The sequence below is a fragment of the Hungatella sp. SL.1.14 genome (genome assembly GCF_024460495.1).
GTDB lineage: Bacteria > Bacillota > Clostridia > Lachnospirales > Lachnospiraceae > Hungatella > Hungatella hathewayi.
This window is the reverse complement of the sequence record NZ_JANFYJ010000012.1, coordinates 1-57,671: the sequence shown is the minus strand read 5'-3', so window position 1 is coordinate 57,671 and position 57,671 is coordinate 1. Positions and strand designations below refer to the sequence as shown.

Annotated in this window: 47 protein-coding genes and 2 tRNA genes; 24 read left to right on the top strand and 25 right to left on the bottom strand. The window is 46.5% G+C overall.

Annotation, left to right across the window (positions count from 1 at the left end):
- Nucleotides 1-112 precede the first annotated feature (112 nt).
- The 4 genes from NE473_RS14245 to NE473_RS14230 all read left to right on the top strand — a co-directional run bounded on the left by NE473_RS14245 (nt 113) and on the right by NE473_RS14230 (nt 2,892).
- Nucleotides 113-298: a hypothetical protein gene (locus NE473_RS14245; protein WP_256265295.1), complete on the top strand. Its 186-nt coding sequence runs from the start codon at nt 113-115 to the stop codon at nt 296-298.
- A gap of 16 nt (nt 299-314) precedes the next feature.
- Complete coding sequence (locus NE473_RS14240; RefSeq protein ID WP_256265294.1) at nt 315-548, top strand: hypothetical protein; 234 nt, start codon at nt 315-317, stop codon at nt 546-548.
- A gap of 399 nt (nt 549-947) precedes the next feature.
- On the top strand, nt 948-2,006 hold the full coding sequence (locus NE473_RS14235) for a replication initiation factor domain-containing protein (RefSeq protein ID WP_256265293.1): 1,059 nt from the start codon (nt 948-950) through the stop codon (nt 2,004-2,006).
- A complete protein-coding gene (locus NE473_RS14230; RefSeq protein ID WP_256265292.1) occupies nt 1,996-2,892 on the top strand; it encodes a tyrosine-type recombinase/integrase in 897 nt (298 codons plus the stop codon). Before NE473_RS14235 ends, NE473_RS14230 begins: the two co-directional genes overlap by 11 nt.
- 79 nt (nt 2,893-2,971) lie before the next feature.
- Here NE473_RS14230 and NE473_RS14225 read toward each other — a convergent pair.
- The 3 genes from NE473_RS14225 to trmB all read right to left on the bottom strand — a co-directional run bounded on the left by NE473_RS14225 (nt 2,972) and on the right by trmB (nt 4,038).
- Nucleotides 2,972-3,044: transfer RNA gene (locus NE473_RS14225), tRNA-Lys, on the bottom strand.
- 107 nt (nt 3,045-3,151) lie between these two features.
- Entirely contained in the window at nt 3,152-3,304 is a 153-nt protein-coding gene (locus NE473_RS14220) for a hypothetical protein (RefSeq protein WP_022030252.1), read from the bottom strand.
- Nucleotides 3,305-3,390: 86 nt separating this feature from the next.
- A complete protein-coding gene (gene trmB / locus NE473_RS14215) occupies nt 3,391-4,038 on the bottom strand; it encodes a tRNA (guanosine(46)-N7)-methyltransferase TrmB (protein ID WP_055651073.1) in 648 nt (215 codons plus the stop codon).
- 227 nt (nt 4,039-4,265) lie between these two features.
- Between trmB and NE473_RS14210 the strand changes: the two genes are divergently transcribed.
- From NE473_RS14210 to NE473_RS14165, 10 genes are all read left to right on the top strand, one after another.
- Nucleotides 4,266-5,246, top strand: coding sequence for an SH3 domain-containing protein (locus NE473_RS14210; RefSeq protein WP_055651074.1), 981 nt, complete (start codon nt 4,266-4,268; stop codon nt 5,244-5,246).
- A gap of 465 nt (nt 5,247-5,711) precedes the next feature.
- Nucleotides 5,712-6,023 (top strand): hypothetical protein, encoded by a 312-nt coding sequence (locus NE473_RS14205; RefSeq protein ID WP_006773305.1) that lies wholly within the window; start codon nt 5,712-5,714, stop codon nt 6,021-6,023.
- Between the two features lie 4 nt (nt 6,024-6,027).
- A complete protein-coding gene (locus NE473_RS14200; protein WP_022030249.1) occupies nt 6,028-7,077 on the top strand; it encodes a V0D/AC39 family V-type ATPase subunit in 1,050 nt (349 codons plus the stop codon).
- A 15-nt stretch (nt 7,078-7,092) separates the two neighbouring features.
- Complete coding sequence (locus NE473_RS14195) at nt 7,093-9,021, top strand: V-type ATP synthase subunit I (protein ID WP_055650168.1); 1,929 nt, start codon at nt 7,093-7,095, stop codon at nt 9,019-9,021.
- Between the two features lie 27 nt (nt 9,022-9,048).
- The gene (locus NE473_RS14190; RefSeq protein ID WP_055650169.1) at nt 9,049-9,477 is read left to right on the top strand and encodes an ATP synthase subunit C; all 429 of its coding nucleotides are present in this window, start codon (nt 9,049-9,051) and stop codon (nt 9,475-9,477) included.
- 3 nt (nt 9,478-9,480) lie between these two features.
- On the top strand, nt 9,481-9,789 hold the full coding sequence (locus NE473_RS14185; RefSeq protein WP_002605354.1) for a V-type ATP synthase subunit F: 309 nt from the start codon (nt 9,481-9,483) through the stop codon (nt 9,787-9,789).
- 16 nt (nt 9,790-9,805) lie between these two features.
- Nucleotides 9,806-10,408 (top strand): V-type ATP synthase subunit E, encoded by a 603-nt coding sequence (locus NE473_RS14180; protein WP_055650170.1) that lies wholly within the window; start codon nt 9,806-9,808, stop codon nt 10,406-10,408.
- Entirely contained in the window at nt 10,401-12,167 is a 1,767-nt protein-coding gene (locus NE473_RS14175) for a V-type ATP synthase subunit A (protein WP_006773299.1), read from the top strand. Before NE473_RS14180 ends, NE473_RS14175 begins: the two co-directional genes overlap by 8 nt.
- A 14-nt stretch (nt 12,168-12,181) precedes the next feature.
- A complete protein-coding gene (locus NE473_RS14170; protein WP_006773298.1) occupies nt 12,182-13,585 on the top strand; it encodes a V-type ATP synthase subunit B in 1,404 nt (467 codons plus the stop codon).
- An 11-nt stretch (nt 13,586-13,596) separates the two neighbouring features.
- Nucleotides 13,597-14,217 (top strand): V-type ATP synthase subunit D, encoded by a 621-nt coding sequence (locus tag NE473_RS14165; RefSeq protein ID WP_006773297.1) that lies wholly within the window; start codon nt 13,597-13,599, stop codon nt 14,215-14,217.
- 56 nt (nt 14,218-14,273) lie between these two features.
- On the opposite strand, the gene NE473_RS14160 is transcribed toward NE473_RS14165, so the two are convergent.
- The 3 genes from NE473_RS14160 to NE473_RS14150 are packed head-to-tail and all read right to left on the bottom strand — an operon-like array spanning nt 14,274 to nt 19,977.
- Nucleotides 14,274-18,059: a diguanylate cyclase domain-containing protein gene (locus tag NE473_RS14160; RefSeq protein ID WP_055650171.1), complete on the bottom strand. Its 3,786-nt coding sequence runs from the start codon at nt 18,057-18,059 to the stop codon at nt 14,274-14,276.
- Nucleotides 18,056-18,580 carry an Hpt domain-containing protein gene (locus tag NE473_RS14155; protein WP_055650172.1) on the bottom strand — a complete coding sequence of 175 codons (525 nt, stop codon included), beginning with the start codon at nt 18,578-18,580 and terminating at the stop codon, nt 18,056-18,058. The genes NE473_RS14160 and NE473_RS14155 overlap by 4 nt, the downstream gene beginning before the upstream one ends.
- Nucleotides 18,581-18,618: 38 nt before the next feature.
- Nucleotides 18,619-19,977, bottom strand: a complete 1,359-nt coding sequence (locus tag NE473_RS14150) for a citrate/2-methylcitrate synthase (RefSeq protein WP_022030242.1) — start codon at nt 19,975-19,977, stop codon at nt 18,619-18,621.
- Between the two features lie 364 nt (nt 19,978-20,341).
- On the opposite strand from NE473_RS14150, the gene NE473_RS14145 reads away from it, so the two are divergent.
- The 5 genes from NE473_RS14145 (at nt 20,342) to NE473_RS14125 (ending at nt 25,195) form a co-directional block, all read left to right on the top strand.
- Nucleotides 20,342-20,992: a trimeric intracellular cation channel family protein gene (locus NE473_RS14145; protein WP_006773292.1), complete on the top strand. Its 651-nt coding sequence runs from the start codon at nt 20,342-20,344 to the stop codon at nt 20,990-20,992.
- Nucleotides 20,993-21,020: 28 nt separating this feature from the next.
- The gene (locus NE473_RS14140; protein ID WP_055650173.1) at nt 21,021-21,716 is read left to right on the top strand and encodes a TIGR01906 family membrane protein; all 696 of its coding nucleotides are present in this window, start codon (nt 21,021-21,023) and stop codon (nt 21,714-21,716) included.
- 85 nt (nt 21,717-21,801) lie between these two features.
- Nucleotides 21,802-23,391 carry a D-alanyl-D-alanine carboxypeptidase family protein gene (locus tag NE473_RS14135; RefSeq protein WP_256265291.1) on the top strand — a complete coding sequence of 530 codons (1,590 nt, stop codon included), beginning with the start codon at nt 21,802-21,804 and terminating at the stop codon, nt 23,389-23,391.
- Nucleotides 23,392-23,415: 24 nt separating this feature from the next.
- On the top strand, nt 23,416-24,492 hold the full coding sequence (locus NE473_RS14130; RefSeq protein WP_055650175.1) for a sensor histidine kinase: 1,077 nt from the start codon (nt 23,416-23,418) through the stop codon (nt 24,490-24,492).
- Nucleotides 24,485-25,195 carry a response regulator gene (locus tag NE473_RS14125; RefSeq protein ID WP_006776658.1) on the top strand — a complete coding sequence of 237 codons (711 nt, stop codon included), beginning with the start codon at nt 24,485-24,487 and terminating at the stop codon, nt 25,193-25,195. Before NE473_RS14130 ends, NE473_RS14125 begins: the two co-directional genes overlap by 8 nt.
- Here NE473_RS14125 and NE473_RS14120 read toward each other — a convergent pair.
- Nucleotides 25,192-26,184 carry a 3'-5' exonuclease gene (locus NE473_RS14120; protein WP_055650176.1) on the bottom strand — a complete coding sequence of 331 codons (993 nt, stop codon included), beginning with the start codon at nt 26,182-26,184 and terminating at the stop codon, nt 25,192-25,194. The genes NE473_RS14125 and NE473_RS14120 overlap by 4 nt on opposite strands.
- Nucleotides 26,185-26,499: 315 nt before the next feature.
- Here NE473_RS14120 and NE473_RS14115 point away from each other — a divergent pair, with 315 nt between their 5' ends.
- Together NE473_RS14115 and NE473_RS14110 are read left to right on the top strand one after the other, a co-directional pair.
- On the top strand, nt 26,500-26,928 hold the full coding sequence (locus NE473_RS14115) for an Hsp20/alpha crystallin family protein (protein ID WP_006776660.1): 429 nt from the start codon (nt 26,500-26,502) through the stop codon (nt 26,926-26,928).
- Nucleotides 26,929-27,048: 120 nt separating this feature from the next.
- On the top strand, nt 27,049-27,645 hold the full coding sequence (locus NE473_RS14110; RefSeq protein WP_055650177.1) for an HdeD family acid-resistance protein: 597 nt from the start codon (nt 27,049-27,051) through the stop codon (nt 27,643-27,645).
- Between the two features lie 2 nt (nt 27,646-27,647).
- On the opposite strand, the gene NE473_RS14105 is transcribed toward NE473_RS14110, so the two are convergent.
- The 8 genes from NE473_RS14105 to NE473_RS14070 form a co-directional block, all read right to left on the bottom strand.
- Nucleotides 27,648-31,400: an EAL domain-containing protein gene (locus NE473_RS14105; protein ID WP_256265290.1), complete on the bottom strand. Its 3,753-nt coding sequence runs from the start codon at nt 31,398-31,400 to the stop codon at nt 27,648-27,650.
- 51 nt (nt 31,401-31,451) lie between these two features.
- Nucleotides 31,452-32,405 carry a cell wall-binding protein gene (locus tag NE473_RS14100; RefSeq protein WP_055650178.1) on the bottom strand — a complete coding sequence of 318 codons (954 nt, stop codon included), beginning with the start codon at nt 32,403-32,405 and terminating at the stop codon, nt 31,452-31,454.
- Nucleotides 32,406-32,641: 236 nt separating this feature from the next.
- Nucleotides 32,642-34,885, bottom strand: a complete 2,244-nt coding sequence (locus NE473_RS14095; RefSeq protein ID WP_022030234.1) for an ATP-binding cassette domain-containing protein — start codon at nt 34,883-34,885, stop codon at nt 32,642-32,644.
- Nucleotides 34,886-35,183: 298 nt separating this feature from the next.
- Nucleotides 35,184-35,257 (bottom strand) — tRNA-Arg (locus tag NE473_RS14090).
- 117 nt (nt 35,258-35,374) lie between these two features.
- Complete coding sequence (locus tag NE473_RS14085; protein WP_006773738.1) at nt 35,375-36,262, bottom strand: DUF3881 family protein; 888 nt, start codon at nt 36,260-36,262, stop codon at nt 35,375-35,377.
- Nucleotides 36,263-36,486: 224 nt separating this feature from the next.
- Nucleotides 36,487-38,253: a glycoside hydrolase family 3 protein gene (locus NE473_RS14080; protein ID WP_155560979.1), complete on the bottom strand. Its 1,767-nt coding sequence runs from the start codon at nt 38,251-38,253 to the stop codon at nt 36,487-36,489.
- Nucleotides 38,254-38,306: 53 nt separating this feature from the next.
- Nucleotides 38,307-39,152, bottom strand: coding sequence for an HAD family hydrolase (locus NE473_RS14075; protein ID WP_155560978.1), 846 nt, complete (start codon nt 39,150-39,152; stop codon nt 38,307-38,309).
- A gap of 12 nt (nt 39,153-39,164) precedes the next feature.
- Nucleotides 39,165-40,556, bottom strand: coding sequence for an MFS transporter (locus tag NE473_RS14070; protein ID WP_022032215.1), 1,392 nt, complete (start codon nt 40,554-40,556; stop codon nt 39,165-39,167).
- 182 nt (nt 40,557-40,738) lie between these two features.
- Here NE473_RS14070 and NE473_RS14065 point away from each other — a divergent pair, with 182 nt between their 5' ends.
- Entirely contained in the window at nt 40,739-41,974 is a 1,236-nt protein-coding gene (locus tag NE473_RS14065; RefSeq protein WP_155560977.1) for a helix-turn-helix transcriptional regulator, read from the top strand.
- Nucleotides 41,975-42,106: 132 nt separating this feature from the next.
- Here NE473_RS14065 and gdhA read toward each other — a convergent pair whose 3' ends face one another.
- Nucleotides 42,107-43,441, bottom strand: coding sequence for an NADP-specific glutamate dehydrogenase (gene gdhA, locus NE473_RS14060; RefSeq protein ID WP_155560976.1), 1,335 nt, complete (start codon nt 43,439-43,441; stop codon nt 42,107-42,109).
- A gap of 351 nt (nt 43,442-43,792) precedes the next feature.
- Here gdhA and NE473_RS14055 point away from each other — a divergent pair, with 351 nt between their 5' ends.
- Nucleotides 43,793-44,383, top strand: coding sequence for a biotin transporter BioY (locus tag NE473_RS14055; RefSeq protein WP_039891681.1), 591 nt, complete (start codon nt 43,793-43,795; stop codon nt 44,381-44,383).
- Between the two features lie 148 nt (nt 44,384-44,531).
- Nucleotides 44,532-45,377 (top strand): NAD(+) diphosphatase, encoded by an 846-nt coding sequence (gene nudC / locus NE473_RS14050; protein ID WP_155560975.1) that lies wholly within the window; start codon nt 44,532-44,534, stop codon nt 45,375-45,377.
- Between the two features lie 22 nt (nt 45,378-45,399).
- Here the strand turns inward: nudC and NE473_RS14045 are convergent, their stop codons facing one another.
- The 9 genes from NE473_RS14045 to NE473_RS14005 all read right to left on the bottom strand — a co-directional run bounded on the left by NE473_RS14045 (nt 45,400) and on the right by NE473_RS14005 (nt 57,409).
- Nucleotides 45,400-46,164: an SGNH/GDSL hydrolase family protein gene (locus NE473_RS14045; RefSeq protein ID WP_243145817.1), complete on the bottom strand. Its 765-nt coding sequence runs from the start codon at nt 46,162-46,164 to the stop codon at nt 45,400-45,402.
- Between the two features lie 100 nt (nt 46,165-46,264).
- A complete protein-coding gene (locus NE473_RS14040; protein ID WP_155560973.1) occupies nt 46,265-48,190 on the bottom strand; it encodes a hypothetical protein in 1,926 nt (641 codons plus the stop codon).
- 16 nt (nt 48,191-48,206) lie between these two features.
- Nucleotides 48,207-49,865 carry an extracellular solute-binding protein gene (locus tag NE473_RS14035; protein WP_243110938.1) on the bottom strand — a complete coding sequence of 553 codons (1,659 nt, stop codon included), beginning with the start codon at nt 49,863-49,865 and terminating at the stop codon, nt 48,207-48,209.
- A 42-nt stretch (nt 49,866-49,907) separates the two neighbouring features.
- Nucleotides 49,908-50,786 (bottom strand): carbohydrate ABC transporter permease, encoded by an 879-nt coding sequence (locus NE473_RS14030; RefSeq protein ID WP_118077499.1) that lies wholly within the window; start codon nt 50,784-50,786, stop codon nt 49,908-49,910.
- Nucleotide 50,787: 1 nt separating this feature from the next.
- Nucleotides 50,788-51,726, bottom strand: coding sequence for an ABC transporter permease (locus tag NE473_RS14025; RefSeq protein WP_243110939.1), 939 nt, complete (start codon nt 51,724-51,726; stop codon nt 50,788-50,790).
- Nucleotides 51,727-51,757: 31 nt separating this feature from the next.
- On the bottom strand, nt 51,758-52,846 hold the full coding sequence (locus tag NE473_RS14020) for a glycoside hydrolase family 88/105 protein (protein ID WP_155560972.1): 1,089 nt from the start codon (nt 52,844-52,846) through the stop codon (nt 51,758-51,760).
- A gap of 35 nt (nt 52,847-52,881) precedes the next feature.
- Complete coding sequence (locus tag NE473_RS14015; protein WP_155560971.1) at nt 52,882-54,045, bottom strand: ABC transporter substrate-binding protein; 1,164 nt, start codon at nt 54,043-54,045, stop codon at nt 52,882-52,884.
- A 195-nt stretch (nt 54,046-54,240) separates the two neighbouring features.
- Entirely contained in the window at nt 54,241-55,683 is a 1,443-nt protein-coding gene (locus tag NE473_RS14010; RefSeq protein WP_039892804.1) for a response regulator transcription factor, read from the bottom strand.
- Complete coding sequence (locus NE473_RS14005; RefSeq protein ID WP_155560970.1) at nt 55,676-57,409, bottom strand: sensor histidine kinase; 1,734 nt, start codon at nt 57,407-57,409, stop codon at nt 55,676-55,678. Before NE473_RS14005 ends, NE473_RS14010 begins: the two co-directional genes overlap by 8 nt.
- Between the last annotated feature and the right edge of the window lie 262 nt (nt 57,410-57,671).

The following is a 57,671-nucleotide window of genomic DNA, read 5'->3' as shown; positions in this document are numbered from 1 at the left end:
ACGTTTGTAAATTTTTTATTGACATTTATTTGTGTTCGTGATATTATATTTATAATCTTAAATTAATATTTACGAAAGCGAATTTATTTATTGAGAGAAAGAGGTTGATACTATGAAATACTTAGATAATAGATATGTAAAAGTGCTTAGTTATAAAGATTTCGATATCTGCATTCTTAAGATAAGCTGTCCGAAAAAAGGAGACCGCATAGATTATGCAATTGATGATGAGCGGTTTTCAGGACATTATTTTAGTCTGCTTAATGATGCTGTTAAAGCAATAGATTTGCAATACTAATAATTTAGTGAGGTGTATGATGATTGATTTTAATGAAAAGGAATTTTACAGCTATGTTGACAGATTAAGTAATAGTGAATTGTTGAAAGAAACTATTTCGCTTCGTGATATGTTAGGTGTCCGTTATCTGACTAATTCACCGCTTGTTGATATTCTCGGGGATATGGAAGGAATTTATCTTAATGAATCTTTTGTAAGGTTTGCGTGTGCGGTAGATCGTGGATTGATTCCTGACTGTCTGTTTGGTTGATTTGTGGTTATTGTCTGATTGGTTATGTGGTGATAGAGTGCGGCCCTCTGACCGCTTGGCGGCAGGGGGCGCCCTCCACTACGTATCTGTTATTTATTAATCTAAGGGGGTGCTTCTATGACAAAGTTAGATTTTGAGTTACTTAATTACATTCAGACAATTCAGAAGGAACTGGATTACAGAACAATTGTAGAAAACTTGGCAATCGACCTAATTACTCAATGCAGATTTAGCGATGCTATGAAAGTATTAACTCTTATATAAACACTCTTATTTATATAACGTTTAAAAGTTTATTTTGTGATGCAGTAAAAAAAATTATCCACTTCCGTTTCTTCGGTTGTGGGTTTACCCCCGTAATACGGGGGTAGTAAAACCAGAAAGGAAACAAGGAAACTTATGTTTATTGGCGATTGTGAGACATTGGCAAACGGCCTGTATTTATCGGTCGACTGGCTTTCTTTTACCGTTAAAGACGGAATGTCGTATCTTGATGTTGTATCGTATTTTGGTTTGCGTATGGAGGACTTCCAGACTGGCTTAAACGGACGCTATGGTTATAAATCCCGTATTCAGCATACTATATGTCCTATTCATGTTTTATACGACGGTAACGATGATATGGGGGTTCATGTTGATGTCTCTGGCTCTGCTGTCGGTTATTTCCTGAATTCTTATAAAGAAAAGAAAACCTGTGATATGACTCCTTTCGGTGAACTGTCTTATTCTGTTGAATCCTTTGATTCTACGGTTCTTTCTGATCTTTTAAAGGATATCATGGATAAAGGCCAGTTGACACGGCTAGATCTGGCTGTTGATGATTTTGGCTGTTGTTACTATTCCTTAGATGAACTGACTGATATTTTTAATTCCGGTTTGTATGTTTCAAAGTTTAAAAAATGGAAGCTGAATATAGAAAAAGGCAAAGGGAATACGACGGGACATACAATTTATTTAGGCAGTCGTGCCAGTGAAATTATGTTTCGTATATATGATAAAAAGTTAGAACAGAACTCGAAAAAGGATTGTGATTTCGTTAAAAATCCTTGGGTAAGATGGGAAATAGAATTGCATAAGGAGAGGGCTTGTGCGGTTGCTTTGTATCTTATATCCGGAAATAACCTTTCAAATACAGTAATTGGTATTCTGGCTAATTATTTACGGCTGATCGAGCGTGATAATGAGAGGGATTCCCGTTGTTCGACGTCTGATAAATGGAATGATTTTATCTGTGGTATTAGTAAACTTAGCCTGTATCAGACTGTTTCTGAAAAAACACTGGAAGATAAAAAAGAATGGCTTATAAAGCAGGTTGCACCTACAATTTCAGCTATTTATCGTATTGATGGAGATTTAAGTTTTATCTATGATCTGATTGAAAATGGTTCGTCTCGTATATCTGCTGAATTAAGGCATTTAATACAGCGTGCTTTGGAAGGTGCTTTATATGACGCTTAACGATTGTTTAAATGAATTTCTATTACAAAAAAAATTAGATGGTGTTGCCAAAAATACAGTTCACAATTATAAGGCTACGTTATCGCTTTTTATACGCTTTGTAGGCTCTGATTTGCCCTTGGAATCGCTTTCATATAGTTTAGTGTCGGATTATATACTTAAGCTGTTAGACGGCACTACGTCGAAAGGTACGAATTCATCTTATATTCGCAATATTAAAATATTTCTCCGTTGGGCATATACAGAATATGGACTTTCTTTTAATCCGTTAAAAATTAAAGTCCCAAAGTCTCCAAAGAAGAACGTACATATTTATTCTGATACTGAGATACAGTATATATTTTCACTTGTTGAAACATCGGTTTCATGGATTACAGCCCGTAACCGTGCTATCATTGCCTTGATGCTTGATTCTGGTTTAAGACAAGCTGAGGTTTGTTCATTGCTTAAATGTGATGTTGACAGGGAACGTAATGTTATGAAAGTAACTGGTAAAGGCTCTAAGGATAGAATGGTTCCGCTCGGAAATGTTTCAATACAGTTATTAGATGCTTATCTTAATCAGTGTCCTTTCACTGATTCACCTTATGTATTTTTAGATCGTAGGGGAAATGAGTTATCCGGTAATGCTGTTCGTCTGTTTGTTTATCGTTTGGAACGGAAATTGCCATTTAAATTTTCATCACATAAATTAAGACATAACTTTGCTACTAATTTCTGTATTGATAATATGAAAGAAAAGGGAAATACATGTGTCTACGATTTAAGCATTTTAATGGGTCATGAGAGTATAGAAACTACTAAAAAATACGAACATTTTGCACATGAGTTAATCGCTGTAGAGAATAGTATCTCACACCTCGATAATGCTCTTAAAGCCTTATAAAACAAGGTTTATCTGGTCATAACACGAAATAAAAGCCCCAACCCCGCAACTCTCTGTCTGCAAAATCGGAACTTTTTCGTGCGCCTTCAGGGACTCGAACCCTGGACAAATAGATTAAGAGTCTACTGCTCTACCAACTGAGCTAAAGGCGCTTCTCTTCAGTTTTGTGTGCCTGTCTCGGTGACACGTGTGTTATTATATAACTGCGTTTGACAAAAGTCAACCCCTTTTTTACAAAAAATTTACAGCTCTTTCATAATTATTTATTTTTCTTCTTTTTCGGGGAGGAAGTACCGAGAATTTTGTTCACTTCCACGAAGGATTTCTTCCATTGCAGTGCCTTCTTGTTGAGCTCTGTCTTATCGCTTGTCGCCTGGAGAAGTTTTACGGTTACCTTGTCTTTCATTCCCATATGGACCGCTCCTGTCATATCCTGTTAACGTTATTCTATGACAGGAGGGTCCCGGCGTGCCAGTCCTTTTCTTTAATTCTTTTTCTTTATTCGTTTCTTTTTCGCTCTGCCACCAGCTTGAATATGGCATTTCCTATGGAGGAAAACTTCTCCTCATATTCCGTCATAATATTTCCCCCGGCCATATCGGAATGGTGCAGATCATACGTATACTCTCGTATCTCCCAGCCCGCTGCCGGTATGGACTCCAGGGAATAATCAAACAGTCCCCGGTTGTCCGTCTTAAATTCTACGACGCCATCCGATGCCAGAATCTTATCATACACTTCCATAAACGGTTCCGACGTCAGGCGCCTTTTCGCATGGCGGTCCTTGGGCCACGGATCTGAGAAGTTCAGATAAATTTTCTTTACCTCACCCGGGGCGAAAATCTCGGAAAGCTCTCTCGCATCCACACACATAAAGTAGATATTGGAAAGCTCCATCTCCCGGCGTTTCTGGATGCCTCTCAGGAGGACGCTGCAGTACCGCTCAATGCCAACATAATTGATTTCCGGATTTTTGGCGGCCAGCTCCATAATAAACCGGCCCTTTCCCATGCCTACTTCTATCTCTATTGGATTATCATTCCCAAAGACGCCGTTCCAGCGCCCCTTCTTCTCTTCCGGATTGGAAACCACGTAAGGGCTGTTTGCGATCTCTTCCTCCGAGCCTGGAATATGGCGTAATCTCATATCTATCTCCTCCAGTACCTGTTAATTTTTCGTTCTGATTGTACCATACAATACGATCCGAGCGCAAGTACAGGCCCATTTGACAGAAGGATCATTCTTGTTTTGGGTTATTTTTTACTTTTCTCTTACAAATAAAAAACTTCAAAATAATAGGTGCACAATTAGAGATAATCTAGTATAATATCTGTATATTGGTATACGATCGTTTTTTGCAAAGGAGGAAGCATATGGGAACTACAGACAACAACACCTGGACCAGGATCCAGCAAAGTGTCCGGGAGACGGAACGTCTCATCGGCCAGAAGCAGTATAATCTGGCCATGATCAAATCCCGCCAGACACTGGAATTTATGGTAAACTGCCTTGGAGAAAAGGCTTTGATTGTAGATGGGGATCTGGCAGACAGTATTGACCAGCTGTTCGAAGGGCACTGGATATCACAGGCCACGAAAGACCACTATCACAGAATTCGGGTACTCGGCAACAAAGCTGTTCACGACGGAAATGACAGCCCTTACGATGCGAACGAAGCGTTCCAGCTTCTTTCCCAGGAAGCTACAGCCTTTGCAGATATCTATAGCGGCAGACGCCGCAGTACCACGCCCACCAGGCCGCAGCAGCGCCCGGCCTCAAGATCTTCACAGCCGGCTCAGAGAAGCACCGGCCAGAGGAGCTCGTCTCCCCAGAGAAGCGGCCAGCGAACAGCGCAGAGACCATCTTCGGCGAACCGGAGCAGACGACGCTCAAAGAAAAAAGGATTTGATCCCTACGATCTGTTAAGACCGGCAGTGATCTTCCTGATTATCCTCGTTGTCGTTCTGGCTGCCATGGGGCTCTTTAAGCTGTTTGGCGGTAAGGATGATAAGAAGGAGACAAGCGCTCCGTCCACTTCACCGGAAGTTACCACAGAAGCGACTGCAGCTCCGGAACCGGCTACAGAACCAGAGCCCGCCACGGAAGCGCCTATGATTTATAAGACCACGGCAACACCTAATCTGAATGTCAGAGCCGAACCGTCAACTACCGGCGCTGTGTTAGGAAGGCTTGCCCCTGGTACAGTGGTTGATTTCGTCCAGACTTATGATCAGCAGTGGTCGGTTATTATGTTCGAGGGCAAGCAGGCCTATGTATCCAGCCAGTATCTGGCCGCAGAGGAAGCACCTCAGCCATCAGACGCCGGTACAGAAGCGACAACTGCAGCCCAGTAAGCTCTAAAATACAGAATCACGGTACGATCCATGACTCCGCGGAAAACGAATTATTTACGCGGTGCAGACAGACGTCATATGGCGGCTATGTCTGCACCGCGTTTTTTAATAGTGAAACGTATACTCTCTTCCTTTCTTTTTCTTTCACTGATTGAACCTTCCATGATTACCCAGAAAAGCTGATTTTTGATAATTTTTCATCAAAAAAATGAAATAATATTGAATTTCCATAATTTTTAATGACCTATTTCTAAAATTACTATGGAAAATTTTTAAATTTGTAGTATGATTATAAGTTGAAACTTGTGTATTTGCAGGTTTTATCATAATCAGTCATTCCACTAAGCTCATGAGAGACCTCATTATGCCCGATCATAAGGGATACGCTGAATGGATGTGACAGGAATTGCACGTAAGCGGCCGCAAACGCCCGCCAGGTGCTTATAGGAAAGAGGAGGGCAATATATGGATACTGTGATTGAAAAGATATCCGAGATCGAATCTGCTGCCACCGGGATTATGGAAGATGCCAACGAACGAAAAAAGGCATTTGCCAAAGAAATGGAAGAACGGACGGCAGCTTTTGATGCTCAGCTGGAAGCTGAGACGAATAAACGGATTGAAGAACTACGGGCCAGAATGGAGATCGAGATGAACGAACGTCTCGAGAAACAGCGGAACGATTCCCAGAACGTCCTTCGCGCAATGGAACAACGTTACCAGGAACATCACACAGAATATGTGGAGGAACTATTTAAAAAAATGATAAAGGAGTGATCATATGGGAGGCCTGCTATCCTACAGCGGCATCACCACCAAGGTCCGGGCCATGGAGAGCCATCTGATCACCGACCGCCAGTTTGGCGAGATGTCCACGCTTGAATCTGTATCTGACGCAGTGGAATACTTACGGAGGCTGCCCGCTTACGGCATGATTTTTTCCAATCTGGAGGGAGTCGACTTACACCGGGGTGCCATCGAACAGCGCCTGATACTGTCTCAATACCAGGATTTTGCAAAGCTCTATCGTTTTGCGAATCTCTCGCAGCGCAAATTCCTGGATTTATATTTCATGCACTATGAGATCGATATCCTGAAAAAATGCTTCCGCAATGCTCTGGGCCACCAGAAGCCTGAAATAGACTTATCCGTATTTCAGGAATTTTTTGAGAAGCACTCAAAGCTTGATCTAATAAAGCTGTCTTCATCGGGAAGCGTACAGGAATTTATCTCTAATTTGGACGGGTCGATCTATTACGATTTACTGACCCATTTAGATGATGTGGAACATCCCTCCCTGTTTGATTACGAGATCCATCTGGATCTTCTGTATTTCAAAACCATCTGGAAGGTCAAGGGAAAGTATCTTTCCCGAACAGAACAGAAGCTCCTCACCGACTGCTTCGGCAGCAAACTGGACCTTTTAAATATTCAGTGGATATACCGTTCAAAAAAATACTATAACCTGCAGCCGGCAGACATCTATGCACTGCTCATTCCCATCGAGTTCCATATCAGGAAGGAGCAGATTACAAAACTTGTGGAAGCCGGAACGCTGGATGAGTTCTTCCATGCGCTGCAGACAACCTACTACGGCAGACTGGAAGATATGGATGCCTCGGATCAGACTGAACTGGAAATGCTGGCCGAGGAAGCGCTTAACAAAATTTACAGTGCCACCAGCCGCAAGAATCCGTATTCCATTGCCACACTGAATTCATACCTCTATTTCAAGGAGGAGGAGATTCAGAAGATTATTACCGTCATAGAGAGTATCCGTTACGGCGTCAGCCCGGATGAAATTCTCTCCTATGTGGTAAAGAACCAGTAAAGGGGGTTACTATCCGTGATAGAAAAGATGAAGTTCTTAAGTATCACCGGGCCCAAAGAAGACATCGACCGGGTCATTGACACGTATTTGTCCAAATACGAGATCCATTTGGAAAATGCACTGTCAGAATTAAAGACGGTAAAAGACTTAAGACCATATATTGAGATTAACCCGTACAGGGACACATACCAGCGTGCCGCTGAGCTGGTGGAACTGCTTCCGGCCACAGCGCCGAAGACCACAACCACCGCAGTTTCCATTGAAGAGGCCATCGGCACTATTGAAAAACTGGACGCGACGGTGAAGGAGCTTACGGAAAAAGAAGCCGTGCTCACCGGTGAACGCGATTCCTTACAGGAATCCTTAGACAAGGTAGTTCCCTTTACGGGGCTTAACTACGATTTGAGTTCGATCCTGCATTTTAAATACATTAAATTCAGATTCGGACGCATTTCCCACGAATATTATAAGAAGTTTGAGAGCTACGTCTATGATTCCATCGATACTGTGCTCTACAAATGCCGTGAGGACGAGGAATACGTCTGGGTCGTCTATTTCGTGCCCGAGACCATTTCCAACCAGATTGACGCAATCTACTCCTCCATGCACTTCGAACGTTTCTTCCTTCCGGATGAGTACGAGGGCACGCCGTTAGATGCCATTCACACCCTGGAGGACAAAATCTCCGCGCTGCAGGCGGATATCGACAGCATCCACAGACAGATGGCCGAGGTCCTGGGCAGTCAGCACGATAAGCTTCTGGCCTCCCATGACAAGCTTTCCACTTTCTCCACCAACTTTAACGTCAGGAAGCTGGCGGCGTGCACAAAGCAGAACGTCAACACCTTCTATATCTTGTGCGGCTGGATGAGTGAAAAGGAAGCCAAGGCGTTCCAGAAGGAGATCTCAAACGATGAAAAGACCTTCTGCATCGTGGAGGATGACCACAACAATATCATAAGCAGACCGCCGACAAAGCTTCATAATCCGAAGCTGTTTAAGCCGTTTGAAATGTTTATCCAGATGTACGGCCTTCCGGCCTATAACGAGATCGACCCGACCATACTGATCGGCATCACCTATTCCTTCCTCTTTGGCTTCATGTTCGGAGACGTGGGACAGGGACTCTGTCTCCTTCTCGGAGGCTTTCTGCTTTACCGGTTCAAGAAGATGAATCTGGCGGCTATCATCTCCTGCTGCGGCTTCTTCTCCACCATATTCGGCTTCATGTTCGGCAGCGTGTTCGGCTTCGAGGATATCATCGGCGCTGTATGGCTGCGCCCTATGGAACACATGACGAATCTGCCGTTTATCGGTAAACTGAACACGGTATTTATCGTGGCCGTCTCCATCGGCATGGGGATCATCCTGCTGACCATGGTGCTTAATATCATCAACAGTCTCCGGGATCATGATCCGGAAAAAACATGGTTTGACACCAACGGTGTGGCGGGTCTCGTGTTCTATGCGAGCCTGGTTCTCACAATTGTATTATATATGACGGGCAATCCGGTACCGGCGACCATTCTGTTAGTCATCATGTTTGGGATTCCGCTGCTCATCATGTTTTTCAAGGAACCGCTTACCCATATTCTGGAAAAGAAAGCACAGATCATGCCGACAGGCAAAGGCATGTTTGTGGTTCAGGGATTTTTCGAACTGTTTGAGGTACTGCTCAGCTACTTCTCCAACACGCTTTCCTTCGTCAGAGTAGGCGCTTTCGCAGTGAGCCATGCAGCCATGATGGAGGTTGTTCTCATGCTGTCCGGCGCGGAAGCCGGCAGCCCCAACTGGGCGATCGTCGTACTCGGCAACTTGTTCGTGTGCGGCATGGAGGGCTTAATCGTGGGCATCCAGGTGCTCCGTCTTGAATATTACGAGCTGTTCAGCCGTTTCTACCGAGGAACCGGCCGTGCATTTAAACCATACGGAAAGACAAATTAAATAAAATCGATCAGGAGGTATCTTATTATGTCAACTTTAGTCAAAATAACCTTAGCAGCAGCTTTATTCTTAAGTATCGCAGTTCCTTTCGGCGCATTTGCCATGGGTGAGAAATCCAAAGGCCGTTACAAAAAGGCGCTGGGTGCTAACGCCCTCTTATTCTTCGGCACTCTGATGGTATCCGCAGTCTTTATGTTCTCCGGCAGCGCAGCGGCTGCTGAACCGGCTGCCGCAGCTTCCGGCGTGGCAGGCATGGGATATTTAGCTGCCGCACTTTCCACCGGTCTGGCCTGTATCGGCGGTGGTATCGCCGTATCAGCCGCTGCATCCGCAGCTCTTGGCGCCATCAGCGAAGATGGTTCCATCCTTGGTAAATCACTGATCTTCGTAGGTCTTGCCGAAGGTGTTTGTCTGTACGGTCTGATCATTTCTTTCATGATCTTAGGTAAGTTATAATCGATGAAAATGTATTTAATCAGCGACAACATCGACACCTGGACCGGCATGAGGCTGGCCGGGGTGGAAGGTGCCGTCGTCCATGAAAAGGCTGAGTTAAAACAGGAACTGGATAAAGTCCTGGCCGACAAGGAGATCGGAATTGTTCTACTGACAGAAAAATTCGGACGGGAGTTTCCGGACATCATCGACGATGTAAAGCTGAACCGGAAGCTGCCCCTCATCATAGAAATCCCCGACCGCCATGGTACCGGCCGCAAGCCGAACTTTATCACAGATTATGTAAACGAAGCCATCGGATTAAAACTATAGGAAAGAGGTGGTCATCTTGACAACTGAGGAAAAATTACAGCATTTCCTGGATTTCTGTATGGAAGATGCGAGAAACCGCAGTGCGAAGATGCTCGATGAATATACCGCCGCCCTGGAACAGACCTTTGAAGAGCATCAGGCAGATGCGAGACGGAGAGCCGAACAGCAGGTGGAACTGGAAAGCGAACGAATCGAACATGAGACGAACAAAAAGCTTTCCCTGGAGCAGATTGGCATCAAACGGGAGCTCGGACATAAACAGGAAGAGCTGAAAGACAAAATTTTTGTGGAGCTTAAGGATGTGCTGGAACAGTACATGGAAACTCCCGAATATTCACAGCTTTTGGAGAAGCAGATCCGCCACGCCAGAGAATTTGCCGGAAACGAATTCTTTACGATCTACATTGACCCGGCGGACGAGACGAGACTGAACCGTCTGGCGCTCCACAACAGCGCCGACATCCGCGTGAGTGAGTACTCCTTCGGCGGCGGCACACGGGCCGTCATTCCATCCCGCCATATCCTGATTGACAACTCCTTCCAGACAAAACTGGAGGAGGCAAGACGGGATTTCCGCTTTAACTTAAAGGATCTGGAGGGAGGTATCACCAATGAATAATACTGGCACAATTTCCGGTATCAACGGCCCTGTTATCTATTTAAAGGGCGACCCCGGATTCAAAATGAATGAAATGGTTTACGTCGGCAGGGATAACTTAGTCGGCGAGGTCATCGGTCTCACCTCCGGGCGCACCATCGTCCAGGTATACGAGGAAACCAGCGGATTAAAACCGGGAGAAACGGTTACGGCCTCGGGTTCACCGGTTTCCGTCACACTGGCTCCCGGCATTTTAAACAACATATTCGACGGTATCGAGCGTCCTTTAACCGAGATCGCAAAGACCGGCGGCGCCTATATCGACCGCGGCGTCCATGTGGACTCCCTGGACGGCGAAAAGAAATGGAACACCCACATCACCGTTAAAAAGGGCGACCGTTTATTCCCGGGCTCCATCATCGCAGAGGTTCCCGAGACCCCGGCCATTGTCCACAAGGTCATGATTCCTCCGGACATGGAAGGCTACGTCCTCGATGTTGTTTCCGATGGTTCCTACACGATTCACGATGAAATTCTGACGCTTCAGCTTCCGGATGGTTCGGAGAAGAAGCTTACCATGACACAGAAATGGCCGATTCGAGTACCGAGACCTACCCTTAAGAGATATCCGGCTTCCCGGCCCCTGATCACCGGCCAGCGTATCATCGATACCTTATTCCCGCTGGCAAAGGGCGGCACCGCCTGTATCCCCGGCGGTTTCGGTACCGGCAAGACCATGACCCAGCACCAGATTGCCAAGTGGTCCGACGCCGATATCATCATCTATATCGGATGCGGCGAGCGGGGCAATGAGATGACCCAGGTTCTGGAGGAATTCTCCGAGCTGATCGACCCGCGCTCCGGCAATCCGTTAATGGACCGCACCACGCTGATCGCCAACACCTCCAATATGCCGGTGGCCGCCCGTGAGGCCAGTCTTTACTCCGGCTTAACCCTGGCGGAATACTACCGCGACATGGGCTACAACGTGGCCATCATGGCCGACTCCACCTCGAGATGGGCGGAGGCCTTAAGAGAGCTGTCCGGACGTCTGGAGGAGATGCCTGCCGAGGAAGGATTCCCGGCTTATCTTGCATCCCGCTTATCCGCGTTTTACGAGCGCGCCGGCATGATGCAGAACATGAACGGAACGGAAGGCTCCGTCACCATTATCGGAGCGGTATCCCCGCAGGGCGGCGACTTTTCCGAGCCGGTTACCCAGAACACCAAGCGTTTCGTCCGCTGCTTCTGGGGCCTTGACAGAAACCTGGCAAATGAGCGTCATTTCCCGGCGATCCACTGGCTGAGCAGCTATTCCGAGTATCTGACCGACTTAGCCCCATGGTATGTGGAACATGTGGACAAGAAATTTGTTGATTACAGAAACCGTCTCGTCTTCCTGCTGACACAGGAGAGCAGCCTGATGGAGATCGTCAAGCTGATCGGCGGCGATATGCTTCCCGACGACCAGAAGCTGATCCTGGAGATCGCAAAGGTAATCCGAATCGGTTTCCTGCAGCAGAACGCGTTCCATAAGGACGATACGTGTGTTCCAATGGAAAAGCAGTTTAAAATGATGGATTTAATCCTCTATCTCTATAAAAAGTCACGTTCCCTCGTCTCCATGGGCATGCCGATGTCCGTGCTCAAGGAGGACCCGATTTTCGATAAGATCATCTCCATCAAGTACGATGTACCTAATGACAGACTCGACATGTTTGATGACTACAGGAAGCAGATTGATGCCTTCTATGAATCCGTCATCGAGCGCAACGCATAAGGAGGCGGCATAAAATGGCAATTGAATATTTAGGCTTAAGTGCTATTAACGGCCCCATGGTCGTTTTAGAGGGCGTCCAGGATGCGGCTTTCGATGAGATTGTGGAAATGACTGTAGAGGGACGGGAAAAGAAAATCGGCCGTATCATCGAGGTTTACGAAGACAAGGCGATTATTCAGGTTTTCGAAGGGACGGAAGGCCTGGCTTTAAGAAACGTTCATACCAGACTGACCGGCCGCCCCATGGAGCTGGCGGTGTCTGAGGATATGCTGGGCCGTACCTTCAACGGTGTCGGCGAGCCCATCGACGGACTTGGCGACATCAGCTCCGATATCCGTCTGGACGTCAACGGCAAACCGTTAAATCCGGTTACGAGGGAGTATCCCCGTGACTATATCCGTACCGGTATCTCGGCCATCGACGGCCTTATGACGCTGATCCGCGGCCAGAAGCTGCCGATCTTCTCCGGCAACGGACTTCCCCACGACGATCTGGCGGCCCAGATCGTAAAGCAGGCATCGCTGGGCGACGACGCGCAGTCCAGTGAGAAGTTCGCTGTCGTGTTCGCCGCCATGGGTGTCAAATACGATGTGGCTGACTTCTTCCGCCGTACCTTCGAGGAAAGCGGTGTTTCCGACCACGTGGCCATGTTCATCAACCTGGCCAATGACCCGGTCGTTGAGCGTCTGATCACTCCAAAGGTGGCGCTTACGCTGGCTGAGTATCTGGCATTTGAAAAAGGCATGCATATTCTGGTTATCTTAACGGATATGACCGCTTATGCGGAGGCGCTCCGTGAGGTATCCTCATCCAAGGGTGAAATTCCCTCCCGAAAAGGTTATCCCGGCTACCTCTACAGCGAGCTGGCCGCCATCTATGAGCGCGCCGGCATCGTAAAGGGACGCCACGGCTCCGTGACCCAGATACCGATTCTCACCATGCCCAACGACGATATCACCCACCCGATCCCCGACCTTACGGGATATATTACGGAAGGGCAGATCGTTCTGGACCGGAACTTATACGGCCAGTCCATCTATCCGCCGATCAACGTACTGCCGTCCTTAAGCCGTCTGATGAAGGATGGAATTGGCGAGGGCTTTACGAGAGCAGATCATCAGGGTGTGGCAAACCAGCTGTTCTCCTGTTATGCCAAGGTAGGCGACGCAAGAGCGCTTGCCTCCGTAATTGGTGAAGACGAGCTGTCTCCGATAGACAAAAAATATCTGGTATTCGGCAAGGAATTCGAGCGCCGCTTCGTCGGCCAGGGAAACCATGCCAACCGTAATATCATAGAGACTCTGACCATCGGCTGGGAGCTCTTAGGGCTTCTCCCGAGAGCAGAACTCGACCGTATCGACACCAAGGTACTGGATCAGTACTATAAGCCGACAACCGCAGAAGCTTCCGAAGAATAGGAGGGACGCGTATGGACCCGAATACATTTCCCACAAAGGGTAATTTAATTCTCGCCAAGAGTTCCCTCACGCTGGCCCGCCAGGGATATGAGCTGATGGATAAAAAGCGAAATATCTTAATCAAGGAGCTGATGGGGCTGATCGAGGAGGCCAAGGGGATCCAGTCTGAGATCGACACCACCTTTACAGCGGCCTACAAGGCCCTTCAGAAGGCCAATATTGAGTTAGGCATCAATTACGTGCAGGACATCGCCGCGGCCGTCCCTGTGGACGATACGGTGCGTATCAAGACCCGCAGCATCATGGGCACGGAGATTCCCCTCGTCCAGCACGAGGAACGGCCCTTGAATCTGACGTATGCCTACTACAGCACCAAGGAATCCTTAGACGAGGCCAGATACCACTTTGAAAAGGTGAAGGAGCTTACGGTAAAGCTGTCCATGGTGGAAAATTCCGCATACCGCCTGGCAAACAGCATCAAGCGGACACAGAAGCGCGCCAACGCGCTTAAGAATATCACGATCCCGCGCTACGAGGCGCTGACCAGAAACATCACAAATGCGCTGGAAGAAAAGGACCGCGAGGAATTCACCAGGCTGAAGGTGATTAAGCGAAACAAAACCAGCGCCTGATACACGAAAAAGCATCAGATCCCGTCACAGGGCTCTGATGCTTTTTCAGTTAAAAATCAGCGGTTCGCCGCTTCCTCCTTCTCCATCCGCTTATACGGTGAGATATCGTGGCAGGCCAGAAGGAACGCTTCTCTGTCCCCCCATCGGATCCGCGAAGAATCAGCCAGTGTCCAGACATTCAGCACCGGGTTATAGACTTCCAGTATGCTGCTTTCCTTTCCGGCGCATTCTCTCACAGGACAGTGCTCACACGGCTCATTCCGTTTAAAGAACGCCTCGTAGCAGCACATGCCCAGCCTGGTTTCAGGCGCAATCTGGTACGTTTTCTCATTGATATACCTAAGCTGATACGTCTCCCCGTCGATGACATAGATCCAGGAATTCTGATTATTCAATATGCCCTCCAGATTCTGCATGGATTCCCGTAACTTGTCCTCGGCCCTCTTTTTCAGCAGAAATGTAGACAGCATTTTAGACAGAAACACGAGACAGTCAATCTGCTCCTGTGTCCAGATTCTCCCAGCCTCACACTCATCAAATCCCACAAATCCCTTAAAAGCGCCTTCCGCTGTTATCGAACACTGAAGCATTGAACTGATTCCCTGTTCTGCGAGCATGTACTGCAGTTCCGGTCTCAGCTCTGTAATATCAAGACAGTAGAACACTCCCTCTTCATTAAAATTATCCCGGTAATCTCCCCCCTGGTCTGTATAGGCAACGTTCCGCAGTTTTGCACGCTGCGGCGTTATCCCCTCCCTGCACCATTCAAACGTATTTGTGCAGAAATCATCGCTGTCGGTGCAGTTTTCAAATATATAAACACGGCTGACATGAAACATTCTTCCCGTTATCTCGAGAATAGAATTCATCGCCCGGTCGAAATCTGCCGCATCATACAGTTCCTGAAAGGTCATACTGATTACCCTGGCTACAGTTCCCTGCCCTCTGTGCTCCGTATTCTCCCGCATCTCCTCCGGTCTGTCCGCCTCTTCTTTTAATTCCAAGGCAGCATTCACCGCTGGCCTGCAGTACTGCATCCAGCGGTTCTTCCCCTCAAGCTTTGCCTGGTACAGCGCCGCATCACTGTTCTGAAAGAGGCTCTGGAAATCGCTGCCGTCCTCAGGGCTGTACGCGATACCAATACTGCAGGAAAAAGGAACGTCCTTCATATTATTTTTGAACATGGTCTGAAGGGATGCCATCAGCCGCCCGGCCCGTTCTGTAACCATCTCATGGTTTACTGTTCCGGGCATGAAAACCATAAATTCATCGCCTCCGATCCGCGAGATAATATCACTGTCACGGAAATGGGAGGTTATTCTGGCGGCCAGTTCCGTCAGCACCGCATCGCCAAACATATGCCCGTACCGGTCGTTTACCATCTTGAAATTATCTACGTCGATAATGAGCATGGCCGAGCCTTCCCTGCCCTGGCTAAGCTCCAGAAACCGGTTGATCTTATGTCTGGCCGCCCGTTTATTGTACAGCTTTGTCAGTACATCCCGTTCCGCCCTGTCGATTAATTTTTCCGTTTCCCGCTTCTCATCATCAATATCCTCGATGATGCCGATGACCTTATCCGTATTTCCCGCCGGATCAAACTGTGCTGTCGCCCGTACTCTGCACCAGCAGTATCGTCCCTCTGCGTTTGCAAGCCGGAACTCCACCTCACCAAGCTGTCTGCCCGTCATCATATCGTTTGTAAATTTCATCACATCTGGAATATCGTCCGGATTGATGTGGGAGGCATAGGGCAGCCGGCGCCTGATCCCTTCGATAATCGGCTGATACCCGTATTTACATTCCCAGTTGCTGGAATACGAGATCTCATCCGTCGTAACATTCCACTCGAAGATCACGTCTTTCGTCTGATTCAGAATAATCTTATGGCGTTCCACCGACTCCTGCAGCCCTTCCATGGCTTTCCGGGACTGCGTAATATCCACCAGGAGTGTGTAGATGTACTCCATTCCGTCCTCTTCCGTCACCAGAATACTCCGGTCCATGACCCAGATCAGCCTTCCATCCTCCGTAACCAGCCGGTATTCCAGCTCTGCAATACGCCCCTCTCCCATCTGTGATACCAGCCCCTGGCTTACCAGATCCCGGTCTGCCGGATAAATGACCTCTTTATAGCGGTTATGGTATTTATCGCGGATCACCTGCTCCGTACAGCCGGTTAAGCCGTGCAGCCCTTTTCCGTTGTCCGCAAACGTGTACCATTTGTCATTTCTGCACTTTATGACTCCGCCGGCCAGCCGGCCGATCACCGTCTCACGAAACAGGTCCTCCTCTGCGCACCCCGAATGCGGGACCTCAAGCGGTTCATCCGATGCCCGGTGCCAGATCAGCATCACCTTTTTCTGGTTCGGATTACCGGGGTCCACCCGCAGCAGGGTGGCATAACACCAGTAATATACGCCTGCCGCCTGGTCCAGCACCCGGTATTTTCTCGTCCTCCTCATCAGGCCATCCGAAAAAAATTCCTCCATATAATCGCCCAGAAGGCCCAGCACGATATCCCGGTCTTCGGGATAGACAGCGCCCTGAACGAAGGCTTTTACCGAATCTTCAAATCTGCTCCCCGAGCGAAGGAGTTCGAAATCGCGGTCAGGCATATAAACGACATGGTAGACCCCTGTGTTTAGATCCACCTCCATAACTGTGGAATCCACATACCGAAGCAGTGTCAAATACTTCATCTGTCCCTGTTCCAGCGTACCGGCGGTGTCAATGGTACTGGATGGCCGCACTTCTTTTCTTTCTGGTTTCCGCGTTGGAGCAAGTCCGTCCGCATATGCCCTGGACAGCGCTGCAAAATCCTCACGGACATTCTTAAAGCACTCCAGAAGCCGTGGGGAAAACTCGCCGCATTCGCCGTTCAGTATCATGTTAAACGCCTGCTCCGGCGGAAGCGCCTTTTTGTAGACACGATCCGTGGTCAATGCGTCGTAACAGTCTGCAATAGCCACGACCTGCGCACAGATCGGTATATTATCCCCCTTTAAGCCATCCGGATAACCCTTTCCATTCCACCGCTCGTGATGGTAACGGCAGATATTATAAGCGTAGCCGATATACTCTTTATCGTTCATGCGTTCCAGACCGGAAAGCATCTCACACCCTTTTGTGGTGTGAGTCTTCATCACCTCAAACTCCTCCCTGGTCAGGGGACCCGGCTTGTTTAAAATGGAGTCCGGTATCGCGATCTTGCCTATATCGTGCATGGACGAGGCATCTGCAATGATTTCTATGGTTCTGCCGTCTAAATTGTACTCCTGGTAGGTCTTCGCCACATCCTCCAGAAGGATCCTGGTAAACATGCGGATCCTGCGTATATGCTGGCCCGACTCCACACTCCGGTATTCAATAATGGAGGAGAGGGCATCAATCATGATGGCGTTGGACTCTCTCAGGCTGGCCGACTGCTCTTCCACCAGTTCCTCCAGATGAAGTTTGTGGCGGCACAGCTCCACTGCATTCTGTACCCTTCTTTTTACCACATGGGGTTCAAATGGCTTCATGATAATATCCGCTGCCCCCAGATCAAAGGCGCGGACTTCGCTTTCCGCTGTATCATCTGAGGTTATAACAATAACCGGAATGCGCGACACAAGTCCGCTTTTTCCCATCTCCTCCATGACCTCATAGCCGTCTTTCACCGGCATGACCAGATCCAGCAGCATGGCTGCCACATGTTCCTCATACTCCCGAAGCAGGAGAAGCGCCTGCTCACCGTTTTCTGCTTCCAGAAGATTATACTGATGCTCAAAAAGGCTTCTTAAGATTGCGCGGTTTACCTCCATGTCGTCCACAATCAGAAGGGTATCACGCGTTTTCATCCACCCATATCCTCCATGCTGTTAATTGCGGCGCACACTGTTTCGTAGGTCTCCTTCACACCCGGATAGGCCTCCAGCGCCCCCTCCATATTATTGCTTCTCAGCTGCCTCACCATCTCTGCACAGGCATCCATCAAAGCGACAAATCCCAGATTCCCGGCTACTCCCTTTAATGTGTGGGAAGCAGTCAGCATCTCCTGACTGTCCCTCGCTTTCACTGCGCCCTCAATCCTTTTAAAGCAGTCATCCTGAAGGAATTTTATAAGAAATTTTTCATACAGCCTGCTGTTTCCGCTGAAACGGGCCAGTGCCTCCTCCACATCCACCGATGCCTGCTTTAAGATATCCAATGTACGATCCGTCATCTCATGTACCTCTCTTTCCCTGTGCGGTCCGCCGCCCGGAACCTGGTTCCTCGGGGCAATATTAGTTTTATTATAGCGCTTCCAGGTACAAAACTCAATGGAATCCTGTCGGACAGGGATATAAAAACGGCTGTAAACCAGCCGGATTTCATCCACTGTTTACAACCGCTTTCTCCCGCATCTTTATTCAGTTCCTATCTGTCATCCAGACGTGTATACTCTTCTTCCATCATAACGCTCGTATAGGCCGGACGGATGATCTTATCCATGTTGATCAGCTCCTCAATCCGGTGAGCGCTCCATCCGACGATTCTGGCAATCGCAAAAATTGGAGTGAACAGTTCCTTCGGAATATCCAGCATGCTGTATACAAAACCGCTGTAGAAGTCCACATTGGCGCTGACGCCCTTGTAAATCTTTCTCTCATCCGCAATCACCTGCGGTGCCAGACGCTCGATCATGGAATATAAGTTAAAGTCATCCATACGCCCCTTTTCTTCGGACAGCTGGTGAACAAACCCCTTGAAGATCTCCGCACGCGGATCGGACTTGGAGTAAACGGCGTGACCCATGCCGTAGATTAAGCCCTTCTTATCAAATGCCTCTTTATGTAACAGTCTTCTTAAATAGAATTCTACTTCTTCCTCGTCCTTTAAGTCGTGGACTTCCTTCCGTAAGTCTTCCATCATCTCGACGACCTTGATGTTGGCGCCGCCGTGTTTTGGTCCCTTTAGGGAAGCGAGTGCCGCCGCTACCACCGAATACGTGTCCGTGCCGGAGGAGGTGACGACGTGCGTCGTGAATGTGGAGTTGTTGCCGCCGCCGTGCTCCATATGAAGAATCAGAGCCAGATCCAGCACGTGTGCCTCCACCTTGGAGTAATTCTTATCCGGCCGGAGCAGACGCAGCAGATTCTCAGCCGTGGACAGATTCTCGTCCGGACGATGGATATACATACTCTCGTCACGCTCATAATGGTTGAAAGCGTGGTAACTGTATACGGCTAACATCGGCATGACGCTGATTAACATCAGGCTCTGACGCAGCACGTTTGGAACGGAAATATCGCTGGCCATATCATCGTAGGAGGAAAGCGTTAAGATGCTTCTCGCCAGGCAGGACATCATATCCTTGCTGGGAGCCTTCATGACCACGTCCCTGACAAAGTTTGTAGGCAGGGTGCGGCTATAGGCGAGTGTCTGGGAGAAGCGCTCCAGCTGTTCCGTATTCGGCAGTTCGCCAAACAGAAGCAGATAGGCGATCTCTTCATAACCAAAACGGCTGTCCTTCACTACACCGCCCACCAGGTCATAAATATTATAACCACGGTAGAATAACTGGCCCTCACACGGCATCTTCACTCCATCCACCGTCTTGCTGGACAAAATCTTCGACACCTTTGTAAGACCTGCCACAACACCATTGCCGTTCTTATCTCTGAGCCCTCGTTTTACGTCATATTTTTCATATAACCCCAAGTCGATCCTCTCATCGTTTAAACAGATACTGGACCACTCATCAACATTTTTTACAAACTCTTTCTGATCAATCATGCAAACACCTCTTTCTTAAAATTAATGATTAAGTTCCGCTGCTTTCCCGGAAGTCCTCCGGCATGGTCACATGCCTTCGGCCCCCTTGGGCCTTCGATAGATATGGTCACCTCCCGATTGTTCACTTTTGAACTGTTTCACTTTCAATAATAAATAATTTTCCGAAAAATTGCAAGTAAAATATTTTAAATTTATCAATTTTTTACATTCAGTCCAATAGTACTATACCACTTCAGCGTGTTAAAAACAAGAAAATACTTCTTTCTGTTTCTGCATATTTATTGACAAACTTCGCACAGAAACGTATACTTTTGTTGATTCAACGTGAAAATGCTTAATATGGAACATTCGGGGGTTTTTGAATATGGAACTGCAGTTGTCATTACTATTTTTCGTGGAAGCGGTTGGGACGATCGCCTTTGCCTCATCCGGGGCCATGGTGGCCATCAAAAAGCAGCTGGATCTTCTGGGAGTCATCGTCCTTGGCGTCACCACAGCCGTAGGCGGCGGTATGCTGCGGGACATCATCATCGGAAATGTGCCGCCAAATCTCTTTAAGGATCCGGTCTATGTATTACTTGCCTTCATAACGGTTATGATCCTGTTTGTAATCGTACGGTGCAACCAGAAGATACTTGCCAGCCGGTCCATCGAAATGTATGAGAAAGTCATGAATATCTTCGATGCGGTAGGACTTGGCGCCTTTACCGTGGTAGGCATCGACACCGCAGTGCTGGCCGGCTACGGACGCTACCATTTTCTGATTATCTTTCTCGGTGTGATTACCGGAGTGGGCGGCGGTCTCTTAAGAGACATTATGGCCGGAGAAACGCCTTATATACTGAAGAAACACGTCTACGCCTGCGCCTCCATCACGGGAGCAGTCCTTTACGCCTATCTTCAGGACTATATGAACAACGATGCCGCCATGCTGATCGGAGCCGGTTCCGTCATCCTGATCCGGATTCTGGCGACCCGCTACTGCTGGGATCTGCCGACGGCCACGAAAAAATAACCGTTACACCATTACAGGAGGACTTACTATGAAAACACTGATTCATTACACCGCAGGCATCGTCTTTTCCCTCTGCCTGATGGCTGCGCTCTTAATCACCTCAGTGGAGGCCGTTGTCTACTGGACCCCAGGCTATTTTGAAAAAGAATATGCAAAATACAACGTCACCGAAGCAGTGGACATGACAATGGAAGATTTACTCGATGTGACGGACCAGATGATGGCCTATCTGCGGGGAAAACGGGCCGATCTTCATGTCGCCACCACCATGGGAGGCGTATCCCGGGAGTTTTTCAATGAGCGTGAAATTGCCCACATGGAGGATGTCCGCGGACTCTTCCTGGACGCACTCTCCATCCGCCGGGGCTGTCTGCTTGTCATGGCTCTCTGCGTAATAATTCTGTTCCTGTTAAAAGCCGACTTTAAACGGGTATTCCCGAGATCGGTCTGCCTGGGAACCGGCCTGTTCTTCGGAATCACCGCGGTACTCGCCGCCATCATATCCACGGATTTTACGAAATACTTCATCATGTTCCATCATATTTTCTTTCACAACGACTTATGGATTCTGGATCCTGCCACAGACATGCTGATCAATATCGTCCCGGAAGGATTTTTCAGTGATACGGTGCTTCATATAGGAATCACCTTCTTTCTCTGTGTCGCTGTTGTCTTCGGTCTGGCCCTCTTTTTCCTTAGAAAATCAAAGAAAAATAGCGTTTGAACCTTTACTTGTTACAGGAAATAACCTATACTGTAAAGTGGACCTTTTTATGAAACCGAATGAAAATACGGAGAGATTACACGATATGACGCAATTGATAAAACGAATGTCGGCGTTCCTCTTATGCCTGATGCTCCTTATGGGGGCATTTCCAGCAACAGCACTGGCGGCCCCTGACTGGCCCTCCGGTGTTTCTGTTCAGGCGGAAAGCGGTATCGTCATAGACGCGGACACCGGAACCGTACTTTGGGGACAGAATATTCACAATCAGTATTTTCCGGCCAGTATTACGAAGATTATGACGGCACTGATCGTCATTGAAACATGCAGCCTCGATGAAACCGTCACCTTTTCCCACAACGCGGTCTTTAACGTGGAGGCGGGAAGCAGCAACGCGGGTATTAATGAAGGCGACAAACTGTCCGTGAAGGACTGCCTCTATGCCCTGCTTTTAAAATCGGCCAACGAAGCGGCCAACGCCCTCGCAGAACATGTGGCCGGAAGTACGGAAGCGTTTGCTGATATGATGAATGCAAAGGCAAAGGAGCTGGGCTGCACCGACACCCATTTCGCCAACCCCAGCGGTTTAAACGACCCGGAACACTATACTTCCACTTACGACATGGCCTTAATCGCCAGAGCTGCCTTTTTAAATCCCACCTTCGAGGAAATCGATTCCACCACCTATTACAAGCTTCCGCCGAATTCCATTAACCCGGAAGGTCTGACCATCTACCCGGGCCATAAGATGCTTAAAAAGAGTACGCCGTACTATTATCCCGGCATCGTGGGCGGTAAAACCGGCTATACCACACTGGCCGGCAACACGCTGGTCACCTGCGCCAGAAAGAACGGCTTAAAGCTTATTGCCGTCATCCTGAAAGGCTCGACGCCCCAGTACTGGACGGACACAAAAAATCTGCTGGACTTTGGATTCGAGAATTTTGTATCCGTCCGGGCTGCGGATCACGAGACGAAATTCAGCCCTGTCAGCAGTGATCTAACCTTTGGAGGCCTTGCTCTTGACAAACCGGCCGCGCTGATTTTAGATCCCGACGGACGGATTATACTTCCGAAGACGGCAGAATTTTCAGATGCCGAGGCAGCGCTCAGTTACGATATATCAGACAGCGATCCAGATCATGCAGTTGCAAAAATCTGCTACCGTTACAATGAACGCCAGATCGGCTGTACGTATTTAGAGACGAATCCGGCGCTGTTTGAAAGCGCAGCCTCCTCCCAGCCGCTGGCAGCAGACGCAGGCACGGAAGAATCCGCTGCAGAGACCGATCCGGCCGGCAGCGGTGAGGAAACCGCCGGCACGGAGACCAGCGCCGCAGAAACGGCGGGCAGCCAGGACGAAACAGAGCTTCCAAAAGAGACGGAGGATTACAGAGAAAAGGCATTAAGACCCTTCGAGATCCCTTCCATTGCCTGGATTATTCTCGGAAGTGTCGCCGGTATCATACTCCTCGGCGCGCTGATCACATTTCTGGTCCTCAGAAAAAACAGAGAAGAACAGGAATACCATTTCCGCCATGAACAGAGGTTAAAACGTCTGCAGGATTCCGGCGTATCCGCCGATGAGTTCAACAGCCTGATGGAACAGCGCCGAAGCGCCTACACCTCCAAGCGAAAGAAAGGCCGCGGAAACCGGCATTTAAAATTTAAATAATTCGCGGAAAGGCATGGAAAGACAATGAAGATAAAAAGACAAGGCAAGATGCCCAAAGAAGATCTGATGCGCAATATTGTCGTCACATCGGTTTTTCTGCTTTTAGCCACCATCTGCTCCACCCTGTTTCTCTTTATCGGCGGGAACAGAACCAACGTGGGGATCGTATTCATGCTGGCGGTCATGCTGACGGCGCGTTACACAGATGGGTATGTACCGGGAATCATCGCTTCTGTCATCGGCGTCATCTGTGTAAACTATGTGTTTACGTATCCGTTTATGGAGCTGGATTTTACGCTGGATGGCTATCCGGTAACCTTCATTGCCATGCTTTTGATCTCCGGTATTACAAGTACGACCACCACTCATTTAAAAGAGCAGAACCACATCCTGATGGAGGCTGAAAAAGAGACGATGCGGGCCAATTTGCTGAGAGCCGTCTCCCACGATTTGCGGACTCCGCTGACAGGCATCATCGGCGCCAGCAGCGCCTATCTGGAAAACAGGGATCATATGTCAGAGACCGAAAAGACTGCCATGGTATCCAACATCAACGAGGATGCCAACTGGCTCCTCAACATGGTGGAGAATCTGCTCAGCGTCACCAGGATCCGCGATTCTGAGACTCAGGTGATGAAATCCTCAGAGCCGCTGGAAGAAGTGGCCTCTGAGGCGGTACAGCGCTTCCACAAGCGGCTTCCCGATACCGTTGTTCACGTTACGGTACCGGATGAATTTATCATGGTGCCCATGGATGCCACCCTGATCGAACAGGTCATTATAAACCTGCTGGAAAATGCAGTCTACCACTCGCATACGGATGAGCCCATCGATTTGACCGTCACCGTCCACGACGGTCTGGCCTGGTTCGATATCACGGATCACGGCATCGGTATTCCGCCGGAACGGCTGGACACCCTGTTTGACGGCTATACCCCCTCCCCGAACAGCAGCGGAGATTCCCACAAAGGAATGGGAATCGGACTGTCAATCTGTAAAACTATTATTACCGCTCATGGCGGCACCATCACGGCTGCCAATGGAAAACATGGAGCCCGGTTCACATTTACGTTACCGTTAGGAGAAGATACATATGAGTAAGTTAACGATCGTTATCATCGAAGATGAGAAAAACATTCTGAGTTTTATCGAAGCGGCGCTGGAGACTCATGATTACAAGGTACTCACCGCAGTCAGCGGAAAAGAGGGCCTTTCACTAATCAACGCCTGCTGCCCGGATATGATTCTCCTGGATCTGGGACTGCCTGATTTAGACGGGATTGACATCATCAAAAATGTGCGCAGCTGGTCCAGCATCCCGATCATTGTCATCTCTGCCAGGACTCAGGAGCAGGAAAAGGTGGCTGCACTGGATTTCGGCGCCGACGACTATATTACAAAGCCCTTCGGTACCAGCGAGCTCATGGCCCGCATCCGCACCGCACTCCGCCACGGCAAGCCGACCGTCAGCACCGGAGACGGGAAACTCATTCAGCCGCCGTACCGCAGCGGAGATCTGGTCATCGATTTTGACAAACGTCTCGTCATGCTCAAAGATAAGGAGATCCACTTAACCCAGATCGAATACAAGCTGGTATCCCTTCTGGCCGAACAGTCCGGAAAAGTCCTTACCTACGATTATATCATCAGCAGAATCTGGGGCCCCTACGCAGACAGCAACAACCAGATCCTGCGGGTCAATATGGCACATATCCGGAGAAAGCTGGAACTCAATCCGGCAGAACCTCAGTATATTTATACGGAAATCGGAGTCGGATACAGAATGCGGGAAAGCGAAACTTAATCGCTTCCCCGCATTTTCATATTTATTTTCTGTTTTCTGTGCTTCGTCTTTTCCACGCGCTTCTTCTTTGCTTCTTCCTTCTTTTCGCTGATCTGCCGCGCGCCTTCCTCATCAACCAGCTTCATGGTCTTAACGGCGTAGATTCGTCCGTCGTCACTGCGCTTCATGCGTATTTTACCCTTTAAATATCCATGCTCCGGGCAGATTCCCAGAGCAAAGTAAAACTTCTGATTCACAGAAAACCACCGTACCTTCTTTCTGAGCATGCGGTTGCAGCGGTAGCAGATTAAATCGGTGACCGTCTTGTCCGCGATAGCCTCCTCCTTTGTCTCAAAGGTTCTGGAAATGTATTTGGAGTATCCGGGAAAGATCAGATAGACCTCCTCCTCCTTACTCTCCGGCAGCCGGTAATAATCGGTTGACCAGTATTCCATCACCCGCTCAAAGTCCATGGCCGCCATGACCCGGCCGGTATAGTGGGCATCGTCAAGGGCCCGGTGAAATGGGCGGTCCTCCCTGATCCCCAGTTCTTCTACCGTGATATCCAGCGACTGTTTCTGTTTTCCGTCTCCCTGAAGAAGGCTGTAGAGCTTCTGAACATCGTAATAGAGAAGAGGCTTGTCAAAGGGAATTTCCACCCCGTAATACACCATATTTCTCTGCAGCTCCGTTAAGTCCATACTCCCCCAGGTACAAAATATGCAGTCGTCTCCACACCATTCCAGAAAGTCCCTGATTACAGTCTCAAATGTCTCTCCGTTTCGCTCCAGCTCAGCCATATCCATATGGGTGACCTCAGAGATCCGGTAATGCATCTGCGGATATACCCGCGGCCTGATCAGACGGCGGAACTCCCCGATCTCCTTCCGTTCTTCATCCAGACGAACCGCTCCGATTTCTATTATTTCAAAAGGAAAATGGTCAATCGTCCCCTCTTTTCCGTCGGGGCTCTGATTCCATTCCAAATCCAGTACTATATAATTCTTCATAAAAGTCTCCTTTGTGCTATTATATGATAGTTTCTCTGTTCATACAAGTTCATGCCTCCTATTTTGGACAATTATTTTTCCAAAAATCTCAATCAAAATCCATCAGTTTTTAATAATTGTATTTACAATATGAATTTTCTGTGAAAAAAGCATAAAATTAGCACTTTCTTATTGACAGTGCTAACAAATCGTGTTATAACATAGTTGTAACAAAAAAGAAGCACCACAAGGAAAAGGTGGCCGACTTTAAACCATATATGTGCTGCCGACAAGGTGTCAACACATATAAGAAATTCAAGTTAGGAGGAATGACTTATGATGATGCCTAGTATTTTTGGAGAAAACTTATTTGACGACTTTATGGAAGATGCTTTCAAGAGCCCGATTTTCGGGAAACGGGAAAAGAATCTGATGAAGACCGATATCAGAGAGAATGACAATGGTTATGAACTCGATATGGATCTGCCCGGATTTAAGAAAGATGAGATCACCGTTAATCTTCGTGACGGCTATGTAACCATCTCCGCCGAACGCGGTATGGAACGAAACGAAAAAGACGAGAAGACCGGCAAGTTCGTTCGCCAGGAGCGTTACAGCGGTTCGTGCCAGAGAAGCTTTTACGTGGGCGAGGATGTGAAACAGGAAGATATGAAGGCCCGCTTCGAGGACGGTATCCTGCATCTGGAGTTTCCGAAAGCTTCGCCAAAGCAGGTTGAGGAATCTCATCGCATCTTAATTGAATAACCGATAAATCCCGGAACGAAACAGTCCTCTGTTCCGGAACAGGGCGGGCCGCATCACTACGGTCCGCCCTGTTTTATCCAATTACCTCTATCCCCATATTCAGCTTAAAGGAGAATTATTATGATCTGGAAAGAAATGAAACGCTCATACCTTGTTATATCCATCTGTGCCGCGTTCCTGGGCCTTCTGCTGCTTTTACTGCCCGGCCCCACCCTGGCGACGGCCGGCATCTGCACCGGCGTCTGCTTTATCGTCTATGGCGTCACGAAGCTGGTTGAAATCACCCGGTTTAAAAGTTTCTTCGGTAAGTACTGGATGCACTGCCTGCTGGCTCTTTTCCCCATCGTATTCGGGGTTATTTTCCTTTTTAAACCGCTGGCCGCGACATCCATTCTTCCGTTCATCCTGGGCGTCTTTCTGGCTGTCTATGGAATTATGGGACTGAAAACCTCGATGAAGCTTAAAAGGTTTGGTCTGGATTCCTGGTGGTTTCATTTGATTACTGCTGTCATCACGATCCTTTTAGGCGCCCTCTCCATCTTCAATCCCTTTGCCACGGCTACCGCCATGGTCATGATGATGGGCGCCATCTTATTCACACTGGGTGTCTTCCATGTGGTGCAGTATTTCGTAGCTTCACACCGCTTTAAAAAGGCCGGAAGACAGATATCCGAGCTGGAAAAGGAATGGGATTCCTTTGACTGGTTCTGGTTTTAAGCTTATACCAAAAACTGCCCTGCATCCACGGGCTTGCTGTAATAAAAGCCCTGGATGGTAGTGTAGCCGTACTCTTTTAAAAGATCCAGCTGTTCCTTTGTCTCTACCCCTTCCGCCACACAGTCTACATGAAGTCTGCGGCACATCTCAATGATGCATCTCACAATGATCTGATTTTTCTCGTTCTCCACCAGATTTTCAACCAGCGACTTATCCAGCTTTACCTCGTCAAAATGCATGATTGAAAGAATGGACATATTGGCATAATCTGCACCGAAATCATCCAGAGAAATACGGAATCCCGCCTTCCGGAGCTTCGATCCGATGGATTCCATCACCTTATGCTCCATATCCCCGATTCTCTCCGTGATCTCGATCATCACCATGTCACAGGGAACGTCATATTTACTCTGAATCTCCGTGAGCATCTGGAATAAATCGCTCTCCAGCAGAGTGATCCGTGAGAAATTAACGGATACGGGGATCAATGGTTTCCCTTCTGCTTTCCATCTGGAAAGGAGCCGGAACACTTCCTCCAGCATATAAAAATCAAGATACCGGATCAGCTTCATCTTTTCCAGGAGCGATACAAATTTCACCGGAGACTGAAGATCACGGCCGGGTGCCTGGTAGCGCGACAGCGCTTCCACAGAATGCACGGTTCCCGTCTCCGGATCAAACTTGGGCTGGAGATAAAGCCTGTAGTAGCCCTGTTCCACATCATGGACTAAAAGCTTCAAACCTTCCGGGGAATAATGCTTGCGTACTTCATCGCTGTTTTTATAGTAAATCTGTTTGTTCACCAGCATCAGTTCTTCCGCATGATGCAGAAGTACATCGAAATCGGTCAGGTGCTCCACCCATGTGGTTCCTAAGGATACTCCGCTGGGGGTCCTCGAATCCAGCTCTATCCCCATATTTTTCACAAGCTTCATAAAGTTCTCATACGCCATGTTCATGGCAACAATGACAAATTCATCCCCGCTCAGCCGGAAAATATCACCTTCCGGAAAGCTGGACCGCATAATCCGGGTTACCTCTATGATCGTCTCGTCTCCCCTGGAATGCCCGAAATCCTGATTGAGCTGTTTTAAGCCATTGATATCTGCGGTAATAATCCCACAGGACGCTCCACATTTTTTCTCTATCTCACTCTGATAACGTACAAAACTGCTTCTGTTCAACAGGCCGCTTAAGGTATCATGGCCGGCCTCAAACTCCAGCCGTTCATAAAGACGTCTCTTCTTAATCTCATTTGCAATATTATAGGCAATGGTATCCAGCAGCCGGATGGTGTCCTGGTTAATGTTCGGATTATCCACCCCGATATATCCCGAAAAAGCCGTTTCATCTTCAAACGGTACTGCAAACAGGCTGTGAGCCCTGCGCCTCTTCAGGAACTGATATTCACTGGGATATGTGTACTTTAATTCTTCCACCCTTGAGATAATCAGGTGCTGCTTTCTGTTAAAGGTTTCAAAAATATAAGGAATGGCGTCAAGCGCAATATTCTGCAGAGAATCTTTCTGAGAAGGAATCCCTTCCCTGCACCATTCATAGGTGTTATGGGCATATCCGCGTTCACGGTCAATCTCAATAATATAAGACCGGCATCCATCGTAGAAGCGTGTGATCAGTTCCAGTATACGGGTAATTCCCGACTCCAGGTCCTCCGCACTGTTCAGCGTCCGCAGACTCTCAAGCATTACTGTCTCCATGTGGTATTTGGCGGTAGTCGTATAATCACCGATCAGATGATTTCCCACATCCACGGCAATCTCCATACGTACCGGCCGGCCATTCCATTCCACCAGCTTATCCTTCACAATGAAGTACTTCTTCAGATATGGGTTCTCATATTCCCACGTGATAAAACTCTCTTTCACAAGCTTTGCATTATTGCAGAATGGACACGGGGTATTTCTTCCCTGCAGCATCTGGTAGCACTTCTTTTTTTCAAAGTCCTCCAGCTTCATTCCAATCTGTTCACGCCCCACCCGATTGACATAAAGCAGCGTGTAGTCCTGAATATCACTGATATAAACAATCTCCTCCAATTCATCGAGAAGCCACTCCCGGTTCACATACTGCATGGGTACGACCCGGGATATCTTATCACCGAATACGCTGTAGCAGGATTTTCCGGACTGTTTGGCATAGCGCAGGGCTGTATCTGCCTTCACATACAGCTCCTGAAATCTGCAGCCATGGCGCGGGCTGAAGGCGATACCGATGGAATTGGTGACCACAACCTGGTTTTCCCCTTCCTGCTGAATAGTCTGGAGCTCTCTGGCTACGATCTGAGCCTTATGGCAGACTGCGTCCTCACCCGGAATATGAAACATGAAAATCAGAAACTCATCTCCGCCGAGACGCCCTACTATGGCATCCTCATCAAAAATATCTCTCAGTTTATACGCAATACCTGCCAGAACCTTGTCTCCGTACATATGTCCGAAGGTATCATTGACCATTTTAAAATTATCAACATCGATGATGAGAAGCGCACTTTCTTCCGGGCCGTTCTCCTTTAACAGGTAGTTGATCTCCTGAAGGCAGGCCGCACGGTTGAGAAGTCCGGTCAGGGGATCGATTCGGGACTGGCGGAGCAGTTCCAGTTCTTTCCGCTTCTTCTCCTCGATGTTCTTCACATAAACGAAGCCCATCAGATGTCCCCCGGACTCAATTAGATAGATGGTGGTATTGCACCAGATCATCTCGTTGTTGGCATTTAAGCTGCGGTATTCACACTCTGCCTCCTGATGGCCATTTTCAAACCGCCTGCGCAGAACATCGGGATTCATCTCCTGCAAAAAGATAAAACGATCCTCTGTGTGGATATTCTTTTCTGCCCAGCGCTTTAAAAACTGGGTATATCTGCAGTTGACAGACAGACCTACCGAGGCCAGCATGTCCTTATTGTTCTCGATAATTTTTTCAATGATCCTGTCATTGTCAATATCGATTTCATAGGAAGCCAGTGCATCTACCACCAGTGCCTGGCGGTACTTCTCTTCCTGCTGGTATCTCTCCTGCTCCTTCTGCTCTCTGCTGATATCCTCGGCAACTCCTATGGCGATGTGATCCGCCCCGTCTCCGCTGCGCAGCACCGTATGGGTAACCCGGAACCAGCGTTGTCCTCCGTCATTACGCCTGATGTGCAGGAGAGCGCAGGCCATGGGATTCCCCGCCTTCAAATCAAGGAACATCTGCCGAAGGGCGGGCAGGCTCTCCGGATCCACGCACTTATCCTTTACCATCTTTTTGCTGAAGTCCGTAATCTTCCCGGACGGTGCAAAAGGTAACCTTCTGTCGCCCTGCAGATAAGCGCAGTCTTCATCCAGATGGTATTCCCATATAATATTGCTGCACCGGGAAAGCGCGATCTTATATCTCTGCAGATTTAAAGAAAGCTCCTGTTCCAAATTCCGTCTTTCCGTGTCCCCGTTCTTTTGGAGTATAACAGTGATTTCCGGCGCAGCCTGTTCCCGGCCGGAATCAAGCAGCTGAACTGTCAGACGGTATTCTTCTGTTCCTCTGGAAAAAAGCAGCTCGCCATACCCTTTGTCCGGCGTACCATTCAGCCGTTGTCCCGCAATATCCCAGATAACTTCTGAAAGATCTCTGCCAGAACACCCGGACACAGGGTAATCCAGAAATTTCTGCATCTCTTCATGTACATATCTCACCTTTTGCGCTGAATCTGCCACTATGACGATCAGTGGCAGATCAGGCTGCAAGCTGTTTTGCGGCATATTGAATTACCTCCCAAGAACAGGCATCGTTCTTCCTTTCCTGTATCTGTACTACTGCATCAGAGCCCCATCGGCTCCTACGGTATGCCCGTCAGGCGTAACTGCATTTGCCAGCATCTTTCCGCTGGCCGGATCACAGTAATACCGGGTGCCGTTCCAGTCTATCCATCCGGTTGCCATATATCCCTGTTCATTAAAGAAATACCATGCTCCGTCAATCTGCTGCCAGTTGGAGACCGTATAGGTTCCGTCTCCGTTTCTGTACCACCAGCCGGCCTCATCCTGCTTCCATTCACCTGCGGAACTGCCCTTCTGGTAGATCGCTGCGGCCGTGTCACTGTCGATGTATCTGGATGGAGATTCCACCCATTCACCTTTATTCTCCGGCTTCAGCCTGTTGACCGGACGGACACGGTAAAAATACGTTCCCGCCTTTGTCATGGCTGCTGAAAAATCATAGGAAGTGCTCTCTGTTGTCTTCGTCGTTCCCACCGTCTTTCCATCACGGTAAAGCTTTACTTCATAGCTGCCCGCTCCTGCGGACTGGCTCCAGGACACTCCGGTCGTTGAGGTCCAGCCAGCCTGTTCGATGGCAGAGGTCTGCTCTGCCAGAGGCGGCAGCTGCATGGTAAGGACCAGTGTGTGTGACTCGTCCTCACGCCCGTAATTAACAAGCGTTGCGCCTTTTAACGTTATTTTATCCTTTGAGACTGCAAACTTATATCCGTCTTCTGCATAGATGCTTACCTTAACAGTTGGAATATCTTCCTCCGACCAGGTAAATCCCGTATTCAGAAATTCATATTCTCCCGCCGTGTATTTATCGCTCTTCGGAGTAAATTCTATTTCCTGATCCTGAATATTCTGTCCAACCTCCAAATCCGCTTCCACTACAAGAGTGACCGAACTGATTTTGCTTTCTACCACTGCCAGTGCCGTCATACCTGTCATCCCTGATACCAGTGCCGCGCAGATCAGTGCGGCTGCTATCTTTTTTACTCTCATTTTTTGTCTCCTTTGATTTTTTTATCGTAACGCCCTGTACTTCCCATTTTATTCGTATTTCTAATAAAAATCTGGATTTCCGTATTATATTATTATATATAATATAAGGCGATAATTCAAGCCTGAAAGAAACCGCCGGGTTTACGGGTCCCCGGCGGTTGTCTTTGTATGGTTATGATTCTGTTTCTTATGATTCGGGCAAAATCCCTGCTTCTGATCTTCCGGTTTCAAGGGTATTATAAAGTACACGACGACCGCAGACACTGTGCCGTCAATGTTTCCGAAGACTGTATCATCTCCATCGGCACACCCTCAAAAACCACTTCCCCGCCGTTCTTCCCGCCGTCAGGGCCAATGTCGATAATCCAGTCCGCCTGCTTCATCACGTCAAGGTTGTGTTCAATCACAACCAGACTGTTGCCTCGGGATACAATCAGATCAAACAGATTTAACAGGTTCCGGATATCCGACGCATGCAGTCCCGTTGTTGGTTCGTCCATAACGATAATACTTCCCTTTTTACCCAGATTCTTTGCGAGTTTAACCCTCTGCCGCTCGCCGCCGGACAGCGTGCTGAGCGGCTGACCAAGCGTCAGATAAGACAGCCCCACCTGCTTCATCACGTTTAAATGCTTTCGGATTTTCGCATCCTCAAACACCTCCATTGCCTGTGAGGCGGTCATTTCCAGCAGTTCTACGATATTTTTTCCTTTGTACGTACACGCCAGTGCTTCTTCGTTATACCGCTTTCCGCAGCAGGCCTCACACTCTGTAACGATCGGATCCATAAACGCCAGTTCTGTGACTATAATTCCTTTTCCCCCGCACACAGGGCAGGCACCGGCAGAATTAAAGCTGAATAAACTGTCCGCCTTTCCGCTCTCCCTGGCCATCACTTTCCGTATCTCATCGAAGAATCCCAGATAGGATGCCGGTGTAGAGCGGTTTGTAGCCGTGATCGGGCCCTGATCGACCATCACAATATCTTTCTCATACTGTCTGGCAAACACCTGTGATATAAGCGTGCTCTTTCCAGATCCGGCGACTCCCGTCACTACGGTCATAATTCCCAGCGGGATATCTACATTCACATTTTTTAAATTATGCAGGCTGGCCCCACGGACCGGAAGACTTCCAGCCGCTTTTCTCGTTTTTATCTTAACCGGAAGAGATGCAAGCATGGCATTCCCCGTCAGACTGCCGGACTCCAGAAGCTCCTGATAACTGCCTGCAAAAACAATCTCTCCGCCCTCCTGCCCTGCACCGGGCCCTACGTCGATGACATAGTCAGCAATAGAAATTACATCCTTATCATGCTCCACCACCAGTACTGTATTGCCCTTATCACGGAGTTGTTTCAGCAGACTGTTCATGCGGCAGACGTCCCGTGGGTGCATTCCCGCGCTGGGTTCGTCGAAGATATACGTCATTCCGGTCAGGCTGCTCCCCATGTACCGGACTAATTTGAGTCTCTGTGCTTCACCCCCTGACAGGGATGGTGTTTCACGGTTCAGATGAAGATACGGCAGACCAATCTCAATCATACGGTCCAGTCCCTCGATCAGAGTCTGCACCAGCACATCCACAGTCTGGTCGGATATCCGGGACAGCACCTCCCGCAGCTGTGTAAGCTCCATCTCACATAAATCCGCGATGGAATACCCATTGATCTTACAGCGTAAAGCCTCCTTATTCAGACGCCTTCCATGACACTCCGTGCATACCGTCTCTGCAATCAGATTCTGTGATTTTTCCTGTGTATGCCTGCTTTTACTGCTGATATCCCGGTTCAGAAGAGTTTTTGTATATTTATGAAAAATTCCAGTCACCTTCGGATTTTCCGGTTTGCCAGTACCGCTTCGGGAGCCGTATAACAGCAGATTATATTCTTCAGCCGTATATTCTTTCACCGGCTTATCCAGGTCAAACAGACCTGACCTGGCATACTGCTTCCAGTACCAGGTCCCCGGACTGTACAGGGAGTCTTTCACGCAGCCTTCATTCCAGGATTTGTCCCGGTCTATGACCGCTTCGATATCAACCTGTGTAATCTTTCCCAGGCCCGAGCATGTCCTGCACATCCCGTTGGGATCGTTGAATGAAAAGTAAGAGGCTGTTCCCACATACGGACTGCCAATTCTCGAATACAACAGGCGCAGACTGGCGTACAAACCGCTGATGGTCCCTACGGTTGAACGGGCATTCCCTCCCAGTGGTGACTGGTCCACTACAACGGAGGCAGTCAGATTATCGATGCGTTCTACTGCCGGCTTTGGATACTTCGGAAGCCTTGACCGTACATACGACGGATAGGTGGCATTCATCTGTCTCTGTGATTCGGCAGCAATGGTATCAAACACAATACTGGACTTCCCTGATCCGGATACTCCGGTAAATACCGTAATCTTCTCCTTTGGAATTCGAAAAGACACATGTTTTAAGTTATTTTGAGTCAATCCCTGAACAATCATATCTTCCATCGCGTTATCCCTCTTTCCTGTGTCATTCGGATTGTATGATATCTGATTTTTCACAATCTGTTTCATTATAGCAGACCGGTGATCGGAATTCCTGATATTTTCTGCTTATTGATTGCAGGAAACTGATGCATGGTTTTGTTCCTCGTTCCCGGTTTTCATTAATATTTCCTCATCCGGAACCCTTTAATCAGGCCGGCTTGATCTGTCTTAACCGCCTGCAGAGCCTGCTCTATTTTCCGTAACATAAAAAACACCGGCAAAAACCTCAATTCCGCGAGGTTTTCGTCGGTGTTTTCAGCGTTCCTGAGCGGATTCGAACCGCTGGCCTTCCGCTTAGGAGGCGGACGCTCTATCCTGCTGAGCTACAGAAACATCCCCTGTGCTGCGGCCATAACCGCGCACAGGCTGTATATTATTATATTAACAATTATGCGTTTCGTCAAGTTTTACTTGAAGAATCTTTCACCAAATCCTTCAAAATCCCGTTGTCTAATCCGCCGCCTCATCAAATACCACATTGCCCTGCATCCAAATCTGCCCCTTAAACCGTCTTCCAACCGCCGGCTCTCCGGTCAAATCCTGCTTGGCGATCCCCACATGGAAAACGATGTCGCTGCATTCCAGTTTCAAATCATAAACCTCTTCTCCAGTGATCTGGTTCTTCTTTTCTACAATTTCTGTAATCTCACCGATCACTGAGTACTGGTCACATTCCACTCCGCAAGGCATAAAACAGGAATCAATGATCGAATACAAATCTTCCTTCATCACCCGTCTGGAGATCTGGGAATACATGTCGATATCTTCGATGGTCAGAGTCTCCATGGCATCCTCATCGCCATTCTTGGCCGCTTCCAAAAGCGTGTTACGCTCTTTCGCCGTAACCTTCGCGTTTTCCCGCTGTTTCTCCGTCTTCTGAATCGGCAGAAGAATCTTGCCGCTGACCGCCAGTCCGGTTAGATTGGCACGCTTAGTCTCCAGGGAACGCTGGTCCATGATTCTCTCCCTGCACTCGAATGAATTATCGATATAAAATATCAGGGAAATACCGACCTTATACTCATCAAGCAGTCCCGCATACGTCTCACGCTCTGTATGGCGCTGAATGGAACAGGACACATCCGATGTCATATCCTCGCTTCTTAAGTAAGGATAATAGTAGTTCCTGCGAAATACTCCGTCCCGGTCCATCTGACCGAATACGGCGATACCCATTCCTGGCGCAACCTCTTTTCTGATCTCACAGAGGTTCGTCTCCTCATCCAGCTGAATCCGCTTCATTCCGGATACATCTTCTGTCATCTGATCTAACAATTTATCGATATCCCGGTCCTTCTGGTAGAGGCTGAATCCAATAGACCTTAAGAATTTATGCATAATGTCGTCACCTGCCTTTACTTATCTGAATTTTACTGCTTTCCTGTTCTTCTATCTCTATTTTCTCATATTTCAGGAAAGAAAACAATGAGGCGAAGAAAACTCCGCCTCAAGTCTTATCGCTTATTATATACTATAATATGAGATAATGCCAGTAAAATTTTATAAAATTATTATGATTTTATCCCCATTTGCTGCTGTTCATACTCTGCCCGGGGCTCCCATTATAACCGGGTATCAAACAGGCCGCAGAAGCTGTCTATGGGATCCGTCCCCGGAAATGCCTCCGGTCCTTTCATCAGCGCGTCCACGAGTGCATCCAGTGTATCATTGCGGGCATCATACGTATTGATGTAAGTCCTTGCCTGAGGAATGTCTGCCAGCATGGTTGGCTGACCGCAGCCTACCACTACGACCGGCAGTTCAAACACATACCATGGAATCTCCCCACCGCCTTTTGACATGCCAAACACCGGCCTGCCGCTTGGAACATCACAGAGGGTGATAACCAGGTCCATATCCTTTATAAAGTCCTTTACTGCATTCTTTCCCGCAAAATATAAATCCAGACTCGGTTTTTCTCCCTGTTCCATCTGCTTTTTCATCTTGTCCATGGGACTTTCATAGATAAATGCGTCAAATCCTCTGTCACACAGCTTCTGTTTCAGAAGTTCAGCTGGATTTTCTTTCGACCCGCCCATCAGCTTCATCAATTCCCCCATAGCACCTCCGCTGCCCTTAACATGAACAATCATAATTCTCTGATAGCGTTCAGGCGTAATCGGCAGTACCTCCCTGTCTTTATATTTTACCAATGTCAGACAGTCCCGGCTGATGGATTTTGCAGTTTCCTTATATTCCTCTTTTCCCAGTACTTTTTCGAGAAATTCCGGTGTCGGCACCAATTCCTCCGGTTTCCTTTTATTCAGTCCGAGATGCGCTTTCAGACCGAGTATCCGGGTGAGTGCTTCCGTCATCCGTTCTTCCCTGATTGTGCCGTTTCTGTAAGCTTCCAGCATCACTGAAAAATCTTCATCCGGATCGTTAAAGAACAGGAACATGTCACATCCGGCATTGATGGCTCTGGGAAGCATCTCGCTCCTCTTCATCCGGTTCGTCATGGCAACCATGTGGGAAGCATCCGTAACTACCACTCCGTTAAATCCCATCCGGTCACGAAGAAGTCCTGTCATAATTTCCGGACTTAAGGTGGCGGGCATCATATCTTCATCCTTTAAATCCGGATTGATCAGCTTTGCATACTCAGGAAGCATGATATGGCCTCCCATAACTGCTTCCAGACCGTTGTCAAACATGGTTTTGTACACCATTCCATAGGTGGCATCCCATGTTGCGGGATCAAACGTATTGACATTGTTGGCTATATGGGCATCTCTGAAGTCCAGACCGTTGCCGGGAAAATGCTTAGCCGTACAGGCAAATCCCGGCGTCGAATGGGCGCCCGCCATATAAGCGGCGCTCATCTTTGCCACAAGCTCAGGATCGCTGCCGAAGCTGCGGGTGATGATCTCCGTATTCTCCCAGTTATAAGGAATATCGCAGATCGGCGCAAACGCCATATTGCAGCCGATCGCGGCCGCCTCTTCGCTGGACATCTTCCCGAGAGCACGGGCATAATCCTCATTGCCTGTCGCTCCGATTTTAATTTCAGAGGCAATTGGAGTTCCGTCAGCACAGGCCCCGTCTCCGCCCCCTTCCGTATTGCAGGCAATCAATACCGGAATTCTGGCATATTTCTGTAAAATTCTGTTCTGCTCCTGTATTTCCTTTCCCGACGCCGAATTATACCGGCATCCGCCCAGGTGATAGGTTTCCATTAACCCTTTTAAATACGCCTCATCACGGGACTGAGTCAGCTGAAAGAAAAGCTGTCCCACCTTCTCTTCCTCCGTCATACCGGCAATAGTATCTTGAACCCACTTACAGTCTTCATCGGAAAGATAGTATGGATTCTTTTTTAAATCTGTCATAAGCAGTCTCCTGTCAATATATTTGTACGATTTTTGGTTACTCTTCTGTAAAATCAACTCTGCAAGTTGCGGACAAACTCCTCTGTTTTATTCTTTTGGTAGGTTCCTTCATAAGTACCTTCGATCTGCCTCGGAACTGCCTGTTCTTTAAACTCTTTCCAGGATTCCGTTTCGCTGCGGACCAGGATGGGATAATATAACACGCCGTTTTCCAGCGCTGCTTTCTGGTCTCCCGGTGCATCGCCCGTCATCAGCACGTTATCCCTGTCATAGCCCTTTAAAAGAAGCTGACCAATGCAGTATGCCTTACTTCCTGCCTCCTGTGCCAGTACCAGATCAACATGCTCCAGCAGGCCATGGACCTCCCACTCCTCCAGTACCGCATCCATATTTGCAGAGGAAACAATTGCGATATCCGCAAACCGGTGCGCGAAGGCCAGGCCCTCCCTGACTCCCTGAAACGGCTGTTTCTCCTGCTCCTCCAGCAGCCCGATCCTTAAATTCACGGCGGCTGACCAGTGAAGAGCCTTTTTCAAAACAGCACTATGATTTTTTTCTATCTCCGCTTCCAGGGCTGCCTGGGAAAGTTCCGGAGAATGTTCCACCCATTGCGCCAGTTGCTCAAGCCCTTCTATGGGCGTATAGCACTGATGGATTTCCTGAAGTGCTTTTAAAAGTCCGCAGAAACGGTTGATTCCCCTGGTCATCGAATAGAGATTGATGTCATTCCATCTGTCAAGAATTGTTTTTTCCCAGTTCTGGAGCCCCCATTCTTCCACAAGACAGGGACCGAAGCACCTGATATGCTTGATATTCATGGTATCCATGGCACAGCCGTCAGAATCCACGCAGATAAGATAATCCCTGCTCTTTTTAAAACCGTCGAATATAGACTCCATATGTGCCTCCTTTTATGCGTTTTTACTTCGGCGCAGCGCCAATTCCGCCGTATTTTCCTCTACTTTCTTTTTGTTAAGAGGGTAGATAAAAATCAGTACAAGGGCAACTGCAATCAATCCTATAATAGGTACGATGCAGGACATGCGGAAGATTCCAGCTGTAACCTCCGCATCGAAAGCCGTAGCCTGCGTATATCCAACCAGGCTCAAAAGACCGCCCGTCAAGCCGGAGGCAAAAGCCTGGCCAAGCTTACGTGCAAAGGAATAGAGTGAGTAAATCGTTCCATCTTCACGAACTCCTTTTTTGACCTCTGCATCATCAATGACGTCTGTAATCATTGCCCAGATCACGGTGTTAAAGAATCCCAAACCAACCATAGCCAGCGTATAGAAAGCTACATAAACATACGGATTCTGCGGCTTTACAATAAGACAGACGACGAAGGAAGCCGCGCCGGCAAGGCAGGATACGATCGATAACTCTTTTTTGCCGAATTTTTGTGCCAGTTTTACAGCAAACGGTGCACAGATAATCAGCACTCCCAGACTGCCGGCCATGCTGGAGGCTGACTGAGCGCCTGCAGAACCGTAATAATTAGGAAATACGTAAGATGACATCCCCTGCATCCCCAGCTGTGCCAGAAGCAAAAGAATCGCCGCTGCAATGATTCCCATCAGCGCACGGTTTGAAAATAAACTTTTTAACAGTTTTCCGATATCCAGTTTTTCACTGTTGGCTTCCACCGGTACGCGCTCTGTAACAAGTTTAAAACAAAGCAGATAGCAAATAATTGCGAAGACTGCAAAGACACCTGCAATCATTGTCATTTTGGAACCGGATAATATGGTCTTTCCGTCTACCACCTCATATGCAAGCAGAGGCGTTCCCACTCCGATTACAAGGGAGGCAAGTGTCGCTCCAATTGTACGCCATACGGACAGCTGCGCCCTGTCTTTGGGCTCTGCAGAAATCGCAGATGCCATGGAACCATAAGGTATGTTGATGGATGTATAGAAGATGGAACCCCATAAAAGATAGGTGACAACCATCCATACAATCTTAAATCCATACGACATTCCTGAAAGTCCGGACTGATAGATTAAAAATGAGGCAATAGCCACCGGACCGCACATCCGTTTAATCCAGGGCTTAAATTTACCGTCTTTCGTCGGTTTGGACCGGTCTACAATCTGTCCCATCGTCACATCAGTAACTGCATCAACAAAGCGTGCCGCCATCATCAGCGTTCCCACAACGCCTGCTGCTATTCCCATGACATCGGTATAAAACTTTAACATGAACATGGAAGACAGTATAAAGGTAAAGTCATTACCAAAATCACCAAATGCATAGCCGATTTTATCGCTCATTCCAAATGGTCTGACTGTTTTTTCCTTACTCATAAGATACCTCCTTAATATTGGTCTTTTCTCTTCGTTTCTTATAGTAACTTAACATTAGAACAGCCCGAACCGTGAGTACAATTTTATCTTTTTTTCGCATATTTTTTAGATACACTTGAAATAAACGTAAAATTGTACGATAATATAGTAAAATCATCTGAATAAAAAAGGAGGACGATATCATGCATTATGACAGTGTCCTTATGTATGTCAGGAAAGTTTTGGAGAACAGGGGCATCCCCTCCTTCCTGTTCCGGGAACCTTTTGAAGATATAGAATCTCTCGATATGGGCCTGAGAGAAAGCTTAATGGAGGATTTTGACAAAAACAAATCATTTAAAAAGCTTACAGAATGCTGCAAGGAACATACTCTTTATTATTTTACAGACAATTACTACTGCACTTATGTCTGTATGTGGCTTCCCGCTTCAGATACTACTGAGTTTTTTATTACAGGGCCATTCACATATGTTGAAATTAACAAAATGAATTATTATAAGCTACTGTCAAATTTGGAGGTACCGGCTGCGCTTCTGCCGATTCTGAAAACATATTATTATAATATTGCATTCGTCAGTTCAGAATCTCAATTTAATAATCTTATGGAAACACTGGCTGAGATAATCTGGCAGGGTGCGGACCAATATACGGTTGCGGAAATTAAGGGGAATATATGGAACGCCCCCGATGATAACCACTACCTCACTTCACTTCCTGAAACGATTTATTTGTCACCGGTTAATACCATCTCCCTGGAAAAACGTTATGAAGCTGAAAATCAATTGATGCAGGCAGTCAGCCAGGGTAATCAGGAGCTGCTTAATCAGGCGCTGGCTTCCTTTGAAAACCGAAGACTGATCCCCCGTCTTGCCGATTCTCTCAGGGATTACAAGAATTATATGGTTATTTACAATACTATTTTACGTAAAGCGGCCGAACAGGGATATGTACACCCGGTTTATCTCGATGAGATTTCATCCAAATACGCTAAAAAGATAGAAAATCTGACCACACCGCAGGATACGTCTCTGATGAAGGAAATGGCGCGTAAATACTGCCTTCTTGTCCGGAATTATTCCGTGCGAGGATACTCTCCCGTGATCCAGAAAGTAATTAACCAGATCAATTTAAACTTAACCAGTGATTTAGGACTGAAAAATCTTTCAGAAATGTTCCATATCAGTGCAAATTATTTATCTTCATTATTAAAAAAAGAAATGGGAATTACCCTGACCGACTATGTAAACAAAAGAAGGGTAGAACAGGCTGTCTTTTATTTGAACACCACAGATATGCAGATACAGACGATCGCGTCTTACTGCGGCATTCAGGACATCAACTATTTTACGAGGATCTTTAAAAAATTCATCGGGATGACACCGTCAAAATTCAGGGAGCAGATTTCCAGACATCACTAAGGTATTTTCAACCTTCCATACAAATGACCAAAGACAAAGAGCCTCCGGTTAAGCGTTTAATCATCTTAACCAGAGGCTCTTATTACGTTTTAAATCAACAATTTCACACTCGAACCTTTACCGAAGCAGATCCTACACAACTCCCTGAGCCATCATAGCTTCCACAACCTTCTCAAATCCCGCAATATTAGCGCCCGCAACATAGTTGCCCTTCACGCCGTATCTCTCAGCGGCATCGGCTGCCTTTGCATAGATTCCAACCATGATATCATGCAGCTTCTCATCGACTTCCTCAAAGCTCCAGGACATTCTTAAGCTGTTCTGGCTCATCTCCAGTGCGGAAGTAGCTACACCGCCTGCGTTAGCTGCCTTACCCGGCATAAACATCATTCCGTTCTCCTGGAAGAAATCAGTCGCTTCCCTTGTAGAAGGCATATTGGCACCCTCTGCCACTGCAAAGCATCCATTGGCCTTCAACGCCTTCGCGTCGTCTAAATTCAGTTCATTCTGTGTCGCACACGGAAGAGCGATATCGCAGGGTATGGTCCAGATTCCCTTTCCTTCCGTATAAACGGCTGTCGGAACCGCATCCACATACTCTTTGATCCGTCCGCGGCGTACTTCCTTGATGTCCTTCACGATATCCAGCTTAATGCCATCCTTATCATAAATATATCCGTTGGAATCGCTTAATGCAACCACCTTAGCGCCTAACTGCTGTGCCTTCTCAATCGCGTAGATCGCTACATTACCGGAGCCGGAAACCACTACGGTCTTACCGGCCAGTTCCTTATCGTTGTGCTTTAACATCTCATCTACAATATACACAAGGCCGTAACCGGTTGCCTGGGTACGTGCCAGGGATCCGCCATAAGTCAGGCCCTTACCGGTCAGAACGCCTTCATATAAACCGGTCAGTCTCTTATACTGGCCATACATATAGCCGATCTCTCTTGCGCCCACGCCGATATCTCCGGCCGGTACATCCTGGTCTGCCCCAATGTACTTAAAGAGTTCCGTCATAAAGCTCTGGCAGAATGCCATAACCTCTCTGTCAGATTTACCCTTCGGATCAAAATTACAACCGCCTTTGCCGCCGCCGATCGGAAGTCCTGTTAAAGAGTTTTTGAATACCTGCTCGAAGCCCAGGAATTTTAAGATACCCTGGTTTACAGACGGATGAAGACGCAAACCGCCTTTGTACGGTCCGATTGCACTGTTGAACTGCACGCGGTATGCCTTGTTCACCTGTACCTGGCCCTTGTCGTCAACCCACGGTACACGGAATGAGATAATTCTCTCCGGCTCTACAAGACGCTCTAAGAGTGCCATCTTACGGTACTTTTCCTCGTTGGCATCAATCACCAGCTTTAAAGAATCCAGTACTTCCTTCACTGCCTGGTGGAATTCCGCCTCTCCAGGATTCTGATTTACCACTCTCTCATAAACTTCATCAACATACGACATAGATTTTTCCTCCTTGTGATTTCCTCATGTTACCATACATCCGCAAAAAACGTAAATTTTGCTCTCAAAAGGGCAAAAAGAGGCCAGAACATACGTCCCGGCCCCTTTGCCTTTTGTAACTGATAGAAATTATAGCAAGTAAAGATTGTAAAGTCAATAATTACCAAAACTTTATTTTATTAATTTTTTTCTGCTTGCTGCCGGTTTGTTATTTTTTTATCATTATATCTCTCTTTACCATCTATTTGTTAACCATTATATTTTTATAGTTGACATTTATTTCTGCACATGATACAATTTTTTACATAAAGTGTTTAATCTGACACAAAGTAACAGAAGGGAGTTTCTATTATGAATTCATCACATACCACTCGCACTGCCGTACCGTCCAGGCGCATTTCCACAAGAGATTTGGCATTTGCGGGAATGATTGCGGCCATTCTTGCCATTATATCACAGATCTCAGTTCCCATGCCAACCGGAGTTCCCATAACGATTCAGGTATTTGGAATTACACTTATCGGTGTCGCTTTTGGATGGAGATTGGGACTTTACGGCTCTCTCGTTTACATCCTGCTTGGTGCTGTCGGCCTTCCAATCTTTGCAAACTTCCGCGGAGGCTTTTCTGTACTGGTGGATTTAACAGGCGGATATATCTGGTCCTGGCCAGTCATGGCGGTACTATGCGGACTGCAGATTAAATCTGAAAATAAGAAACTGGAAACTGCCTCCATTTTTCTCTTTTCTTTCATTGGTCTGGCCATCAACGAAACAGCCGGCGGGCTGCAGTGGGCTGCTCTTGCAGGCGACATGTCTGTATGGGGAGTATTTGTCTATTCTATGACAGCATTTATACCAAAAGATATTGTACTTACGATTCTTGCAGTTATCTTTGGCATTCAGATTCGTAAAACTCTGAATCGCGCCGGTATAACCAGATAAAGCGAATGGTTCCATTTTACAGCGAATAACCCAGTCAAATGGGACAGGCGATATCATCCATTGACTTTCCGCTCCACATCTGCTATGATTTCCTGAATACAACCGTGATATGGTTTAAGATTATAGATAGAAAGAAGGCTTTTCACGCATGATTCAGGAAATCGCACCTCACCGGTTCCGGAACGAATTTTATATTAAAACTCCGTCTCCGGACAGTTATGTCCTGTTTTTCCAGGATGGTTCCATCCTGCTCAATCATACCGACTCATTGAAAATCCCGAAATTTTCCGAACTAAACAGCGCTGATGCCGACATGATCTCCGGCCACTGTGATTACCTCTTTTCCATTGATACGAAAGAATACTATTTGCTCGATGAAACCAAAGTATCTCTGACTGAAGATGAGACGCTGGCATTCTATCCCACTTCGGTTATCCGCGATTTAGAACCGCTCTGGATTTCATTTGCAGCTGCCAACGGTGCAGAGCTTCACCGCTTCTACCGCAATAACCATTTTTGCGGCCGCTGCGGCACAGCGAACATAAAAAGTAAAAAGGAACGCTCCATGGTCTGCCCGTCCTGCGGCAACACTGTCTACCCAAAGATCGCACCAGCCGTCATAGTGGCTGTCACCGATGGAGATAAGCTTCTTCTCACCAAATACGCAGGCCGTGAATACACCCGCTATGCTCTGGTAGCCGGCTACACAGAATTCGGTGAGACTCTGGAAGAGACTGTCCGCCGCGAGGTTATGGAAGAAGTCGGCCTGAAAGTAAAAAATATCCGCTATTATAAAAATCAGCCATGGGCCTTCAGTGACTCCATGCTGGTAGGTTTCTTTGCCGAGCTGGATGGTTCTCCACAGATCCATCTGGATGAAACAGAGTTATCCACAGCCGTCTGGATGAAACGGGAAGATATCCCCGGAGATTATACGAATGTGAGTCTGACGCATGAGATGATTCTGCTTTTTAAACACGGTCAGCTTTCATAAAGTTTGTAAACAATTGCATGCTTTACGAAAGCTGCTCCAATATTTCCTGCAGCATCTCCGCCAACAGCTTTGCAATAGCCTCATTTCCCTCATCGGAAGGATGCAGACCGTCAAAGGTCATTCCCACCGCTTCCACAGGGTATGGATACGGATCTCTTTTCCAGTCGTAGGGAATATCCACGTAACCCGGATAAACATAGTCGTGATATCCGGCTTCCTTCCGCAGCCTTTTAAATCGAACCACACTCTCGGCTGTAAAACCGGCATTTTTGTGAAGATCAACCACACAAAGCCCGGCTTTCTCTGCCGATCTGGCAATCGCCTCTGCTATATCACACAACTGCTGCCCTGCCTGCGGGCGGTAACTTCCCATAGTCTGACAGCCCGGATCTCCAATGCATACGTAATCCCCCCGTTCTACCGGTGTCATTATCACGATACGTCCTTTCGGTGCAGTCTCCCTGATACGTGCTGTCAGACATCCCAGATTACCCAATATTGTTCCAGGAATCTTTTCCATAAAATCGGCATCTGTCCCCATTGGAACTCCACGGCGCCAGTCATTTGTCCCTAAAAGAACTGTATAGATATCTGCTTCCGGCAGTTTGGCCGTAAGCCAGTCCTTAGTCTCCGAACCATTAATTCCGTGATTCATCAGCCTCAGACCGCCAACCTTTTCACACGTCCGGTCCAGATATCCGGACTTCACACGATATCCGGTTTCGCTTAAATGATCATTTAAATATGTAAATGAATCCCCAATTGCACACCATATGATTTCATTCATTCCGGTTCCCCCACTCATACCCTCATTCACCCCTTCTATATTCCTGGAAACAGAGCGCCCATCCTGTTTACAGACGGGCGCTCCAATATCAGACATGAATCTATACATTTTCATATGCCGCATTTTCAAAATCCAGCACCGTTTTATGGACTCCGGATGCTATCTCGATTCTGCTTTCGGCAAATTCAGTGAAACTTGCAGGATTATCATACCTCCTGTAGTTATGGATCGATATTTCCTCTCCATTGACCGTTAGCGGCAGAAGCCAGCCACAACGCATCTCCCCCTGCGTAGGCGAATGATAGGTGCAGTCAAACGTATCACCTGTAACAGATGCATTCTGAAAGTTATTTACAAAGGTCTCAAAGCTTCCGTTTTGTTTTTCAGATCCCATCTCAGCAATCCATACATTTACATGTCCCTGGGCCGTATATTCAAACGGACTGTCCATATCAAGTTCCTCATTCCATGTCTCCGGATATACTGCCTGATAAAACTCTTTTTTTACTGGCTGCCACGATGCGGGTTTTAATGACTTCAATGCAATATAAGCCTTATCTTTTCTCCCTAAAACCCAGCCATATTTCTCAATGACCTCATCAAATTCTTTTGTCGGAAAATAAGCATGCGTATACTGATAATCGATGTAATCGGCATCAATTCGATACATACACATTACCACATTTTTATTGATTACCGCTTTGGGAAGGAACAAATTACCGGCAAATTGATTGGGTCTGTAGAAATACTCCTCCGATCCTGGGGAATTCGTAAATACAACCGCTTTTCCCCCCAGCGACGCAGTCCATACATGCTGCTGGAAACCGCGGCGGCCTTTCCGGTAATCCTGTACACAGCCCAGCATATAGTCATCGGTTCTGTACGTATAGATATCCGCCTGTGTCATTGCTGTCTGGTCCGGCGTCTCCGTAACCGGAAGCCCCAGTTTATCCATCAGCTCATATCTTTCCTTATATGCATTTAATCGATTATACATCCAATTGTAAGTTGGAAATACTTTTAACGAATTTTGAATAACTTCCCGGTCCGAATACGTCTGCATCCCCCAGAAAAACATGATATTTTCAAAATTCTTCGGATCAATTCCATATGTCTTTGCATCCTTAAAATCAATACTGACACGCTGCCTGTTAATCCATTCACCCGGCTGCCACGCCGCTTCCGCAATCGCCTTTGGGCATGTATAACCGTAAGCTGCCATCAGAACCCCACAGGTTGAGAGATCATCAAAGGAATATTCCGTATCCCACAATAATCCCATGACAGGCAATACTGCTTCTTTCTGCGGATTCGTAATAGCATTTGTGTATGCACGTCCATGTGTTCCTCCCAAATGCCCGCGAAAAGAATTTGCTGCCAGATCAAAGAGCAGCATATCAATTAACATTTTGCTCTTTATGCGGATGTCCTGATCATCCGCATAATAGGCCAGTCCCAGCAGAGCCAGCATATCTTCTGCATAATAGCCCTGGCTCAGCCATTCCGAAAAACCGAACCGGATACGCCATGACAGCCATTGTCTGATTTGTCCGGCTGCGTGCTCCTGATGCCATTGTCCCGTCTGTCCGTTGTTAAGAAATATACGGTCCGGGAAAATTTTACCGGTCAGATACTCCGCACTGTGGAAAAGAATCTGATGATTTTCTGTGAAATAGCATCCAGTCGTTTCTCCCGGTTCATCCAGCCAGTACCGGAATCCTAAAAGAGTGGATTCTATTCTGGCACAATAGTCCGGATCCATATAACTCTTGTCCCGGTGCTCCATTAATATTCTGATATATGCCGGAATAATAAAATCCGCACAATCCCGCCTGCTTGCGACATGATCCAATCCCAAATCTATATTTTGATAATCTATCGCCTCAGTCGTTTCTCCACAGTTTTGCAGCTCCATTTTGGCAAGTTCTAAATAAACTCCATGAAAGGATCGAAAACCGTAACGTGTATCACCGGCCTTTCCCTTTGAAGCTTCTACCATTTTTTTTAAATATAAAATCCGGTCCATCACACTGCCCCCTCTGTTAAGACTGGCTGTCACCATATATTTTATTAAAATGTTCCGTTCTTTCTTCCACAATCTTTTCTATTCCTGCATTTTCACATTCTTTCATGAATGTATCATACATTCCATCAAATTCTTCCGGTGCACACGTAATACATTTTACCAGCCATTCAGAACACACCAGATCTAAATCTGTTTTTCTCTCAGATGCTGACGGTGCGGAATAAGAATCTGGTACCAGCAGTTCGCCCACTAAAGAGTTCTTATAATTATTCAATACGTAATTTTCGTACCCTACATTATTAGAAGCCGTCATCTCATGGAATTCGTCCGCTGTGCTCGCATAGGCACTGTTCCCAAGAATAAACAGATCATTGCCAAGCCAGTCCTTATCCTTGGCATTATATTCACTGTCAATGACTTTCGGCAGACCATTGGAATCCAGCGTATAATGCTCATCTTCAAATCCATTGATAAGCACATATCCGCCCTGCTTCGTACACAGCCAGTCTAAATATGTCATACATGCCTCTACCGTTTCCGCATCTGCGGTCTTCGGACAAAAAGCTATCATACCGCCCGGCGAGTAAGTGGCTGAGTACTGCTTGCCATTATTTACGTTCTTTAATGATGGAATGGATACAAATTCAGCATCCTTATTATTTTCTTTCAAGGACTTAAGGAGATTACTGGTAACCCGCACATTAAAGCTGATGTCATATTCGCAGAAGCCTAACGCCCCATTCACAATATCACTGGTAAGAGAATCCTTTGTCTCTGTATAATACTCTTTATCCATCAGCCCTGCATTATAACATTTGTTAATAAAACGGAAATAATCCCTGATGCCCTCATCGTAATAATATTCAATTCCAGTTGCAATATGGCGTTCCTTCTCATTATCACCCAGTTTTGTAAAGGCCGCGGCCATGGTATTGCGATAGCAGACAGAGTTTGAAGGATTAAACAGTGTCCAGAATGAAGCACCTACCACATCCTTTCTCTGGTCCGGATTATCATTTACAAATCTGGTTAAAACCTCAAACAGCTCATCCGGAGTTTCCGGTACCTCTAACCCTAGTTTATCCAGCCAGTCCTGTCTTATAAAAAGATTGCTGGCCGCCAGAGTCGGCCTCTTCGCCACAATTCCATATAAATGGTTATCAGCGGTTTTTCCTACATCAATTACATCCTGTCCTAAATATGCTTTTAAGTTTTTGGCCTGATCCTCTCCCTCAACAAATTCTGTCAAATCCCAGATACCGCCCTGATTCCAGTAATCTTCCGCATAAGCATAGGTATAAGTTGTAACAATATCAGGAGCGGTTCCGGATGACATCATGGTCTGCATCTTAGTAACCTCATCTGCCCTGGGCACAGCTACAAATTCTACATTGATGCCAACCTTATTCATCTCTTCATTCACATATTTAACCCATCTGTTATCCGTCAATGTACTGCCTTCCGGAGCATTGCTTCGGTCGAAAAGTTCAACCTTTATCGTAACATTGTCAAACATTTTTTCGCCGTATGTTGTTACATAGTTTGCATCCTTTGCCGCTGCTGCTTTTGTCTCACTTTCCTGTTTTCCTCCGCATCCGGCCAGTGAACCAGCCGTTATCACAGCTGCAAGCATCACGGACACCCCTCTTTTAGTTGAAAAACTTCCCTTTTTCATTCCCTCTTCTCCTTTCTTTCCAACACCCTTTTTCGGGTGCACTCATCCCTTTACAGCTCCCAGCATAACTCCCTTAACAAAGTACTTCTGAAGCCATGGATATACTACCAGAATCGGAATCGTGGATACTGCCACACATGCCATTTTAAGAGACTGTGACATCACCTGGACATCCGCTTCACTGGCCGCTCCCGAATTCAGCTCATCCGCAAACAGCAGACTCCGAAGCCTCAGCTGAAGTGTATACTTATCCGGATCCTGAATATAAAGCAGTGCATCAAAATAATTATTCCAATACTGCACTGCGTAAAATAATGCAATCGTGGCGATAATCGGTACCGAAAGCGGGATTACAATCTTAAAAAATACCGCGATATCCGATGCACCATCGATTCTGGCCGCCTCTTCCAGACTCTCCGGCAGCTGCTTAAAAAAGGTTCGCATTACGATAAAATTAAATACGCTCATTGCCTGTGGTATGTACAGAGAAGTGAGCGAGTCATACATCCCAAGCTGCTTCACCACAAGGAAAGTCGGTATAATCCCGCCATTAAAATACATGGTAAAAATGATCAGCCCCAACAAAATCTTTTTACCCGGCAGCGTATCCCTTGACAAAGCATATGCCGCAAAGGTTGTCAGTAAAAGACCTGCAAAAGTACCCATAAAAGTAACAAAAACAGTGGTACTCATGGCTTTCCACATCTGCTGCTTGCCAATAATCTGCTGATAAGCGCTGATTGTAAAATCAATGGGATAAAATGTAACCTTTCCCGACAGTACTGCATTATATCCACTGAATGAATATGCCAGGACATTTAAAAAAGGATATACACAGGCAAATACAAGCAGTGTCAGTACTAAATATAAAAAGAACTTTCCTACTGTAAATTTACGCTTTTGTGCCGCTTTTTCCTTCATGTTATATAATCCCCTCCTCCCCAATCAGCTTTGCGAATTTATCTGCAAGAAACAGAATCAGAATATTAACAACCGATTGGAAGAGACCAATCGCTGTCGAATCACTGTATTTTGCATTCTGGATACCCAGCCTGTATACATAGGTACTGATAACCTCCGATACTCCCATTACTTTATCATTTCCCAGTAATAGAGGTGCATCCAGTCCTATTGTCATCATTTTAGAAACCTGTAAAATAAGCATTGTCACAATCACGGATTTTATTGCAGGCAGCGTCACATAGATCATTCGCTGAAACTTGGTGGCACCATCCAAATAGGCTGCTTCATACATCGTTTCATCGACATTGGTAAGCGCCGCCAGATAAATAATAGTTCCCCAGCCCACCTCTTTCCACAGATTCAGCATTACGTATACAAAAATCCACCAGCCATTGCTGCTTAAAAATGGTATTGCCTGACCTCCTGCATTAACAATCAGATTATTAATGGTTCCATTTCTCTGTGAAAATAAGTTAGTGGCAATTCCTGCAACGACTACCCAGGAAATGAAATGAGGCAGATACAGCAATGACTGAGAAATCTTTTTAAACCGTATGCTTAAAACCTCGTTCAGCATTAACGACACGATAATAGTAATGGGGAATGTCACACACAGGGTTGTCAGATTCAAGAGGAGTGTATTTCTGACCGCACTCCAGAAATTCGCATTTTTAAATATTCTTCTGAAGACTTCTAAACCAGCCCACTCACTCCCATTTATTCCTTTAAATACGTTATAATCCTTAAAGGCAATCACCACACCATACATCGGCCAGTATTTGAAAATTACGTAATACAGAATGGCAGGCGCTAATAAAACATACAGCCACTTATGAGTCCAAACTCTGCGCCCTAAATTCTTAGTATAGAGCAGCCCGTTTCCCTTTATCATTTTCATTTGGTTCCCTCGCAATCTCTGTGATACAACCTTACTGATTAACCAGACAGTACTCTGCACACATAATCAGAAACGCGCCCATACCATGTAAATCGTTTACCACCACAGGTCTGTCGCAGTAATGTCTGTAATCTCCAACGCCGGTCCCGATACAGACATTGCCGATAAGAATATCATCCCCAGCCCACTCCAGTGAGTGAATTACCGCCTCATACCCTTTTTTTGCATACTGGAAGTATTTTTTATCTAATATCCCTTTGCGAATTGCCTTACACAGGGCGGCAGTAAACAGGCAGGAACAGGAAGTTTCCAACCAGTTTCCCTCTGTGTCCCCTTTATCCAGCACCTGATACCAGCGTCCTTCCGATGACTGAACTTTGCATACTGCATCCAATAGGGAGCAAAGACTCTGGCATATTGTCCCATATTTCGGGTGATCCCTGCTGATAAAATCCAGATCATCCAGAATGGCAACCGGAACCCATCCGACTGATCTCCCCCAAAACTCTGGCGAGCATCCAGTCTCCTTATCTGCCCAAACCTCACTTCTGCTTTCGTCCCAGGCATGATACAGAAGACCGGTCCTGGAATCCCGGGTTTTTGAAATCATAAGCAGAATCTGTTTGATCACCAGTTCCGTGTACTCCGGTTTATGATAGCGATACCCATATTCTGCGCAGATCGGACCTCCCATGTACAGACCATCCAGCCACATCTGATGAGGCAGCGTGCGCATATGCCAGAATCCGCCCTCCTCTGTCTTTGGAAAATCATAGATTTTAGGAACGATCCGGTCCAGCGCTGTCTTATACCTTGGGTCGCCCGTTCTGTCCATCAAAGGATAAAGCAGAATTCCCGACTGCATATCATCCAGCTGTCCGTCATCGTAATTCTTAATATTGCCCTCTTCATCAATCTGACTGTCCACCCATCCCTTTATATAATCAAAATAAGCTTCATTCTTTGTCAGGCTGTAAATCTTATACATACCGGACAGAAACACTCCCTGATGGTAATGAAATCTGTCTACAGGCGGTAATTTTGCCGCTACGTACTTCCTCATGATAGTATTGCAGGCCTTTTCCCCATACCACAATGCATTTTTTTCACTTTCACCCATATATCATTTCTCCTTTTCTTTCTCTCTCCCCTTACTTAATCAGCACCCTCCAGTACACTGTTCGCATCAAAAGATCCCAGCCAGATGTTTTCCATGATTTGATCAAGCAGATCGCTGCCCTCACCCTCAATTTTTTTGATATTCACGGTACGATCTGACGTCAGAATGTCTGAAAATGTTTCACATGCCTCCAAGGCATCGATATCCGGATAAGAGGAAACCCACTGCCTGAACATCCCTTCATCCGTATATACCTTTTCGTACTGCGGCAAAAAGCCCAAACTGATCTGCTTCTGTTCCGAAACTTTCAGTGCATTCAAATAGTCAGAAAAATATGTGGTAAAATCCACTGCATCTCCTTTGTGCTCAGACTGTTCAGATACGCACACATATTCAGACCACTTAATGTCAGAGGCCGTCTTAAAATACGGCAGGGGCGCTACCCCCACATCAAATCCTCTGTTGGCGTAATCCGCAAAAGCTCCGGAAGTACCAATAAAAAGTGCAAGACGGCCGCTCATCAGCATGGCGGCGGCATCTGTATAAGTGGAGTTTGCAACCACATGGTCAGGTGCACAATGATGACTTAAGGATAAATCTGCAATTGACTGAATGACATGAATCTTTTCATCGCTGAAGTGGAGTTTTCCATAACCCCCGGATAACGGTTCAGAATCTCCTGCCGACACGGCCAGAGCCGTGATTGCCTCCCACGATGTCGGCATACGGGTACCATAGGTTTTCACGCGTTTTTCATTAAATCCATCCTGAAATGCGTTTTTACCGCTCATATCAACAGTCAGGCGTTTTGCATTTTCAACGTATTCATCCCATGTCCATACTTCGCCATTTACAGAAGGAGGCGTAATCCCTTCTGCTTTTAAAAGTTCCTTATTATAATAAAGACACATTGTTACATAATTCAATCTTGCTCCATATACCCCTTCCTCAAATTCGTGAAGCACTCCCTTTTTGCCCCATTGATATACATTTGACTCCGGAAGCAGGAATACATCCGGCATTTTTCCCTCTGCATTCAATATGCTGATTTTGCTTAAGTAATCTGGCTTCAATACAAAATTTGCTTCAATTTTTATGCCTTTATTTTCTTTCTCGTATTGCCGGATCATTGCCTCTGTGAAGGCCTTTTCACTTCCTGATGCCCAGCTGTAAAAAGTGAGAATTGTATCCGATTCCATTGATAACGCCGGATCGGAGGTTCTCTGTATTCTTTTACAGCCCCCCAGTATTGATATTAAAAGCAGTATCAAAAAAGTAATGACAGGTAACCATTTTTGTTTCAATTTTTCTCCTTACCGGTAAGGTAATCAATCTTGATTACGTTTATTATATTGGATTACACAGATGAATCATAGAAAGATTTTGATTTAGAATTAGCAAGATTTTGACATCTTCCGAAACTCCTTTGGTGTGATTCCCTTTACCTTTTTAAATATTTTTGTAAAATAATTGGCATCATAATATCCTACCTGATCTGCAATTTCAGATATACTACGCTCTGATCCCTTCAACAGATCTGTGGCGACATTTATTCTATAGTCTTCAAGATATGACATAATAGAGACTCCCGTCGTCTGACTGAATTTTCTGGAGAGATAAGCGGGAGACAGAAAAAATTCATTTGCTAATACATTCAAATTAATATCCTCTTTGTAATGATTTTTTATATATCTGATCACATTATCAACAATTTCACTGCGGCCGGTCAGTTCTCTGACCTTTGTCACCAAGGCTTCCGCACTGGCATTTACTGACTTTAAAAGATCCTCAGATCTGTTAAAATCAGCGAGGGCCATGGGTGAGAAGCTTCTGCTGATATCATCCGGCAAATTAAGACCGTAGCTCGTATAAATACTGGCTATGACGGCATTAAAAACATGAAAAAATTCAGTATAATAAATAAAATTTTCATTGTCAGCTTCCAGTTCACCCACGATCTTACGAATCAACACCTGATACTGATTTTCTCTGGTATTTTTAAGCGCGGCTTCCAGCTCATGGAGATCCCAGACTGTTTTATGTTTTTCAGGAATGGTATCAGCCTTTATAAGAAATGGTGTGCCAGGATAAAACCGGCGATCCAGATTTTGCTCCAGGCACTGAAGAATCTGATCAAGCGACTCTCTTCCGCTATACAAAACTGCATATCTGGCTATGTCCATCAAAGCGTCTGATTTATGGCTGGCAAAAACAGGCGTGCCAGGCCTGTCACTGTAAAGCAGAAGAATCTGGTTCGTAGAGTGAAAGCAGATATATTTCCAATCGCTGTCCGGATAAATCTTTTCCAGTTTCCAGACATTCGCCTGGCTGAGCATATCTTTCTGATACAAGAGCAGAAATGTTCCGCTGACTTCTTTATGCTTCATAACTTTATAAAAATCACGCCAGAAGATCATCCTCCCTTTTGTCATCTTCTTGCTTTCCTCTATCTCCTCTTCCTCCAGCTGACTGCAGATTTTTTCCAGAACCCTGATAAACTGCTCACTTTCAAATGGTTTTCTGATATAATCCACCACACCAACCTGTATGGCCTTTTGCATATATTCAAAATCATCATATCCACTGATCACGATAAATTTTGTCTTAACATTCCGATATTCTTTCTTTATCTTCTCAATCATGCCCAATCCATCCTGCATGGGCATTTTTATATCCACAAGGAAAATATCCGGCTTTTCTTTGTTAAACAGCTCCCATCCCTTTTCACCGTTTTCAGCTGTCCCCACCACCAAAAGCGGAAGCTTTGATTTCTCAATTCTCTGAGTAATACTTTTTCTCACATATAATTCATCATCTGCAATACATACTCTATACACCGGCATCCTCTCCTCTGTCTGGGTCTTTAATAACAATTTCTATTTTAACGCCAAATCCAATTCTCGATGAGATTTTGAATTCCAGATTCTCCCTGTACTCCAGATATAGTCTCTGGAACACATTTTTAACGCCTATATGTTTTGACTCTGCAAGCCTGTTATCTGGATTTTCTTTAATTTTTTCAATATCACGGTTCAATTGACACAGCTGCTCCTCACTCATCCCATTTCCATTATCCATAACCTCCAGTATAAGCCCGCATCCCCTTCGTTTTGCCTGTATCGCAATACAGCACTCTCCCGCCTTATCCCGGAAACCGTGACGCGTGGAATTTTCCACCAGAGGCTGTAAGATTGCCTTAATTACTTTTTCCTCCAGAACCTCATCCTCAATATCATAAAAAGTCTCAAGATTCTCCACTTTATACTGCATGATTTCCAGGTACCGCTTTGTATACTCAATTTCTTCCCTCAGCTGTATCCATTTTTCCTGTCGTAAATTATATCTGTACAACTGTCCTAAGTTTCCGCACAGAGAGATGGCTTCCTCTTCTTTTTCATCCAGAATTAATCCGCTGATCAGTTCCAGTGTATTAAATAAAAAGTGAGGATTGATCTGCCTCTCCAGCATCTTAATCTCTGTTTCCTTTTGAATAAGGCTTATATTCTGATTTGTCTTGATCAGATCATAGATAGATACCGACATTTCATTAAATCCCGTAATCAGCTCGCCGATTTCGTCCTGATACGGATTGTCCAATGTGATCCCTATATGATTGGCCTGAATCTCTGACATGGCCTCTTTGCATTTTAAAATCGGCCTCGTTAAATATCGTGAAATCATAAACGCAATTACCGCCATTAACGCCGCTACTACAATCATGATTAAGGCAGCAAAGGACCAGATACCGGTATTATCCGCGTGAACAGAACTCCATGCTCTGCCAGCCTGAATAACCATATTTTTATGATTGATACGAAGGTTTTTCTGCTGTTCATAGCTATAATTCGACGACTTTGCATGATCTCGTTCTTCATTTCCCTCTGATCCCCCAAGAAAGAGATTATGCTGTGGAAAAGATAATGTAACACTCTCACCTTCAATGTAATTTTCCTGAATAAGAGCCTCAATATTTTTCAATGGTATTCTGACCAGAAAATATGCAGCCAGCTCTAAGGTTTCATAATTTTTAACCTGATAAATCATGGTAATAGAATCCCGGTACCCGGAATAGTAGCACAGCTGCTCGTCTCCTATCAGCATATACTTTTCATTTTCCATCAGTTCACCGTACCAGAACTGATGTTCCACATGGAAATTATAATCAAAATAAGTCATCTCATTACCGGCAATCTGGGTACCGTTCACTGTTTCCAGTGCAAACTGAATATTATTATACAGAAAGGAACTTCTGCCCATATTCTTTTTCAGTGTGTTAATGCACTCCTGACGCCGGCGGTCATCCGACTCAAAAAAGAAAATTTGCTGCATCCAGTTACTATAGCTGAGATTGTAAGCAATCCCATCGATCTGCTCAAAATAGTTTACCAGAACATCATTTTTTTCCTGAAGTGTCTGATTAACAGAATCCATAACCACCTGCCTCTGCAGGTTACTGTATATCATCAGGGAAACAGCACCGCTGATTAAAAATGTGACGCAATAGATTGCCACCAGTATCGTCAATGTCTTTTTCCAAATACCAAATTTCATAAACCATTTCATACTCTACCCCTATCATCTGCAGGACCTTACACCGCCTTTCTGTTATTATAGCGCCTACTTTATTTTTTGTCATTTGATTATGAAAGAGAATCTTTAAAAGCCCCTGCCGGGAAAAACTTATCTCCCGGCAGGGGCTTTTTTGTGTAATAGGAAAGTTCTCGTAAAAATGGAATTATGTAAACTTGGTGTTCTGCCTTTGCAGAGCACCACAATCAGACGATAGGAGATGGTTAAAAAATAAAAAACCCACTGTTCCCATCAT

Excerpts from the sequence above, each read along its gene's own strand:
- NE473_RS14065 (WP_155560977.1), top strand. The coding sequence starts at position 40,739 with ATGCATTATGACAGTGTCCTTATGTATGTCAGGAAAGTTTTGGAGAAC.
- NE473_RS14095 (WP_022030234.1), bottom strand. The coding sequence starts at position 34,885 with ATGGAAGATATGATTGTTCAGGGATTGACTCAAAATAACTTAAAACAT.
- NE473_RS14160 (WP_055650171.1), bottom strand. The coding sequence starts at position 18,059 with ATGAAAACGCGTGATACCCTTCTGATTGTGGACGACATGGAGGTAAAC.
- NE473_RS14245 (WP_256265295.1), top strand. The coding sequence starts at position 113 with ATGAAATACTTAGATAATAGATATGTAAAAGTGCTTAGTTATAAAGAT.
- NE473_RS14105 (WP_256265290.1), bottom strand. The coding sequence starts at position 31,400 with ATGCCGCAAAACAGCTTGCAGCCTGATCTGCCACTGATCGTCATAGTG.
- NE473_RS14200 (WP_022030249.1), top strand. The coding sequence starts at position 6,028 with ATGGGAGGCCTGCTATCCTACAGCGGCATCACCACCAAGGTCCGGGCC.
- NE473_RS14115 (WP_006776660.1), top strand. The coding sequence starts at position 26,500 with ATGATGATGCCTAGTATTTTTGGAGAAAACTTATTTGACGACTTTATG.
- NE473_RS14070 (WP_022032215.1), bottom strand. The coding sequence starts at position 40,556 with ATGAGTAAGGAAAAAACAGTCAGACCATTTGGAATGAGCGATAAAATC.
- nudC (WP_155560975.1), top strand. The coding sequence starts at position 44,532 with ATGATTCAGGAAATCGCACCTCACCGGTTCCGGAACGAATTTTATATT.
- NE473_RS14220 (WP_022030252.1), bottom strand. The coding sequence starts at position 3,304 with ATGGGAATGAAAGACAAGGTAACCGTAAAACTTCTCCAGGCGACAAGC.
- NE473_RS14110 (WP_055650177.1), top strand. The coding sequence starts at position 27,049 with ATGATCTGGAAAGAAATGAAACGCTCATACCTTGTTATATCCATCTGT.
- NE473_RS14080 (WP_155560979.1), bottom strand. The coding sequence starts at position 38,253 with ATGACAGATTTAAAAAAGAATCCATACTATCTTTCCGATGAAGACTGT.
- NE473_RS14125 (WP_006776658.1), top strand. The coding sequence starts at position 24,485 with ATGAGTAAGTTAACGATCGTTATCATCGAAGATGAGAAAAACATTCTG.
- NE473_RS14210 (WP_055651074.1), top strand. The coding sequence starts at position 4,266 with ATGGGAACTACAGACAACAACACCTGGACCAGGATCCAGCAAAGTGTC.
- NE473_RS14235 (WP_256265293.1), top strand. The coding sequence starts at position 948 with ATGTTTATTGGCGATTGTGAGACATTGGCAAACGGCCTGTATTTATCG.
- NE473_RS14130 (WP_055650175.1), top strand. The coding sequence starts at position 23,416 with ATGAAGATAAAAAGACAAGGCAAGATGCCCAAAGAAGATCTGATGCGC.
- NE473_RS14205 (WP_006773305.1), top strand. The coding sequence starts at position 5,712 with ATGGATACTGTGATTGAAAAGATATCCGAGATCGAATCTGCTGCCACC.
- NE473_RS14120 (WP_055650176.1), bottom strand. The coding sequence starts at position 26,184 with ATGAAGAATTATATAGTACTGGATTTGGAATGGAATCAGAGCCCCGAC.
- NE473_RS14165 (WP_006773297.1), top strand. The coding sequence starts at position 13,597 with ATGGACCCGAATACATTTCCCACAAAGGGTAATTTAATTCTCGCCAAG.
- NE473_RS14135 (WP_256265291.1), top strand. The coding sequence starts at position 21,802 with ATGACGCAATTGATAAAACGAATGTCGGCGTTCCTCTTATGCCTGATG.
- NE473_RS14175 (WP_006773299.1), top strand. The coding sequence starts at position 10,401 with ATGAATAATACTGGCACAATTTCCGGTATCAACGGCCCTGTTATCTAT.
- NE473_RS14185 (WP_002605354.1), top strand. The coding sequence starts at position 9,481 with ATGAAAATGTATTTAATCAGCGACAACATCGACACCTGGACCGGCATG.
- NE473_RS14240 (WP_256265294.1), top strand. The coding sequence starts at position 315 with ATGATGATTGATTTTAATGAAAAGGAATTTTACAGCTATGTTGACAGA.
- NE473_RS14005 (WP_155560970.1), bottom strand. The coding sequence starts at position 57,409 with ATGAAATGGTTTATGAAATTTGGTATTTGGAAAAAGACATTGACGATA.
- NE473_RS14025 (WP_243110939.1), bottom strand. The coding sequence starts at position 51,726 with ATGAAAATGATAAAGGGAAACGGGCTGCTCTATACTAAGAATTTAGGG.
- NE473_RS14150 (WP_022030242.1), bottom strand. The coding sequence starts at position 19,977 with ATGATTGATCAGAAAGAGTTTGTAAAAAATGTTGATGAGTGGTCCAGT.
- NE473_RS14030 (WP_118077499.1), bottom strand. The coding sequence starts at position 50,786 with ATGAAGGAAAAAGCGGCACAAAAGCGTAAATTTACAGTAGGAAAGTTC.
- NE473_RS14230 (WP_256265292.1), top strand. The coding sequence starts at position 1,996 with ATGACGCTTAACGATTGTTTAAATGAATTTCTATTACAAAAAAAATTA.
- NE473_RS14020 (WP_155560972.1), bottom strand. The coding sequence starts at position 52,846 with ATGGGTGAAAGTGAAAAAAATGCATTGTGGTATGGGGAAAAGGCCTGC.
- NE473_RS14015 (WP_155560971.1), bottom strand. The coding sequence starts at position 54,045 with ATGGAATCGGATACAATTCTCACTTTTTACAGCTGGGCATCAGGAAGT.
- NE473_RS14190 (WP_055650169.1), top strand. The coding sequence starts at position 9,049 with ATGTCAACTTTAGTCAAAATAACCTTAGCAGCAGCTTTATTCTTAAGT.
- NE473_RS14045 (WP_243145817.1), bottom strand. The coding sequence starts at position 46,164 with ATGAATGAAATCATATGGTGTGCAATTGGGGATTCATTTACATATTTA.
- NE473_RS14035 (WP_243110938.1), bottom strand. The coding sequence starts at position 49,865 with ATGAAAAAGGGAAGTTTTTCAACTAAAAGAGGGGTGTCCGTGATGCTT.
- NE473_RS14040 (WP_155560973.1), bottom strand. The coding sequence starts at position 48,190 with ATGGACCGGATTTTATATTTAAAAAAAATGGTAGAAGCTTCAAAGGGA.
- NE473_RS14100 (WP_055650178.1), bottom strand. The coding sequence starts at position 32,405 with ATGAGAGTAAAAAAGATAGCAGCCGCACTGATCTGCGCGGCACTGGTA.
- NE473_RS14140 (WP_055650173.1), top strand. The coding sequence starts at position 21,021 with ATGAAAACACTGATTCATTACACCGCAGGCATCGTCTTTTCCCTCTGC.
- gdhA (WP_155560976.1), bottom strand. The coding sequence starts at position 43,441 with ATGTCGTATGTTGATGAAGTTTATGAGAGAGTGGTAAATCAGAATCCT.
- NE473_RS14170 (WP_006773298.1), top strand. The coding sequence starts at position 12,182 with ATGGCAATTGAATATTTAGGCTTAAGTGCTATTAACGGCCCCATGGTC.
- NE473_RS14085 (WP_006773738.1), bottom strand. The coding sequence starts at position 36,262 with ATGCATAAATTCTTAAGGTCTATTGGATTCAGCCTCTACCAGAAGGAC.
- trmB (WP_055651073.1), bottom strand. The coding sequence starts at position 4,038 with ATGAGATTACGCCATATTCCAGGCTCGGAGGAAGAGATCGCAAACAGC.
- NE473_RS14075 (WP_155560978.1), bottom strand. The coding sequence starts at position 39,152 with ATGGAGTCTATATTCGACGGTTTTAAAAAGAGCAGGGATTATCTTATC.
- NE473_RS14145 (WP_006773292.1), top strand. The coding sequence starts at position 20,342 with ATGGAACTGCAGTTGTCATTACTATTTTTCGTGGAAGCGGTTGGGACG.
- NE473_RS14055 (WP_039891681.1), top strand. The coding sequence starts at position 43,793 with ATGAATTCATCACATACCACTCGCACTGCCGTACCGTCCAGGCGCATT.